This is a genomic window from Pseudomonas sp. Irchel 3A5 (genome assembly GCF_900187575.1).
Lineage (GTDB): Bacteria > Pseudomonadota > Gammaproteobacteria > Pseudomonadales > Pseudomonadaceae > Aquipseudomonas > Aquipseudomonas folii.
Window position 1 is genome coordinate 1 of sequence record NZ_FYDU01000009.1, and the last position, 57,671, is coordinate 57,671.

Annotated in this window: 49 protein-coding genes, 4 tRNA genes and 1 pseudogene (1 of these 54 running past the window's edge); 12 read left to right on the forward strand and 42 right to left on the reverse strand. The window is 56.9% G+C overall.

Annotated features, from left to right (window positions below):
- The first annotated feature begins 801 nt into the window (after window positions 1-801).
- The 6 genes from CKW31_RS16125 to CKW31_RS16150 all read left to right on the forward strand — a co-directional run bounded on the left by CKW31_RS16125 (window position 802) and on the right by CKW31_RS16150 (window position 7,014).
- Complete coding sequence (locus CKW31_RS16125; RefSeq protein WP_095096934.1) at window positions 802-1,710, forward strand: ABC transporter substrate-binding protein; 909 nt, start codon at window positions 802-804, stop codon at window positions 1,708-1,710.
- Window positions 1,707-3,635 carry a response regulator gene (locus CKW31_RS16130; RefSeq protein ID WP_095096937.1) on the forward strand — a complete coding sequence of 643 codons (1,929 nt, stop codon included), beginning with the start codon at window positions 1,707-1,709 and terminating at the stop codon, window positions 3,633-3,635. Before CKW31_RS16125 ends, CKW31_RS16130 begins: the two co-directional genes overlap by 4 nt.
- A 220-nt stretch (window positions 3,636-3,855) precedes the next feature.
- The gene (gene fabA / locus CKW31_RS16135; RefSeq protein WP_027898655.1) at window positions 3,856-4,371 is read left to right on the forward strand and encodes a 3-hydroxyacyl-[acyl-carrier-protein] dehydratase FabA; all 516 of its coding nucleotides are present in this window, start codon (window positions 3,856-3,858) and stop codon (window positions 4,369-4,371) included.
- Window positions 4,372-4,382: 11 nt separating this feature from the next.
- Window positions 4,383-5,603: a beta-ketoacyl-ACP synthase I gene (gene fabB, locus CKW31_RS16140; protein ID WP_095096940.1), complete on the forward strand. Its 1,221-nt coding sequence runs from the start codon at window positions 4,383-4,385 to the stop codon at window positions 5,601-5,603.
- A gap of 140 nt (window positions 5,604-5,743) precedes the next feature.
- Window positions 5,744-6,145 carry an OsmC family protein gene (locus CKW31_RS16145; protein ID WP_095096943.1) on the forward strand — a complete coding sequence of 134 codons (402 nt, stop codon included), beginning with the start codon at window positions 5,744-5,746 and terminating at the stop codon, window positions 6,143-6,145.
- A gap of 17 nt (window positions 6,146-6,162) precedes the next feature.
- Entirely contained in the window at window positions 6,163-7,014 is an 852-nt protein-coding gene (locus CKW31_RS16150; protein WP_095096946.1) for a pirin family protein, read from the forward strand.
- A 100-nt stretch (window positions 7,015-7,114) separates the two neighbouring features.
- Here the strand turns inward: CKW31_RS16150 and CKW31_RS16155 are convergent, their stop codons facing one another.
- Window positions 7,115-7,846, reverse strand: coding sequence for a dienelactone hydrolase family protein (locus tag CKW31_RS16155; protein WP_095096949.1), 732 nt, complete (start codon window positions 7,844-7,846; stop codon window positions 7,115-7,117).
- 84 nt (window positions 7,847-7,930) lie between these two features.
- The gene (htpG, locus tag CKW31_RS16160; protein WP_095097556.1) at window positions 7,931-9,835 is read right to left on the reverse strand and encodes a molecular chaperone HtpG; all 1,905 of its coding nucleotides are present in this window, start codon (window positions 9,833-9,835) and stop codon (window positions 7,931-7,933) included.
- Between the two features lie 592 nt (window positions 9,836-10,427).
- Between htpG and CKW31_RS16165 the strand changes: the two genes are divergently transcribed.
- Window positions 10,428-10,685: a hypothetical protein gene (locus CKW31_RS16165; RefSeq protein WP_087267897.1), complete on the forward strand. Its 258-nt coding sequence runs from the start codon at window positions 10,428-10,430 to the stop codon at window positions 10,683-10,685.
- A gap of 120 nt (window positions 10,686-10,805) precedes the next feature.
- Here CKW31_RS16165 and brnQ read toward each other — a convergent pair whose 3' ends face one another.
- The 12 genes from brnQ to sdhC form a co-directional block, all read right to left on the reverse strand.
- On the reverse strand, window positions 10,806-12,119 hold the full coding sequence (gene brnQ / locus CKW31_RS16170; RefSeq protein WP_095096952.1) for a branched-chain amino acid transport system II carrier protein: 1,314 nt from the start codon (window positions 12,117-12,119) through the stop codon (window positions 10,806-10,808).
- A gap of 276 nt (window positions 12,120-12,395) precedes the next feature.
- Window positions 12,396-13,049 (reverse strand): transposase, encoded by a 654-nt coding sequence (locus CKW31_RS16175; protein ID WP_095096955.1) that lies wholly within the window; start codon window positions 13,047-13,049, stop codon window positions 12,396-12,398.
- Window positions 13,046-13,903 carry a hypothetical protein gene (locus CKW31_RS16180; protein WP_141230160.1) on the reverse strand — a complete coding sequence of 286 codons (858 nt, stop codon included), beginning with the start codon at window positions 13,901-13,903 and terminating at the stop codon, window positions 13,046-13,048. Before CKW31_RS16180 ends, CKW31_RS16175 begins: the two co-directional genes overlap by 4 nt.
- Window positions 13,904-14,360: 457 nt before the next feature.
- Window positions 14,361-15,245, reverse strand: a complete 885-nt coding sequence (gene sucD, locus CKW31_RS16185; RefSeq protein WP_027900900.1) for a succinate--CoA ligase subunit alpha — start codon at window positions 15,243-15,245, stop codon at window positions 14,361-14,363.
- Window positions 15,245-16,411 (reverse strand): ADP-forming succinate--CoA ligase subunit beta, encoded by a 1,167-nt coding sequence (sucC, locus tag CKW31_RS16190; protein WP_032629164.1) that lies wholly within the window; start codon window positions 16,409-16,411, stop codon window positions 15,245-15,247. The genes sucD and sucC overlap by 1 nt, the downstream gene beginning before the upstream one ends.
- Window positions 16,412-16,599: 188 nt before the next feature.
- Entirely contained in the window at window positions 16,600-18,036 is a 1,437-nt protein-coding gene (gene lpdA, locus CKW31_RS16195; RefSeq protein ID WP_095096962.1) for a dihydrolipoyl dehydrogenase, read from the reverse strand.
- A gap of 173 nt (window positions 18,037-18,209) precedes the next feature.
- Window positions 18,210-19,460 (reverse strand): 2-oxoglutarate dehydrogenase complex dihydrolipoyllysine-residue succinyltransferase, encoded by a 1,251-nt coding sequence (gene odhB / locus CKW31_RS16200; protein WP_095096965.1) that lies wholly within the window; start codon window positions 19,458-19,460, stop codon window positions 18,210-18,212.
- 41 nt (window positions 19,461-19,501) lie between these two features.
- Complete coding sequence (locus CKW31_RS16205) at window positions 19,502-22,333, reverse strand: 2-oxoglutarate dehydrogenase E1 component (RefSeq protein ID WP_095096968.1); 2,832 nt, start codon at window positions 22,331-22,333, stop codon at window positions 19,502-19,504.
- Window positions 22,334-22,593: 260 nt separating this feature from the next.
- A complete protein-coding gene (locus tag CKW31_RS16210; protein WP_032629172.1) occupies window positions 22,594-23,298 on the reverse strand; it encodes a succinate dehydrogenase iron-sulfur subunit in 705 nt (234 codons plus the stop codon).
- 11 nt (window positions 23,299-23,309) lie between these two features.
- A complete protein-coding gene (gene sdhA, locus CKW31_RS16215; RefSeq protein WP_095096971.1) occupies window positions 23,310-25,082 on the reverse strand; it encodes a succinate dehydrogenase flavoprotein subunit in 1,773 nt (590 codons plus the stop codon).
- Window positions 25,083-25,085: 3 nt separating this feature from the next.
- On the reverse strand, window positions 25,086-25,454 hold the full coding sequence (sdhD, locus tag CKW31_RS16220; RefSeq protein ID WP_095096975.1) for a succinate dehydrogenase, hydrophobic membrane anchor protein: 369 nt from the start codon (window positions 25,452-25,454) through the stop codon (window positions 25,086-25,088).
- Window positions 25,448-25,822, reverse strand: a complete 375-nt coding sequence (gene sdhC, locus CKW31_RS16225; protein ID WP_080238188.1) for a succinate dehydrogenase, cytochrome b556 subunit — start codon at window positions 25,820-25,822, stop codon at window positions 25,448-25,450. Before sdhC ends, sdhD begins: the two co-directional genes overlap by 7 nt.
- Window positions 25,823-26,184: 362 nt before the next feature.
- Between sdhC and gltA the strand changes: the two genes are divergently transcribed.
- Entirely contained in the window at window positions 26,185-27,474 is a 1,290-nt protein-coding gene (gene gltA / locus CKW31_RS16230) for a citrate synthase (protein WP_027900891.1), read from the forward strand.
- A 329-nt stretch (window positions 27,475-27,803) separates the two neighbouring features.
- On the opposite strand, the gene CKW31_RS16235 is transcribed toward gltA, so the two are convergent.
- The 9 genes from CKW31_RS16235 to CKW31_RS16275 all read right to left on the reverse strand — a co-directional run bounded on the left by CKW31_RS16235 (window position 27,804) and on the right by CKW31_RS16275 (window position 35,062).
- The gene (locus CKW31_RS16235; RefSeq protein WP_095096978.1) at window positions 27,804-28,409 is read right to left on the reverse strand and encodes an START domain-containing protein; all 606 of its coding nucleotides are present in this window, start codon (window positions 28,407-28,409) and stop codon (window positions 27,804-27,806) included.
- A 56-nt stretch (window positions 28,410-28,465) separates the two neighbouring features.
- A complete protein-coding gene (locus CKW31_RS16240; protein WP_095096981.1) occupies window positions 28,466-28,723 on the reverse strand; it encodes a YkgJ family cysteine cluster protein in 258 nt (85 codons plus the stop codon).
- A gap of 73 nt (window positions 28,724-28,796) precedes the next feature.
- The gene (locus CKW31_RS16245) at window positions 28,797-29,411 is read right to left on the reverse strand and encodes a translation initiation factor 2 (protein ID WP_095096984.1); all 615 of its coding nucleotides are present in this window, start codon (window positions 29,409-29,411) and stop codon (window positions 28,797-28,799) included.
- Window positions 29,412-29,528: 117 nt separating this feature from the next.
- Entirely contained in the window at window positions 29,529-30,968 is a 1,440-nt protein-coding gene (locus CKW31_RS16250; protein ID WP_095096987.1) for a PLP-dependent aminotransferase family protein, read from the reverse strand.
- A 215-nt stretch (window positions 30,969-31,183) separates the two neighbouring features.
- On the reverse strand, window positions 31,184-31,999 hold the full coding sequence (locus CKW31_RS16255; RefSeq protein ID WP_095096990.1) for an OmpA family protein: 816 nt from the start codon (window positions 31,997-31,999) through the stop codon (window positions 31,184-31,186).
- Entirely contained in the window at window positions 31,996-32,322 is a 327-nt protein-coding gene (locus tag CKW31_RS16260) for a DUF4398 domain-containing protein (protein ID WP_095097559.1), read from the reverse strand. The genes CKW31_RS16255 and CKW31_RS16260 overlap by 4 nt, the downstream gene beginning before the upstream one ends.
- A gap of 75 nt (window positions 32,323-32,397) precedes the next feature.
- Window positions 32,398-33,222: an ABC transporter substrate-binding protein gene (locus tag CKW31_RS16265; protein ID WP_095096993.1), complete on the reverse strand. Its 825-nt coding sequence runs from the start codon at window positions 33,220-33,222 to the stop codon at window positions 32,398-32,400.
- Between the two features lie 158 nt (window positions 33,223-33,380).
- Window positions 33,381-34,310 carry an electron transfer flavoprotein subunit alpha/FixB family protein gene (locus CKW31_RS16270; protein WP_095096996.1) on the reverse strand — a complete coding sequence of 310 codons (930 nt, stop codon included), beginning with the start codon at window positions 34,308-34,310 and terminating at the stop codon, window positions 33,381-33,383.
- A 2-nt stretch (window positions 34,311-34,312) separates the two neighbouring features.
- A complete protein-coding gene (locus tag CKW31_RS16275) occupies window positions 34,313-35,062 on the reverse strand; it encodes an electron transfer flavoprotein subunit beta/FixA family protein (protein ID WP_095096999.1) in 750 nt (249 codons plus the stop codon).
- Window positions 35,063-35,588: 526 nt separating this feature from the next.
- On the opposite strand from CKW31_RS16275, the gene CKW31_RS16280 reads away from it, so the two are divergent.
- Window positions 35,589-37,244, forward strand: a complete 1,656-nt coding sequence (locus CKW31_RS16280; protein WP_095097002.1) for an electron transfer flavoprotein-ubiquinone oxidoreductase — start codon at window positions 35,589-35,591, stop codon at window positions 37,242-37,244.
- Between the two features lie 74 nt (window positions 37,245-37,318).
- Here CKW31_RS16280 and CKW31_RS16285 read toward each other — a convergent pair whose 3' ends face one another.
- A complete protein-coding gene (locus tag CKW31_RS16285; RefSeq protein ID WP_095097005.1) occupies window positions 37,319-38,224 on the reverse strand; it encodes an AraC family transcriptional regulator in 906 nt (301 codons plus the stop codon).
- A gap of 178 nt (window positions 38,225-38,402) precedes the next feature.
- On the opposite strand from CKW31_RS16285, the gene CKW31_RS16290 reads away from it, so the two are divergent.
- Entirely contained in the window at window positions 38,403-39,455 is a 1,053-nt protein-coding gene (locus CKW31_RS16290; protein ID WP_095097008.1) for an NAD(P)-dependent alcohol dehydrogenase, read from the forward strand.
- Window positions 39,456-39,587: 132 nt separating this feature from the next.
- Here CKW31_RS16290 and CKW31_RS16295 read toward each other — a convergent pair whose 3' ends face one another.
- From CKW31_RS16295 to leuC, 10 genes are all read right to left on the reverse strand, one after another.
- Window positions 39,588-40,397, reverse strand: coding sequence for an IclR family transcriptional regulator (locus tag CKW31_RS16295; RefSeq protein WP_095097011.1), 810 nt, complete (start codon window positions 40,395-40,397; stop codon window positions 39,588-39,590).
- Between the two features lie 77 nt (window positions 40,398-40,474).
- Window positions 40,475-41,785: an MFS transporter gene (locus CKW31_RS16300; RefSeq protein ID WP_095097014.1), complete on the reverse strand. Its 1,311-nt coding sequence runs from the start codon at window positions 41,783-41,785 to the stop codon at window positions 40,475-40,477.
- Window positions 41,786-41,936: 151 nt separating this feature from the next.
- Window positions 41,937-43,085 carry a galactonate dehydratase gene (gene dgoD / locus CKW31_RS16305; RefSeq protein ID WP_027900875.1) on the reverse strand — a complete coding sequence of 383 codons (1,149 nt, stop codon included), beginning with the start codon at window positions 43,083-43,085 and terminating at the stop codon, window positions 41,937-41,939.
- A 48-nt stretch (window positions 43,086-43,133) separates the two neighbouring features.
- Complete coding sequence (locus tag CKW31_RS16310) at window positions 43,134-43,763, reverse strand: 2-dehydro-3-deoxy-6-phosphogalactonate aldolase (RefSeq protein ID WP_095097017.1); 630 nt, start codon at window positions 43,761-43,763, stop codon at window positions 43,134-43,136.
- A 1-nt stretch (window position 43,764) separates the two neighbouring features.
- Entirely contained in the window at window positions 43,765-44,757 is a 993-nt protein-coding gene (locus tag CKW31_RS16315) for a 2-dehydro-3-deoxygalactonokinase (protein ID WP_095097020.1), read from the reverse strand.
- Window positions 44,758-45,028: 271 nt separating this feature from the next.
- Window positions 45,029-46,141: an aspartate-semialdehyde dehydrogenase gene (gene asd, locus CKW31_RS16320; protein ID WP_095097023.1), complete on the reverse strand. Its 1,113-nt coding sequence runs from the start codon at window positions 46,139-46,141 to the stop codon at window positions 45,029-45,031.
- Window positions 46,142-46,209: 68 nt separating this feature from the next.
- Window positions 46,210-47,292 carry a 3-isopropylmalate dehydrogenase gene (gene leuB / locus CKW31_RS16325; protein WP_095097026.1) on the reverse strand — a complete coding sequence of 361 codons (1,083 nt, stop codon included), beginning with the start codon at window positions 47,290-47,292 and terminating at the stop codon, window positions 46,210-46,212.
- A gap of 66 nt (window positions 47,293-47,358) precedes the next feature.
- Window positions 47,359-48,123, reverse strand: a complete 765-nt coding sequence (locus CKW31_RS16330) for a class I SAM-dependent methyltransferase (protein WP_095097029.1) — start codon at window positions 48,121-48,123, stop codon at window positions 47,359-47,361.
- 170 nt (window positions 48,124-48,293) lie between these two features.
- Window positions 48,294-48,935 carry a 3-isopropylmalate dehydratase small subunit gene (gene leuD, locus CKW31_RS16335; RefSeq protein ID WP_095097032.1) on the reverse strand — a complete coding sequence of 214 codons (642 nt, stop codon included), beginning with the start codon at window positions 48,933-48,935 and terminating at the stop codon, window positions 48,294-48,296.
- A 10-nt stretch (window positions 48,936-48,945) separates the two neighbouring features.
- On the reverse strand, window positions 48,946-50,370 hold the full coding sequence (gene leuC, locus CKW31_RS16340; protein WP_095097035.1) for a 3-isopropylmalate dehydratase large subunit: 1,425 nt from the start codon (window positions 50,368-50,370) through the stop codon (window positions 48,946-48,948).
- A 149-nt stretch (window positions 50,371-50,519) separates the two neighbouring features.
- Here leuC and CKW31_RS16345 point away from each other — a divergent pair, with 149 nt between their 5' ends.
- Window positions 50,520-51,398: a LysR family transcriptional regulator gene (locus CKW31_RS16345; RefSeq protein WP_095097038.1), complete on the forward strand. Its 879-nt coding sequence runs from the start codon at window positions 50,520-50,522 to the stop codon at window positions 51,396-51,398.
- Window positions 51,399-51,510: 112 nt separating this feature from the next.
- Window positions 51,511-53,601 (forward strand): annotated as a pseudogene (locus CKW31_RS16350) (putative bifunctional diguanylate cyclase/phosphodiesterase); the annotation flags it as partial.
- A gap of 51 nt (window positions 53,602-53,652) precedes the next feature.
- Here CKW31_RS16350 and CKW31_RS16355 read toward each other — a convergent pair.
- From CKW31_RS16355 to gltX, 8 genes are all read right to left on the reverse strand, one after another.
- Window positions 53,653-54,096 carry an Hsp20 family protein gene (locus CKW31_RS16355; protein WP_027900866.1) on the reverse strand — a complete coding sequence of 148 codons (444 nt, stop codon included), beginning with the start codon at window positions 54,094-54,096 and terminating at the stop codon, window positions 53,653-53,655.
- A gap of 112 nt (window positions 54,097-54,208) precedes the next feature.
- On the reverse strand, window positions 54,209-55,168 hold the full coding sequence (locus CKW31_RS16360) for a tRNA-dihydrouridine synthase (protein ID WP_095097044.1): 960 nt from the start codon (window positions 55,166-55,168) through the stop codon (window positions 54,209-54,211).
- A 29-nt stretch (window positions 55,169-55,197) separates the two neighbouring features.
- The gene (locus CKW31_RS16365) at window positions 55,198-55,659 is read right to left on the reverse strand and encodes a thioesterase family protein (RefSeq protein ID WP_095097047.1); all 462 of its coding nucleotides are present in this window, start codon (window positions 55,657-55,659) and stop codon (window positions 55,198-55,200) included.
- Window positions 55,660-56,066: 407 nt separating this feature from the next.
- Window positions 56,067-56,142 (reverse strand) — tRNA-Glu (locus tag CKW31_RS16370).
- Between the two features lie 46 nt (window positions 56,143-56,188).
- Window positions 56,189-56,264 (reverse strand) — tRNA-Ala (locus tag CKW31_RS16375).
- A 50-nt stretch (window positions 56,265-56,314) separates the two neighbouring features.
- Window positions 56,315-56,390 (reverse strand) — tRNA-Glu (locus CKW31_RS16380).
- 89 nt (window positions 56,391-56,479) lie between these two features.
- Window positions 56,480-56,555 (reverse strand) — tRNA-Ala (locus tag CKW31_RS16385).
- Window positions 56,556-56,701: 146 nt separating this feature from the next.
- Window positions 56,702-57,671 carry the 3' portion of a glutamate--tRNA ligase gene (gene gltX, locus CKW31_RS16390; RefSeq protein ID WP_095097050.1) on the reverse strand. Its footprint extends 512 nt past the window's final position, so 970 of the gene's 1,482 nt are visible here — the last part of the coding sequence; its start codon lies off the right edge, out of view; its stop codon occupies window positions 56,702-56,704.

A 57,671-nucleotide genomic window follows, 5' to 3' on the forward strand; every position in this document is an offset into this window, starting at 1 on the left:
TGTTCGAAGAGGTTTTTTATGTTGATGCACGCAGATGTCGAGGGTGGCTTTGCTCACATCGATGCCAATGCCAATGCAGGTCATCACGATCTCCGTTAATCTGGGTAGGTCGAGAGTCTCTCCTCACTTGCCCAGCCTTATCTTCGAGTGCAACCTCGGGCAACTGTACGGGCGTGTGTGAGGAGATATCGACGTGGAGACCTTGCTACAGAACGATCGGCTAAATCGAGGAGCGAGCGATCGTCCACGTCGACTCTCGGCACCTAATCTGACAGATTGCTAACAGATAAGGAGCTGCCGAAGGCTGCGATGCGGTGTGTCAGACAAGGTATTCATTGGCTGTGGTGACGTCTCGCGAACAAGTTCGCTCCTACCGGTCCGAGGCGAATCCGCTGCTTTTGATCTGCTTTTGATTTTGATCTAAGGCGCCCCGTTAAACCACGCCGGCCGGAATTCGATATTGTTGTGTGGGGCAAACCGGCAGGGATGCCGGTTTAGCCGCCTCAGGCCATGGATGGCCGGTGGCGGCGGCCCCACGCAGCAATGTCGGATTACGGGTATGCCGAGCGACAGCGAGGCACCCAGTGGTGGGGCAAGAGCCTTTTGCTTACTTTTGGGCCCAAAAGTGAGGCGCCGTAAGGGCGCAACCAATATCAGCCATTACCTCCATAACGGATATGCCCACAAAACCACTACACCAAAAACCAACCAACTACACCCCGCGTGGCAATAAGCCGTGTCTCGGTTAACATGCCGGGCATGAATAGTGCGGTAACCGGACGAACAAGTAGGGACACGGCTATGGCTTTCTCGGGCAGACTTCTGCGCTGCACTGCAATCGCGGCATTCATGTGGGTGAACTGCACAATGGCATCGGCTGCCGATATTTTGCTGACAGCCGCCAGAACCAGCCCTGGCATCCAGAGCTTTGTGACCGAGTTGAGCCAGCGCCGCCCGAACGACCAGATACGCTTTGTCGAAACCGATAAAATGCCGTCCCCCGGCAATATCAGCGAACACACGCGCCTTGTACTGCTCGACACCGCTAGCCTGGACTGGCGACTGAGCGACAGCGCAGGCCCGAGGACGTTGGTACTGCGCGTCAGTCGAATTCAGGCCCATGAGCGACTGGGTGAAAAGCGCCCGCCTACCTTGAGTCTGCTGTGGAGCGATCCGCCGGTGACTCGCCAATTGCTGCTGATCCGGCACCTACTGCCCGAAGCCAGACAGATCGGCGTGTTGTTCAATAATCGAAGCCAGTTCCTGCTCAAAGAGTTGCGCCATGCGGCACTCGCCATGGGGCTGCGAGTCATTTCCCAGCCGTGGACACCCAGCGCGGAAAACCAGTCATTGCAGCGTCTGCTGATCCGCAGTGACGTGTTACTGGGGCTCGATGACCCGGACCTTTACAACGCCAGGACCGCCAAGAACCTGTTGCTCAGCAGCTATGCTCATCAACAGGCGCTATTTGGACCCAACGCCTCCTTTGTCAAAGCGGGTAGCCTCGCCAGCACCTACAGCGATGAAATCGACTGGCTGAACACCCTTGACACTCTGCTCGACAAGGCGCCCGAGCAATGGCCGCGCGCACAATATCCGCGGCACTTCAAAGTCATGAGCAATCCGCGCGTGGCTCAGTCACTGGGCATCATCGCCATCGACGATGCAGCAGTGACCATCAGCCTGAGTCAGGCGGAGCAGCGCCCATGAAGGTTGGCCGACACTGGGACATCAACACCCGGACACAGATGATCAGCCTTGGTCCCGCGTTGCTGCTGACGCTGTTGCTGATCTGCTTCTTTACCTTTGTGCGCATTCAGGATCTGCGTCAGGAACTCAATCACACTGGCCAGTTGATCGCCAACCAGCTGGCGCCCGCGTCGGAATACGGCGTCATCGTTGGCAACGACGAAGTTCTGAAAAGCCTGATGCGCGCGACGCTATCGACGCCTCACGTGCGCTTCATCGAAGTTCAGGACAGCCTTAATAAGGTTCTGGTGTACGTCGAGCAGCCCGGTGGCGCTGATGCGCCCCCCAAACAGGTGGAGATCTTTCAGGCGCCGATTCGCTCGCAGCAGATCAGGCTGGGCAAGGATTTCCTCGGCAACCATGAGGACACTGTCAGCGCCGCTCAGGACTATCTGGGCCGCGTGCTGGTCGGCATGTCCAACGAAGCCTTCAGCGAGCGCCAGCAGGAAATCCTGTTCAAGGCCGGGATTCTTGCGCTGTTTGCATTGCTGTTCACGTTCATTCTCGCAAGACGCCTGGCTTCAAGCCTCTCGCAACCCATCAGTGCAATGGGCGAAGCGGTCAAAGCGATCCAGCAAGGCGATTACCGGACACCGTTGCCCGTACCTGACGACGCGGAACTGGGTGATCTGGCGCGCCATATCAACAATCTTGCGGCAAACCTGGACAAGGCCAGCCGTGAGCAACAGCGCTTCATCGATCAATTGATTCAGGCCCGCGAAGAAGCAGAACGCGCCAACGGCGCAAAGTCGGACTTTCTGGCGATGATGAGTCACGAGCTGCGTACACCCATGAACGGTGTACTGGGCATGCTGCAGTTGATGGAAACAACGCAGATGACTGAAGAGCAGGCCGAATATTCGGCGCTTGCCACCGAATCCACTGAACACCTGCTACGTGTGATCAACGACATCCTGGATTTTTCCCGGTTCGAGCGGCATTCGCTGGAAATGGAAAACATCGCATTCAATGTCGCGGATCTGGTCAGTACCTCCAGTCAGGCCTTCAGCCACGATGCACAGCAACGCAATCTGTCTCTGCAATTGCATATCCAGCCTGGGCTGGATCAGTTGCGGGTCCAGGGCGATCCGACCCGCATCCGGCAGATTCTGGTCAATCTGATCGGCAACGCGCTTAAATTTACCGAACGCGGCAGCGTTGACATTGAAGCTGAGTACGAATCGCTGGATGAGGGGCGTATTTTGTTCGTGTGCCACGTCCGTGATAGCGGAATCGGTATCCATCAGGATCGCCTGGAATCAATGTTCGACGCTTTTCAGCAAGCGGACAGCTCGATCTCCCGACGTTACGGAGGCACAGGGCTGGGCCTGCCCATCGCCCGCACATTGGCCGAACGCATGGGCGGAACGCTACGCGCACAAAGTACAGAGGGATCGGGTTCGCTGTTCAGCCTGGAAATCCCGATGGCCCTTCTGCCCGAAACCATCGATACGCCGGATCGGGCTGAATCCGCAGTCGATACCGATGGTGAGCAACGTAACGTTTTGCTGGTAGAAGATAACGAGGTCAACTGCGCGGTGATTCGCGCCATGCTGCACAATCTGGGTTATCAGGTGGCCGTTGCAAGAGACGGCGCACAGGCAGTGAGCATGGCCGGCAGTGCACCCTATGCAGCGATTTTCATGGATTGCCGACTGCCGGTCATGGACGGCTACGAAGCCACACGCCACATTCGACAATTACCCGGCCTGAGTCAGGTGCCGATTATCGCCCTGACCGCCAATGCATTGCAGGGTGACCGTGACGCCTGTTTACAGGCAGGGATGAGCGACTACCTGGCAAAACCCTTCAAACGTACTGATTTACAGCAGGTTTTGCACAAATGGATTCCCTTTCGGGCAACTGTGACTGGCGATAATTGTTAAATTGCGGCAGTCTTGTCCGCTAAATCGGCCCTGGTGGTCGGCTGGATGGCAAATTTCAGTGCACAAGTGTACTTTCATTTATCTTGTGCTGTGACTTTCACTACAACGCAATAGTCTATGAGTAGGCTGCCGGCAGACCCCTGGCGAGTCAGCCGGCCAGGACTGGCTTGCGGGGCACACGATGCCCCACCCTGCCGCACGAGATTATTGAGGAGCTCGCATGACCAAACAAAACGCCTTTACCCGGGAAGACCTGCTGCGCTGCAGTCGCGGTGAGCTGTTCGGCCCAGGTAACGCGCAACTGCCCGCCCCTAACATGCTGATGGTCGATCGGATCACTCACATCAGCGAAGAGGGTGGCAAGTACGGCAAAGGTGAATTGGTCGCTGAGCTGGATATCAATCCGGACCTGTGGTTCTTCGCCTGCCATTTCGAAGGTGACCCGGTAATGCCGGGCTGCCTGGGCCTTGATGCCATGTGGCAGCTGGTTGGCTTCTTCCTCGGCTGGCAGGGTCTGCCAGGCCGTGGTCGTGCACTGGGTTCGGGCGAAGTAAAGTTCTTCGGCCAGGTTTTGCCGACCGCCAAAAAAGTCACCTATAACATTCAGATCAAACGCGTCCTCAAGGGCAAGCTGAACCTGGCCATCGCTGATGGCTCGGTCACTGTCGACGGTCGCGAGATCTACACCGCCGAAGGCCTTCGCGTCGGCGTCTTCACCTCCACTGACAACTTCTAAGGGTTATCCGCATGCGCCGCGTCGTTATCACTGGTCTGGGCATCGTTTCGTGCCTGGGCAATGACAAAGAGACCGTCTCCGCCAACCTGCGTGCAAGCCGCCCTGGCATCCGTTTCAATCCGGAATATGCCGAAATGGGTCTGCGTAGCCAGGTTTCCGGCTCCATTGACCTCAACCTCGAAGAGCTGATCGATCGCAAGATCTTTCGCTTCGTGGGTCACGCGGCAGCTTATGCCTACCTGGCCATGAAGGACGCGATTACCGACTCGGGCCTCACCGAGGAGCAAGTCTCCAACCCGCGTACCGGCCTGATCGCTGGTAGCGGTGGTGCATCGACCCTGAACCAGATGGAAGCGCTGGATATCCTGCGTGAAAAAGGCGTCAAGCGCGTTGGCCCATACCGCGTTACGCGGACCATGAGCAGCACGGTTTCCGCTTGTCTGGCCACACCCTTCAAGATCAAGGGCCTGAACTACTCCATCGCTTCTGCCTGCGCCACCAGTGCCCACTGCATCGGTACCGCCATGGAACAGATCCAGATGGGTAAGCAGGACATCGTGTTTGCCGGTGGCGGTGAAGAAGAGCATTGGAGCCAGTCGTTCCTGTTCGACGCCATGGGCGCATTGTCCAGCAAGCGCAACGACACTCCAGAACAGGCTTCCCGCGCTTACGACGCTGACCGTGATGGCTTCGTCATCGCAGGCGGTGGCGGTATGGTCGTGGTTGAAGAGCTGGAACACGCTCTGGCCCGCGGTGCCAAGATCTACGCTGAAATCGTGGGCTACGGCGCTACTTCCGATGGCTACGATATGGTCGCGCCGAGCGGCGAAGGTGCAATCCGCTGCATGCAGATGGCACTGTCCACCGTTGAAGGCCCTATCGACTACCTGAACACTCACGGCACTTCGACTCCGGTCGGCGATGCCAAAGAGATGGAAGGCGTGCGTGAAGTGTTCGCAGGCAACGCTCCAGCCATCAGCTCCACCAAGAGCCTGTCGGGTCACTCCCTGGGCGCCGCAGGCGTTCACGAAGCGATCTACTGCATGCTGATGATGGAAGGCAACTTCATCGCAGGTTCGGCCAACATTGACGAACTGGATCCGGTTGTCGCTGACATGCCGATCCTGCTCAAGACCCAGGAAGATGCAAAGATCGACCAGGTCATGAGCAACAGCTTCGGCTTCGGTGGCACCAACGCGACATTGGTCATGAAGCGCTGGCAGGGCAAGTAATTCCGTCCTCGCTGTAGATTCAGCTTCAGTCGTGTAAAAAGGCGCCTTTCGAGGCGCCTTTTTTATGAGCACCGATTTTATAGGCCGAGTAACGGCTATGCGGGTAGGATATTTTCCTTTACCTGCAAGCCGAGGCCGCCATGTCTGTCATCGTCAGCACCGTTAGCCCTGACGGGTTTCGCCACAAAATCGATATCAACCAGCAACACGAAGTGTTTACTGACCTGCCGGTCGAGCTGGGTGGCGAAAACTCTGCGCCCTCCCCTCATGATTATTTCGACGCGGCGCTGGCCTCGTGCAAGACACTGACCGTCAAGCTGTACGCGAAGCAACATGACATCCCCCTGACCGGCATCACCGTCAAGGTCACTCACGATGACAACGAAGAAAGACAAGGCAAGTACCGCCTGAACGTCGAACTCTCCCTTGAAGGGACTCTCAGCGAACAACAGCGCACGGTACTGCACCGCATCGCGGATCGCTGCCCCGTTCACAAGCTGATGACCACCGCCGAGATCAGCATCAACACCCTACTGGTCTGACTGCCGAGAACTGCCTGATGCTTACCATCAAACCCCGCGCCGAATACGTGGAAGGCCAGCCAATCCTGCGCCCCTTGCCTTCGGCCAAATGCCGCAGTGTCGGCCCGTTTGTATTTTTCGATCACATGCTGGAGACGGACTACGCGCCGGGCAACGGCATGGATATTCGCCAGCACCCGCATATTGGCCTGTCGACGCTGACGTACTTGTTCGAGGGCCGTCTTTTGCACAAGGACAGCCTCGGCAGCGACCAGCAAGTCGCCCCCGGAGAGGTCAGCTGGATGACGTCAGGCGCCGCCATCGCCCACATCGAGCGCACGCCCGCCGACCTCATGGCCAGCGGCTCGCGCATGCACGGCTTGCAGGTTTGGCTGGCTTCGCCCAAAAGCCACGAAACAGGCGAAGGCCATTACAGTCATCACCCGGCCAGCAGTCTGCCGGTTGCCGACAACCCTGGTATTCAGATCAGGATGATCGCTGGTACTGGTTTTTGCCTGACCTCGCCGGTCCCGGTGTTGTCACCGACGCTGTATGCCGAACTCCACATGCAAACCGCGACGACCTTGCAGATACCTGACGAACATGAAGAGCGCGCGCTATACGTGATCAGCGGTGAAGCGTCAGTGGATGGCGAACCGCTGGAAGCCAGAACGCTGGTCGTGCTTGAGCAAGGGCAGATGATAAATCTGTGTGCGGAAAGTGAGTGCCACGCGGTACTCATCGGTGGCGCACCACTGGACGGGCCACGACGCATGAACTGGAATTTCGTCGCCAGTGATACGGCGCTGATCGAACGGGCAAGAACCCGCTGGGCGGCCGGAGACTGGCCGACGGTGCCGGGGGAGATTGGCAGGATTGAGTTGCCGTAACACCACGGCAGGAGCGAACTTGTTCGCGAGGTTGGGCCTGCGTATTCAGGAACATCGCCTCGCGAACAAGTTCGCTCCTACCGTTATTCAGTCTCGCGTGTCAGCCTTTGAACACTTCATCCAGCAGGTTATGCATCGACACGAAAGCGCGCTTGGCGGTCTTTTCGTCGTACTGCATCATGCCCGGTGTTTGCGCGTGAGGGTCGGTGAACGAATGCACGGCCCCGCCGTAGCTCAGCAATTGCCAGTCCACACCTGCGGCATTCATTTCAGCTTCGAATGCCGGCAACTGCTCTTTCGGTACCAGTGGATCCGATGCACCGTGCAGCACCAATACCGCACCCTGGATGTTTTTCGCATCAGCCGGGTTCGGTGTGTCCAGCGTGCCATGGAATGACACAGCTGCTTTCAGGTTAGCGCCAGTACGCGCCAGCTCAAGAGAACAGCAACCGCCGAAGCAGAAACCGAAGGTAGCGACTTTATCAGCGTCAACCGGCGCATCAGTCTGGGCCAGCAATTGATCCAGAGCGGCCTGCATGCGCTTGCGCAGCAGTGCACGGTCATCTTTGAGCGGCATCATCGCCGCGCCAGCCTGATCGTTGTTCTGTGGGCGCGTACCTTGACCGTAAAGGTCGGCCAGGAACACTACATAACCCTGTTCTGCGACTGCCTGAGCAATTTTCTCGGCGCCTTCAGTAACACCCATCCAGTTAGGGGCCATCAGCAGACCGGGACGTGACGACGCGTCACCCGAGTCGAATACCAAACGGCTCTCGTAAGGCTGACCGTCGATCTGGTACACCACTGAACGCACAGAAACGTTGCTGCTCATCGTTGACTCCTCAAGTAATGAAAGACAAATGGGTGGAGCACAATCAGAAAACCCGCCGAAGCGGGTTTTCTTTGACTCGGAATATTAAACCGACAACTCGACCAGTAACTTGTTCAGACGGCGCACGTAAGCCGCCGGATCCTTCAAGCTATCACCGGCTGCCAACGCAGCCTGATCGAACAGAATGTGCGACAGGTCGCCAAAGCGCTCTTCACTCTGCTCGGCATCCAGCTTGCCGATCAGCGGATGCGCCGGGTTGAATTCGAAGATCGGCTTGGAATCCGGAACCTTCTGGCCGCTGGCTTCGAGGATCTGACGCATCTGCAAGCCCAGATCAGCCTCGCCGATGGCCAGGATCGCAGGAGAGTCGGTCAGACGATGGGAAACCCGAACTTCGCTGACAGATTCGCCCAGCGCTGCTTTCAGACGCTCGACCAGACCTTCTTTGTCCTTGGCGATTTCTTCCTGGGCTTTCTTGTCCTCTTCGGAATCAAGCTTGCCCAGATCCAGATCACCGCGTGCCACATCAACAAAACCTTTGCCGTCGAAATCGCTGAGGTAGCTCATCAGCCACTCATCGATACGGTCGGTCAGCAGCAACACTTCGATGCCTTTCTTGCGGAAGACTTCAAGGTGCGGGCTGTTCTTGACCTGTGCGTAGGTTTCACCGGTGAGGTAATAAATCTTGTCCTGACCTTCCTTGGCGCGAGCCAGGTATTCGGCCAGAGAAACGACTTGCTCGCCGCCCTCTTCGTGAGTCGAGGCGAACCGCAGCAGACCGGCGATTTTCTCTTTGTTGGCGAAGTCTTCTGCCGGGCCTTCTTTCATGACCTGACCGAAGTTCTTCCAGAAGCCTTTGTATTGCTCAGGCTCGTTTTTCGCCAGTTTTTCCAGCATGTCCAGGACACGCTTGGTCAGCGCCGACTTCATCGAATCGATGATCGGGTCTTTCTGCAGAATTTCACGGGAAACGTTCAGGGACAGGTCATTGGAATCGACCACGCCTTTGACGAAACGCATGTAGAGCGGCAGGAACGACTCAGCCTGATCCATGACGAACACGCGCTGCACATACAGCTTCAGGCCACGGGGCGCTTCACGCTGATACAGGTCGAACGGCGCGCGAGCAGGCACATACAACAGAGAGGTGTATTCCAGCTTGCCTTCGACCTTGTTGTGGCTCCAGCTCAGCGGGTTCTCGAAGTCGTGGGCGACATGCTTGTAGAACTCCTGATATTCCTCGTCCTTCACTTCGGTACGGGAACGGGTCCAGAGCGCGCTGGCACGGTTGACGGTTTCCCACTCAACAGCCGGAGCCTCTTCGCCTTCGGCAGCGGCGGATTCTTTCGGCAGCTCGATCGGCAAGGCGATGTGATCGGAGTATTTCTTGATGATGTTGCGCAGACGGTAGCCGTCCGCAAACTCGTCTTCACCGCTCTTCAGATGCAGGACGATACGAGTACCGCGCTCGGCCTTCTCGACGTTGGCAACTTCAAACTCGCCTTCGCCTTTGGAAGACCAGTGCACGCCTTCGCTGGCAGGTGTGCCAGCACGACGGCTGAATACTTCAACCTGATCGGCAACGATAAAGGCCGAATAGAAGCCCACACCGAACTGACCGATCAGGTGCGAATCTTTTTTCTGATCGCCAGACAGGTTTTTCATGAAATCAGCGGTACCGGACTTGGCGATGGTACCCAGATGGGTGACCACGTCGTCACGGTTCATACCGATGCCGTTGTCTTCCAGCGTGACGGTTTTCGCTTCCTTGTCGAAGCTCACGCGAATTTTCAGCTCCGCGCCGCCTTCAAGCAGGTCCGGCTTGGACAGTGCTTCGAAGCGCAGTTTATCGACGGCGTCAGAGGCGTTAGAGATCAACTCGCGAAGGAAGATTTCCTTGTTGGAATACAGCGAGTGGATCATGAGGTGCAGCAGCTGCTTTACCTCGGTCTGGAAGCCCAGGGTTTCCTTTTGAGTTTCCACACTCATGGTCATCAAACTCCAATCAGATGGCATAAGCCGCCAGACACAAGCCGGAACCGGTGTCTGGCGGCGGGTTGTCATCAAAGTGGGGGCTGGGTCTCGGATTTCAAGGGCCTGCCTGATTCGATCTACAAGTCTTCTATTTTGAAATGCGCTCGCGCTGTGGCAATCAGCTCTACAGCGAGGGTAAGCAGCGATCGCGACATTCGCAATCCGTATCAATGGCGAGCGTGCTCAAACAGAGAACAAGTGTGCGCTTGAGGCACACATGCACAACGCCCGCATTCGGCCCTCCTATGATTTTCTTGGAATAACGCAGCGCCTGCGTGATGCCATTTGCTTCCACACTGAATCATTGCACTGCAGATGTCTGGTAGAGGCCAACGGGGAAAGCCCCCCCCCGACCCGCTCAAACACAAGGCTTTCACTCGCAAAGCGTGCTACCCGTTTTATATTTTTATCTAAAGTTACCCTGATACCGTACAGTCCTTGGATTGTGCGTCTGACATACAAATTCAATTCGCGAAAAAAGAGGTGGAACTTAACTTAACGCGCAAGGCTCTTAGGCTCGTAGATATTCAATAAGGAGAAACACCCCATGCGCAATACTTTAGCTTATGCCTTGATGCTCTCTGCCACCTTGGGCCTTGCCGCTTGCGACAAGAAATCCGAGAACACTCAACAAGATGCGAACAAAGCAGCTCAGGAATCTCAGGAGTCGATGCAAAAGGCTCAGGACAAAGTGAACGACGCGGCCAAAGAAAGTCAGGAAGCCGCTCAGAAGAATGCCGAAGCGGACGCACAGCGCGCTCAGGAAGCTGGCAAGACGACTCAAGATCCAGCGACCACCAAGTAAGCCGAAAAGTTTCCCCGACTTTTCATATAATAAAGCCCGCCATGAGCGGGCTTTATTAGTTACACGTTTAATACACTCGCCTGTCGATATTTTTCCGAACGTTTATCTCATGCCATTAGATCAGGCCAGTGCTTCGTTACGCTTGCCGATAACCCGATCAAAGACAAACGCGACACACAGAACAATGACTGCAGGGATCAGCCAGGCCAGACCTTGCTCACTCAGAGGCAAATTGCTCAAGGCATGAGGCAAGTAATCTGTAAAGCCGGCGCCTTTGACCGCATCAATCAGACCGAACACAAACGCGACCAGCATCACCGGCGCAACCATACGGCCTTGGGAGTACCAGAAGCTTTTGCAGAAACTCAGCGCGACCAGAACAATGCAGGGCGGATAAATAGCCGTCAGTACCGGAATCGAGAACAGAATCAGCTTGGTCAGGCCCAGGTTCGAAACCAGCAACGAGAATGCCGCCAGAATTATCACCAGAGTCTTGTATGACAGCGGCAATACCTTGGCGAAATACTCGGCACAGGCACATGTCAGGCCCACAGCAGTGACCAGACAGGCCAGCGAGATGAGCACCGCGAGGAAGCCACTCCCCAGCGAACCGAAGGTATGTTGCACGTAGGCATGCAGCACAGCCGCGCCATTGCTCGCCCCCGCTGCAACGGCATGACTGCCGGAGCCCAGACGGAACAGACTGATGTAAACCAGAGCCAGTCCGACACCCGCAATCAAACCGGCAATGATCGCGTAACGGGTAATCAACTGCGGCGATTCGACGCCTCTGGAACGAATGGCGTTGACAATGACAATACCGAATACCAGCGCGCCCAAAGTATCCATGGTCAGGTAGCCATTGATAAAGCCCTGGGAAAACGGCGCAGCGACATAAGCTGGCTCAGCAACACCGATATCTCCTGCGGGCAGCGCGAAAGCTGCAATCCCCAGCACCGCCAGTGCGATGATTTTCAGCGGCGCCAGAAAGCGCCCTACTGTGTCCAGCAAACGACCTGGGTAAAAAGACACCCAGAGCACGATCAGGAAGTACACGAGGCTGTAAAGAAACAACGCTGTCGCGCTGTCCCCCGTCAAGGGCGCGAGACCGACTTCGAAAGAGACAGTCGCTGTGCGTGGCGTGGCAAACAGCGGGCCGACGGCAAGATAACAGACAGCCGCGAGGACACTGCCAGCGACCTTCCCAATCGGACTACTCAGCGCATCCATTGCCCCACCGACCTTGGCCAGTGCGATGACGGTGACCACTGGCAGGCCAACCGCAGTAACCAGAAAGCCCAGCGCCGCCATCCACACGTGCGGCCCGGCCTGCAGGCCTACGATGGGCGGGAAGATGATGTTGCCAGCCCCGACGAACAGGGCAAACGTCATGAAACCCAGTGCCAGGATGTCCTGACCTTTCAACACTTTCATTGAGAAAACCACACTTCAGAATCGGAATTGGAGGGCGATTTCCCGTTGAGTGGGGGAAATTCATGCCGGTCCTTTTAGGGCGAGCCGCTGTGCAACGGCTCCTTGTGAGACCCGCGATGCACAAAATGGCGGCTAGCCTACCGAATTTGCGCACTTATTGCACTTGTAAAGGGCAAGAAGGGCGATGAACGCACTGTTTGCGAGCAACCCCTGGGGCGTTACAGACCCATGCGACGTTTGCATAAATTAGCAGGCCGCCGCTCCCTCGCACGGGTATTACTCAGGTGCAACCAGTTGCTCAAGCCGACTTAATCCAGCGTCATATAACTCTCGCTCCTCTGCCCCGATCCCGGAGTATTGCGGCCTGTAATTTTCGTCGTAACACCACGCTTCTTCAGATAAAGCCTCGGCAGGCTGCAACATGATGAGGCTCAACGAAGCTGACAGCTGATCAGGCGGCAATTGATGATGAACATCGCGAAAGGCCCGCATGTGATAGCTCGTACCACGGCTGACCCGGACTGATGATATTTCGCCAAATTCAGGAGCTATACCTGCCACTGACGAGCCCACGCCAGAGATTGAGCGCATGACGGAGCGATAGCCATCCCCACCGTAGCCTGTGACGAATAACTCGAAATCATGGCTATGAATAAGCCCATAAATAAAGGTATCTGCTTCCTCTTGCGAATCAGCGGGCAGCCAAATAAGCAAACGGACGATGAACCGGTCGCACTCATACAACGTGAATGCATAGGAGTTGTAGAGAGTATCGCTCTGTGAGCGAGGCCCCTCTTGAATCCATTTCAAAAGATGATCACTCAGCAGCTCGCGATCTTCGGCCAATGCTTCAAGCGCTGCGACAATAGAGGCACTGTCTGTCTCGGCATTGCATAGATCAATATAGTTAATGAACTCCGGCAAATTCATCTACCAATCTCCCCACCGCGCTCAAGCGTCGCATTGATTACAGGGCAATTCAAACTCTTCAACAAAGGCACAAATCGAGTAGCGACAGATGGATCGCGATCCAACAAAACTTTAAATGCCGCCCATTTGACTTCAGGATGTGGGTGAGACATCAACTCAACTGCGACGCGGCCGGTCTTCGGATCGTCAACGGCGATCATAGCCTCCAATCCAACAAGAAAACGCTGCACTCCCGGGTCTGCTGGTAACCATGAGTGCCTGCTTAACGTCCGGGCACAATAGACGTTTATATCCTTGGAAGCGTCAGGAATGTTAATCGCCAGTATGCATTTGGGCGGTATATTCTGCGCCTCAGCGGAGTACAACTCATTATCTCCGTCAAATAGTCGGGGTCTATGCCCATCGACGACAAGGAGCTTTCCCACGCTTAATCCGATGTCATTGATAACGTGACGGGTAACGCTGTACGAATACCCTGCCACGGAGAACAAAATCGTACTGCCAGGCACAGCGTAAAGCGAGCCTGCAGGTTTGCTCAAGGCTGGAAACCGAAATTCGATATTGCCATATGGATTCGCATAGAGCACGACACTGCCCGCTTGACAGTTGACTGACGCCATCAATGTGGCCACAAGTTGGCTGGAGCTTAACGATTCATCTCTGTCTCGACATCCCGATATCAGTGAGCGCACGACGTCTGTCATGTCAGTAGCCCTGACTAATCTCAAAACGTCAGATGGCGCTAAACCCTCGGCAAGAAAACGACTTGGCATACTCACTCCACAACTCATCCATGAATCTGCCTCAGCATTAGCAACCATGTCGAGGCAGGTATCGCAGCCTTGGAATAACATTCACTCATACATTAAAAAAATCTTCATGAGCAAATGCACTCAGCTAAACGCAGGTTACACAGAGTCAGCTTCACCGATATCAATCCCATTCGAAGAAACCTGGCAATCTATGACTTCACGCACGCCCGCAACGTTAAATCGAAAACCAGGAATAGTGCAGGGAATCGAAAGAACTTTTATTGATGCCCCCGTGTGGCCATTTACGAATCGCCGATCAATACGTGCCATCCTTGCATCTTGTAAAACTTGATTTTTGACTGACATTAAAATCTCTCACTCAAGTTAATATTGCAACTGCTTCAATACCCCTGTAGCGAAGCCTGCAACTCAAATATACGCTCAAGTAAAAATAACGACACTGCACAACCAATACAAAGAAAAACAGCAAGTAAGTAAAAAACACAAAGGCCACCCGAAGGTGGCCTTTGTGAAGTCGGTCAATCAAATAAGCATCCGCTTATTTTTTGACTTCCCAACCCGTCAGCTCAGCCAAAGCCTTGCCGATGTCTGCCAGCGAACGCACGGTTTTCACGCCTGCGTCTTGCAGCGCAGCGAATTTCTCGTCTGCAGTGCCTTTGCCGCCAGAGATGATTGCGCCAGCATGGCCCATGCGCTTGCCCGGAGGAGCAGTCACACCAGCGATGTAGGAAACAACCGGCTTGGTCACGTGTGCCTTGATGTAGGCAGCCGCTTCTTCTTCAGCCGAACCGCCGATCTCACCGATCATCACGATCGCTTCGGTCTTCGGGTCTTCCTGGAACAATTTCAGGATGTCGATGAAGTTGGAGCCCGGGATCGGGTCACCACCGATACCAACGCAAGTCGACTGACCGAAACCGGCGTCAGTTGTCTGCTTCACAGCTTCGTAAGTCAGGGTGCCGGAACGCGACACAATGCCTACTTTGCCTGGCAAGTGAATGTGACCTGGCATGATGCCGATCTTGCACTCGCCCGGAGTGATAACGCCTGGGCAGTTAGGACCGATCAGGACCACACCCAGCTCGTCACACTTAACCTTGGCTTCCAGCATGTCGATGGTCGGTATGCCTTCGGTGATGCAGACGATCAGCTTGATGCCGCCGAACGCTGCTTCAAGGATGGAGTCCTTGCAGAACGGTGCTGGAACGTAGATGACCGAAGCGGTTGCGCCGGTTTTATCGACTGCTTCTTGCACAGTGTTGAACACTGGCAGGTTCAGGTGAGTGGTGCCACCTTTGCCTGGAGTCACGCCGCCAACCATTTTGGTGCCGTAGGCAATGGCTTGTTCGGAGTGGAAAGTACCCTGCGAACCGGTGAAGCCCTGGCAGATTACTTTGGTGTCTTTATTGATCAGGACGCTCATTACTTGCCCTCCGCAGCTTTGACAACTTGTTGAGCAGCGTCGGTCAGGCTGGTAGCCGCGATGATGTTCAAACCGCTTTCTGCCAGTACTTTAGCGCCCAGTTCAGCGTTGTTACCTTCAAGGCGAACAACAACCGGGATTTTAACGCCGACTTCTTTCACTGCACCGATGATGCCTTCGGCAATCATGTCGCAACGAACGATGCCGCCGAAGATGTTGACCAGAACTGCAGCGACGTTGGTGTCGGACAGAATGATCTTGAACGCTTCGGTAACGCGTTCCTTGGTTGCACCACCGCCTACGTCGAGGAAGTTGGCTGGCTTGCCGCCATGCAGGTTGACGATGTCCATGGTACCCATGGCCAGGCCAGCACCGTTGACCATGCAGCCAATGTTACCTTCCAGCGCGACGTAGTTCAGTTCGAACTTGGCGGCGTGAGCTTCGCGCGGATCGTCTTGCGACGGATCGTGGAAAGCCTTCAGCTTGGGCTGACGGTACATGGCGTTGGCGTCGATGTTGATCTTGGCGTCGAGGCAGTGCAGATCGCCGTCAGCCTTGATAACCAGCGGGTTCACTTCCAGCAGGGCCAGGTCGTGGTCCTGGAACAGCTTGGCCAGACCGGTGAAGATCTTGGCGAACTGGGAAACCTGCTTGCCTTCCAGACCCAGCTGGAATGCCAGATCGCGACCCTGGAATGGCTGAGCGCCAACCAGTGGATCGATCGTGGCCTTGAGGATTTTCTCAGGAGTGTCGTGAGCGATCTTCTCGATGTCCACGCCACCTTCGGTGGAAGCCATGAACACGATACGACGGCTGGAACGATCCACTACAGCGCCCAGATACAGCTCTTTAGCGATGTCGGTGCAGGACTCAACCAGGATCTTGGTCACTGGCTGACCGTTAGCGTCAGTCTGGTAAGTTACCAGACGCTTGCCCAACCATTGCTGGGCGAACGCTGCAGCGTCTTCTTTGCTGCGAACCAGCTTTACGCCGCCCGCTTTACCGCGACCACCAGCGTGAACCTGGGCTTTGACGACCCATTCAGTCCCGCCAATTTTATCGCAAGCTTCTGCTGCTGCTTCCGGGGTGTCTACTGCGTAGCCTTTGGATACTGGCAGACCGTACTCAGCGAACAGCTGCTTACCCTGATACTCGTGAAGATTCATGCTTATTACCGTCTTCGTTAGGTACTGCGCATTCGGTGCTGCACGTCTGGCGTGCCGCACCACCTGTGACCGATACCCCGGGCAATCCCTTCAGGAAGAGTCCGGAGGTCGAGTCCGGCGGACATTCCGCGGTGAGTCTTGCTCGCAAGGCTCACGACGGGCAGTCCGTCGTGGTTTCTCTTGTTGTCTTAACGCTTTTTGCGGTTCTGGATGTGGATGGCACCGCCATTCACGGCCAGAGCAGCTTCATGCAATGCTTCGGAAAGCGTCGGATGGGAGAAGACCATCATGCCGATATCTTCGGCACTGCTGCCGAATTCCATCGCGATCGCGCCCTGCTGTACCAGCTCGGCAGCGCTAGGACCAATAACGTGAACACCCAGAACACGGTCAGTCTTGGCATCGGCAATGATCTTGACGAAGCCGCCCGTGTCGTTGGCTGCCATGGCACGGCCGCTGGCTGCGAACGGGAAAGTGCCGACGCTAACTTCAACGCCTTCAGTCTTCAAGGTCTGCTCGGTCTTACCAACCCACGCGATTTCCGGGTGGGTGTAGATTACCGAAGGAATCAGATTGTAGTTCATCTGAGCCTTGTGGCCCTTGATGCGCTCGACAACCATGATGCCTTCTTCAGAAGCCTTGTGGGCCAGCATCAGACCACGAACCACGTCGCCGATGGCGTAAACGCCAGGAACGCTGGTGGTGCAGTAGTCATCAACGTAGATGAAACCGCGCTCATCCAGGTCCACACCGCTGTCGGAGGCCAGCAGATCAGTTGTCACAGGACGACGACCAACGGCTACGATCAGGCGGTCGAAGGTGATCGACTGCTCGCCGGCGGCGTCGGTGTAGCTGACCACAACTTCTTCGCCGTTGACCTTGGAACCGGTCACGCGCGCACCGAGCTTGATGTCCAGACCTTGCTTGGTGAAGGTTTTCAGGGCTTCTTTGGAAACGGCTTCGTCAGCAGCAGGAATGAATTTATCCAGCGCTTCCAGAACAGTAACCTGAGCACCCAGACGAGCCCATACCGAACCCAGTTCCAGGCCGATCACGCCAGCGCCGATCACGCCCAGACGTTGTGGAACCTGCTGGAATTCCAGAGCGCCAGTCGAATCAACGATGACTTTCTGATCGACCGGAGCCGGTGGAATGTCAATCGGACGCGAACCGGAAGCCAGGATTACATGGTCAGCTTCGATGATTTCAACAGTGCCATCAGCAGCCGTCAGCTCGACTTTCTTGCCGGCCAGCAGTTTGCCGTGGCCTTGCAGAGTGGTCACGCCATTGGCTTTGAACAGGCTGGCAACGCCGCCGGTCAGGCCTTTGACGATGTTGGCTTTGCGACCGACCATGGCTGGTACGTCCATGCTGACTTCAGAAGTCGAGATACCATGGATCGAGAAGCCATTTTTGGCTTCATAAAATTTCCAGGAGCTGTCCAGCAGCGCCTTGGACGGAATGCAGCCCACGTTCAGGCAAGTACCGCCGAGGGCCAGCTTGCCCTCCTTGTCCTGATACTTCTCGATGCAGGCAGTCTTGAGACCAAGTTGCGCAGCCTTGATGGCGGCAACATAACCGCCAGGGCCTGCGCCAATCACTACCACGTCGAATTTCTGGGACATAACAAAGAGTTCCTCTTTAGCTGCGAGCTTTAAGCTACAAGCTGCAAGCTGGCCTGTGATGTATTACAGACGTGCGTTGCAACCTGTTCATTAGATGTAATTTGCAAAACCCGAGCTCCAGCCCACGCTGCTTTTCTCTTGCAGCTTGCGGCTTGCAGCTCGGGGCTGCCTCATCAGATATCCAGCAGCAGACGAGCCGGGTCTTCCAGCAGGTTCTTGATGGTCACCAGGAACGTCACGGCTTCTTTACCATCGATCAAACGGTGATCGTAGGACAGAGCCAGGTACATCATCGGGCGGATCACAACCTGACCATTGACCGCCATCGGGCGCTGGATAATGTTGTGCATGCCCAGGATGGCCGCTTGCGGCGGGTTAACGATTGGTGTCGACATCATCGAACCGAAAGTACCACCGTTGGTGATGGTGAAGGTACCGCCAGTCATTTCGTCGATGGACAGTTTGCCGTCACGGGCTTTCTTGCCGAAGGTAGCGATGCCGCCTTCGATTTCAGCCAGGCTCATCTGCTCTGCGTTACGCAGAACCGGAACTACCAGACCACGGTCGCTGGACACAGCAACACCGACGTCGGCATAGCCGTGATAAACGATGTCGGAACCGTCGATCGATGCGTTGACTGCCGGGAAGCGTTTCAGCGCTTCGGTAGTAGCCTTGACGAAGAACGACATGAAGCCCAGACGTACGCCGTTGTTGGACTTCTCGAACAGGTCCTTGTACTTCGAACGCAGCGCCATGACTTCGGTCATGTCGACTTCGTTGAACGTGGTCAGCATCGCCATGTTCGATTGAGCTTCAACCAGACGCTTTGCAACGGTGGCACGTACACGAGTCATCGGTACGCGCTTCTCGGTGCGGTCGCCAGCAGCGACGACTGGAGCAGCGGCAGCGGCTGGCTTGGCGGCCGGTGCAGCAGCAGGCGCGGATTTCTTCGCTTCGACAGCAGCCACCACGTCTTCCTTGGTGACGCGGCCATCTTTACCAGTGCCTTTGACGCTGGCCAGGTTGATGCCGTTTTCTTCAGCCAGTTTGCGAGCAGCAGGGGCAGCAACCGAATCTTCGTCGCCGGCAGCGGCTGGAGCAGCAGCTGGAGCGGTCGCCGGAGCAGCCGCTTGAGCCGGGGCAGCAGCAGGTGCGGCTGCGGCAGCCGGAGCGGCAGAAGCGGTAGCACCACCATCCAGCGTTGCGATCAGTTCGTTGGAGAGGACGATTTCGCCCTCGCCTTTCACGATCGATGCCAGTACGCCGTCAGCCTCAGCCAGTACTTCGAGGACAACCTTGTCAGTCTCGATGTCGACCAGCAGCTCGTCACGTTTTACCGCCTCGCCCGGTTGTTTGTGCCACTTGGAAATGGTGCCGTCGGCAACTGATTCCGGGAAAGAGGGGGCTTTGATCTCGATAGCCATTATCTGTAATTCCTTAATTCGGTTTCTAATGCGCGAAGGCGTTAAACAGTGAAGGCATCTTGCAGCAGTTTTTCCTGCTGCTCGGCGTGCATCGAAGCGTAACCACATGCAGGCGCTGCAGAGGCGTCACGACCCGCATACTCGAGGACGAGGTTGCGGTTGTGATTGCCAACGCTGCGACGCAGGTGATGCTGGCTGCTGTACCAGGCACCCTGGTTCATCGGCTCTTCCTGGCACCACACTACATTCTGCAGATTGGTGTAAGGCGCAATCGCCTCCATCAGGTCGTCTTCCGGGAACGGGTACAGCTGCTCGATACGCACAATGGCGATATCTTCACGGCCTTCGGCACGGCGTTTTTCCAGCAGGTCGTAGTAAACCTTGCCGCCGCACAGCACCAGACGCGTCACCTTGGCGGCATCGAGGGTATCGATTTCCGGGATGACAGTCTGGAACGAACCTTCGGCGAGATCTTCCAGGGTAGAAACGGCCAGCTTGTGACGCAGCAACGACTTCGGTGTCAGCACGATCAGCGGCTTGCGCAGCGGACGGATGACCTGACGACGCAGCAAGTGGTAGATCTGCGCTGGCGTAGTCGGTACACACACCTGAATGTTGTGTTCGGCACAACCTTGCAGATAACGCTCAAGACGTGCCGACGAGTGCTCCGGCCCCTGCCCTTCATAACCGTGAGGCAACAGCATGGTCAGACCGCACAGACGGCCCCACTTGTGCTCACCGCTGGTGATGAACTGGTCGATGACCACTTGCGCACCGTTGGCGAAGTCGCCGAACTGGGCTTCCCAGATAACCAGCGCATCTGGCTGAGTCGTCGAGTAGCCGTATTCGAAGGCCAATACGGCTTCTTCCGAAAGGAAGGAGTCATACAGATCGAAACGTGGCTGACCGGCATACAGATTCTGCAGCGGAATGTAGGTACCGGCATCTTTCTGGTTGTGCAGCACAGCGTGACGGTGCGAGAACGTACCGCGGCCGATGTCCTGACCCGTCATGCGAATCGGGTGACCTTCGAACGCCAGAGTCGCGTACGCCATGGTTTCGGCGTAACCCCAGTTGATCGGCAGGCCACCGGCTTGCATCTTCTGACGGTCTTCGTAGATCTTCTGCACTTGACGCTGAACCACGAAACCTTCTGGCAGCTCCATCAGCTTGGCCGACAGTTCCTGCAGGGTCTTGAGGTCAAAACGGGTGTCGTGACGCGCAGTCCAGGCGTGGCCCAGATACGGACGCCAGTCCACGAACAGCTCTTTGTTTGGCTCTTTGACCAGACTTTTTACAACATGCAGACCGTTGTCCAGCGCGTTGCGGTAGTCGTCGATCTTGGCCTGTACACGAGCCTCGTCCAGAACGCCGGCCTTAATCAGGCTTTCGGCATACAGCTCACGCGTGGTGCGCTGCTTGGTGATCTGCTGGTACATCAGAGGCTGGGTGCCACTTGGTTCATCCGCTTCGTTGTGGCCGCGACGACGGTAGCAGACCAGATCGATAACCACGTCACGCTTGAACTGCATGCGGTAGTCGATGGCAAGCTGGGTCACGAATACAACGGCTTCAGGGTCATCGCCATTTACATGGAGAATCGGTGCCTGAATCATCTTGGCAACGTCGGTGGCGTACTCGGTAGAGCGCGAGTCCAGCGGGTTGCTGATGGTGAAACCTACCTGGTTGTTGATGACGATGTGGATCGTACCGCCCGTCTTGAAGCCGCGAGTCTGCGACATCTGGAAGGTTTCCATTACCACGCCTTGCCCTGCGAAAGCAGCATCACCGTGGAGGGAAATTGGCAGAACCTTGTCCCCGTTTGGATCGTTACGACGATCCTGACGAGCGCGAACCGAACCTTCGACCACCGGAGAAACGATCTCCAGGTGAGACGGGTTGAACGCCATGGCGAGGTGAACTTCGCCGCCAGTGGTCATCACGTTCGAGGAGAAGCCCTGGTGATATTTAACGTCACCGGAACCCAGCTCGACTTTTTTCTTGCCTTCAAACTCGTCGAACAGCTCGCGCGGGTTCTTGCCGAAGGTGTTGACCAGCACGTTCAGACGGCCCCGGTGGGCCATGCCGATAACGATTTCCTTGGTACCGTACGAACCGGAACGCTGGATCAGTTCGTCCAGCATCGGAATCAGGCTTTCACCACCTTCCAGACCGAAGCGCTTGGTGCCTGGGTATTTGGTGCCCAGATATTTCTCAAGACCCTCTGCCGCGGTAACGCGCTCGAGCAAATGGCTCTGGATTTCGGCAGAGAACGCAGGACGGCCACGAACACTTTCAAGACGCTGCATGAACCAGTTGCGCTGCTCGGAATCCACGATATGAGTGAATTCGGCGCCAATGGTGCGGCAATATGTCTTATGTAGGGCGTCCTGGATTTCGCGTAGGCTCGCTTCCTCTTTGCCAATGAACAAGTCACCGGCACGGAAAGTGGTATCCAGGTCAGCGTTGGTCAACCCGTAGTGATTGATCGACAGGTCAGCTGGCGCCGTACGTTGCCACAGCCCCAGCGGGTCGAGCTGGGCTGCCTGATGGCCGCGCATACGGTAAGCCTGGATGAGCCGCAATACTTCGACCTGCTTCTTTTCATGCTCGCTGCTCACGCTTCCGGCAGATACCGGTTGGGCGCGGCGCTGGTTTTTCGCCAGCAACACGAAATGATCGCGAATCGTCGAGTGCGATACATCGGTGGCAGAGTTGCCGTCAGCGGGCAACTTCTGAAAGTAGGTGCGCCATTCCTCTGGCACAGCGTTAGGGTCGTGCAGGTAGAGCTCATAGAGCTCTTCCACATAGGCAGCGTTACCACCGGAAAGGTGGGCACTGTTCCACATGCGCTGCATCACGCTTTCTTGCATGCTTGGTCACCCTCGGTAAGGGGACACCACCGGCGAAGACACCACAGCAAACCTGAGATAGTCATGTGCAGCGACTGTATCAAGCCACTTAGGATCACGCAGATAGTCCGGGTACCAGCCCGGATGCCCCTGCTGGTCTTATTTCTTCAAAATAAGAGCCGCAGCATTACTCGCTGCTGCTCAGGTTAAAACTACGGCGCCGGTTGAAGCCTGCGCCGCAGCGGTTACGGGTATTACGGCATTACGATGTAACAGTCAAATCAGACGCCGTTTTGCAGAAGCATGTTGCGCACGTGACCGATAGCCTTGGTTGGGTTAAGGCCCTTCGGACAAACGTTGACGCAGTTCATGATCCCGCGGCAGCGGAATACGCTGAACGGGTCATCCAGCGAAGCCAGACGCTCGGCGGTCTTGTTGTCACGGCTGTCAGCCAGGAAACGATAGGCTTGCAGCAGTGCAGCTGGACCGAGGAACTTGTCCGGGTTCCACCAGAAGGACGGGCAGGAAGTCGAGCAGCAAGCGCACAGAATGCACTCGTACAGACCATCCAGCTTCTCACGCTCTTCAGGAGTCTGAAGTCGTTCGATGGCCGGAGCCGGAGTATCGTTCAACAGATATGGCTTAACCTTCTCGTACTGCTTGTAGAAGATGCTCATATCAACAACCAGGTCACGTATCACAGGCAAACCAGGCAGTGGACGCACCACCAGCTTGTTGCCCTTGACCACGGCCGACAGCGGCGTGATGCACGCCAGGCCGTTCTTGCCATTGATATTCATACCGTCGGAGCCGCAAACACCTTCGCGGCACGAACGACGGTAGGAGAAACCTTCATCCTGTTCCTTGATCAGGGCAAGCACGTCCAGGACCATGATGTCCTTGCCGTCTGTATTGACCTGAAACTCCTGCATGAACGGCGCGGCGTCCTGATCAGGGTTGTAGCGATAAACACTGACTTGCAACATATCGGTCACCCTTAATAAGTCCGAATCTTAGGTTCAAAAGTCGGAACAGTTTTTGGCGAGAAGTTCACGGCACGTTTGGTCACGCGCTTATCACCCGGGAAGTACAGGGTGTGGCACAGCCAGTTTTCGTCGTCGCGATCTTCAAAGTCTTCACGGGCGTGAGCGCCGCGGGACTCTTTACGATGTTCTGCGGCAATCGCGGTAGCTTCAGCGACTTCCAGCAGGTTTTGCAATTCAAGCGCTTCGATACGAGCCGTGTTGAACGCCTGGCTCTTATCGTTGATCTTGACGTTGGCGATGCGCTCACGCAGACCCGCCAGCTGAGCAATACCTTTCTGCATGTATTCGCCGGTACGGAATACACCGAAGTAGTTCTGCATGCAGCTCTGCAGCTCTTTACGCAGGGAAGCGACGTCTTCGCCTTCTGTACGGTTGTTCAGGCCACTGAGACGCGCCAGAGCGGCATCGATGTCAGTTTCCGAAGCGCGACGGTAATCAACGCCTTCGTTAAGAGCCTGCTCAAGGTGCAGACCGGCAGCACGACCGAACACCACCAGGTCGAGCAACGAGTTGCCACCCAGACGGTTGGCACCGTGGACCGATACGCAAGCCACTTCACCCACAGCGAACAGACCTGGAATGATCTGATCGACGCCGGCAGCGTCCTGAGTGATCGCCTGACCATGAATGTTGGTGGCAACGCCGCCCATCATGTAGTGGCAGGTTGGAACAACCGGGATCGGAGCAACGGCTGGATCGACGTGCGCGAAGGTCTTGGACAATTCCATGATCCCTGGCAGACGGCTGTGCAGCACTTCTTCACCCAGGTGATCAAGTTTGAGCATGACGTGATCGCCATCAGGACCACAGCCGTTACCGGCAATGATTTCCTTGACCATGGAACGGGCAACAACGTCACGACCCGCAAGGTCCTTGGCGTTGGGCGCATAACGCTCCATGAAACGCTCGCCGTGCTTGTTGATCAGGTATCCACCTTCACCACGGCAACCCTCTGTTACCAGTACACCTGCACCGGCAATACCGGTCGGGTGGAACTGCCACATCTCGATGTCCTGAACCGGCACACCGGCACGCAGCGCCATGCCCACACCGTCACCGGTATTGATCAGAGCGTTGGTGGTGGAGGAGTAGATGCGACCGGCACCACCTGTAGCCAGTACAGTCGCGTTGGAGCGAATGTAGGAGGTTTCACCAGTTTCGATGCAGATGGCGATGATGCCGACGAAAGCGCCATCCTGGTTCTTGACCAGATCGACTGCGTAGTATTCGTTGAGGAATACAGTGCCTGCCTTCAGGTTGGCCTGATACAGGGTGTGCAGCAGTGCGTGACCGGTTCGGTCGGCAGCAGCACAGGTACGTGCAGCCTGACCACCCTTGCCGAAGTCTTTCGACTGGCCACCGAACGGACGCTGATAGATGCGACCCTGTTCGGTACGGGAGAACGGCAGACCCATGTGCTCGAGCTCGAAAACGGCTTCCGGACCTACGGAACACATGTATTCGATAGCGTCCTGGTCACCGATATAGTCGGAGCCCTTGACGGTGTCGTACATGTGCCAGCGCCAGTCATCGTTCGGATCGGCAGAAGCAATGGCGCAAGTAATGCCGCCTTGAGCGGAAACGGTGTGGGAGCGCGTCGGGAAAACCTTGGTGACTACGGCGGTCTTGTGGCCGCCCTGAGCCAGCTGCAAGGCAGCGCGCATGCCTGCACCGCCGCCACCAATAATGATGGCGTCGAATGAAAGTGTATTTATGTTAGCCATGACTCAGATACCCCAAAGAATCTGCACACCCCAGACGAAGTACGCGAACATCGCAACGCCGCAGAACGCCTGGAAAAGGAAACGCACAGTCGTCGCCGACTTGCCCAGCGCCATCGGCGTCAGGTAGTCAGTCGCGATGGTCCACATGCCGACCCAGGCGTGAGCGCCCAGGGCAACCAGAGCCAGCAGACTGAAGATGCGCATCCAGTTGTTTGAGAACAGTGCATGCCAGTGGGAGTAGTCGAGACCCGGGTGGGCGACGATGTATCCGATCAGGAAAATGAAATAAGCCGCGAGCACGACCGCAGATACGCGCTGCGCCATCCAGTCATAGAGGCCCGAACGCGACAGGTTAGTGACGTTGGTTACCATATCCATACTCCCGCCAGAACGATTACCACCACGGATACGGCGATAACGATTTTGGAGCCCAGCTTGCCGCCTTCCAGCGTCTCGCCAATGCCCGCGTCCATGATCAGGTGGCGGATGCCCGCTACCAGGTGATAAAGCAGGGCGGACAGCAGAGCCCAGATCACAAGCTTGGCCAGCGGACTGGTCAGATACGCTTTAACTTCACCGAACCCTTCTTCGGAACTCAGCGACTTGTCCAATGCATAGAGCATGATGACGAGGCCGACAAAGAGAATGACTCCGGAGACACGGTGAAGAATGGACGTGTAAGCAGTGACTGGGAGTTTGATGGTCCTTAGGTCTAGGTTTACAGGTCGTTGGCTTTTCACGGCTTTATTTCACACTTGAAGAGCCCCTAACTATCAGGGCAAATTATTGGGAAGTGCACTGGTCAGGTACCCACCACCCAGGGAGTGACGACCTCCGGTATACAGGCCCTAAAGCCCCTGGCGGTCGGACGCCGAGTATAGACAGTTAGGTTACTAATGACAACGCAGAGAGGCCCCTCAAATCGGTGATTGCGCTGGCCGGATAAAAAGCGTAAGTGACAGAATGTCGCAGGGCAAATCAAGCCTGAAAGCCTTCTGGAACACGACTTTAGGCAAATTGACTTTAGATTTTATCTAACTATAGTGGTGCGGGCCCTGCGTGGGGGGCCGTCTGATGATTTGAAGCATAAACAGGAGGCCACATGGCTGATAATAAAGCGCAGTTGATCATCGAGGGCGCAGCCCCCGTCGAGCTGCCCATTCTCACCGGCACCGTAGGCCCCGACGTGATCGACGTACGCGGTCTTACCGCCACCGGCCGCTTCACATTCGACCCAGGCTTCATGTCGACCGCCTCTTGCGAGTCGAAGATCACCTACATTGATGGTGACAACGGGATCCTGCTGCACCGCGGCTATCCGATCGAACAGTTGGCCGAGCAGTCGGACTACCTGGAAACCTGCTATCTACTGCTGAACGGCGAACTGCCAACCGCCGAACAGAAAGCCCAGTTCGTTGTTGTCGTGAAAAACCACACCATGGTTCACGAGCAGCTCAAGACTTTCTTCAACGGCTTCCGCCGCGACGCTCACCCGATGGCGGTGATGTGTGGCGTGGTGGGTGCACTCTCCGCGTTCTATCACGACTCTCTGGACATCAATAATCCGCAGCATCGTGAAATTTCGGCCATCCGTCTGGTTGCCAAGATGCCGACTCTGGCGGCGATGGTTTACAAGTACTCCATGGGCCAACCCATGATGTATCCGCGCAACGACCTGAGCTACGCAGAGAACTTCCTGCACATGATGTTCAACACGCCGTGCGAGATCAAACCGATCAGCCCGGTGCTGGCCAAGGCCATGGACAAGATTTTCATCCTGCACGCCGATCACGAACAGAACGCCTCGACGTCCACTGTACGTATGGCGGGCTCTTCGGGTGCCAACCCGTTCGCCTGCATCGCAGCCGGTATTGCCGCGCTCTGGGGCCCGGCGCACGGCGGCGCGAACGAAGCCGTGTTGTCCATGCTCGATGAAATTGGTGACGTATCGAACATCGACAAGTTCATCGCCAAGGCCAAGGACAAGAACGATCCGTTCAAGCTCATGGGCTTCGGTCACCGGGTTTACAAGAACCGCGACCCGCGCGCTACCGTGATGAAGCAGACCTGCGACGAAGTCCTCAAGGAGCTGGGCATCACCAATGACCCACAACTTGAGCTGGCCATGCGCCTGGAAGAGATCGCCCTGACCGATCCTTACTTCATCGAGCGCTCGTTGTACCCGAACGTCGACTTCTATTCGGGCATCATCCTCAAGGCAATCGGCATCCCGACCAGCATGTTCACCGTAATCTTCGCTCTGGCGCGGACTGTCGGCTGGATCTCCCACTGGAAGGAAATGCTTTCCAGCCCGTACAAGATTGGCCGTCCACGCCAGCTGTACACCGGCTACGTGTCCCGCGATATCGTGCCACTGGAAGATCGCAAGTAAGCTTCATGCGACAACTAAAAAGGGCTGCCATTGGCAGCCCTTTTTTGTGCCTGAAGAATATGGCTCGCAAAACAAACATTGGACCTGTAGGAGTGAGCTTGCTCGCGATAGCGTCAGGCCAGATGATGACTTCTCAACAGTTCGACCGCTATCGCGAGCAAGCTCACTCCTAAAAAAACATCTGATTTCAGTTGGTTATTTCATTTTTGATGAGAGCGCACGAGCACCGCGAGGCTGCGAAGGCGGCGTGTCAGGATAAATGCATCGCAGCCTTCGGCAGCTCCTACAGGTTCAAATCTCTGACTGACAGGATGCGTGACAACTGAAAACTACTTCTCAGCCCTTTCCCTCAGCGCCTTCAACGTATTGAACGGCGCTTCCACCACGAACTTGTTGGCCAGCCATGAAGGCACGCTGCCGCCCGGCTCGGTGTGTACCTGGTAAGTTACCTGCGTCTTGTTCGGCCCTTGTGGCACGAACTTCCAGAAGCCGTCGACTTGCGACACCCGCACAAAACCTTTTTCTTCGGGAATGTACTTGGGCACTTCCTCAAGCTTGCGGACCAGACTGCCGTCAGCCCCCTCTTCCGTCGTCACCAGCAACACAGAATCACGAGGCGTCACCGGCCATGGCGTGTTTATCTGCGTGTAAGTCCAGGCCTGGTTGCCTTCGTGCTTGAGCACTTTCTGCGATTTGCACTCATGAATCCAGGCACAGGCGCCCGCGACATCTTCCTGAAGGCTGCGCAACTTCGCGACACTTGCGTTGATAACCGTTTCACCACGGTAGGCCTTGTACTGAGAACCCGGCACCTCGCTCAGGGAAACCTTGATCCCGGCCTCATCCTTTGCAACCGTCCAGTCATCAGCCTGAGCACCAGTAGCCAAGAGAACAGTCACCCCACAGAGAACAGCCATTCGATGCAACGAACTCATTGTTGTATTCCTTATTGTTGAAGTTCAAGCGAATCAATTCTGCCGTACGGCACAGATCAGGCAACTGCAGTGGCTTCCTCCCACCAGGTGATCAGACGGATCGCATCAGCCTGATCGACGCCGCACACATCCTGCGCCGCCTTGAACTGGCTACACACCGCAGGCCGCTCAGGCTGGCCAAAGATCGCGCAGAGCATGTCGAGCGACAGGTGCAGGCAGCGTTCGCCCGCTGGTTTGCCGTCCGGCATGCCGGGAATGGGGGATGTGATAGAAGGCGCGATGCAGCAAGCACCACAACCTGAGCGGCAGTCCATGACCAGCAACCCTGACAGATAAAATTCGAGTAAGGATAGTAACCGCTGAAACGCGTGTTTGAAATGCCCGGCGCTATTGTCTGAATTTGAAATCCAGCGCTGCACCTTCCACGTCCCGACGACTGTCGTTACGCATCTGCAAATCCATTTCATTGCTCAGGATGCGCCCGTTGAGCTCGAACGGGTCATTACCGGACGCACGCTTATCACCGAACATCTGCGGCAATATCGGCTTGCGGGGCTTCACTTGGGTCGTTCCGGCAGGCTTCAGCTCTTCGGCCAGCTCAGGAGGCAGGCTCAAATCAAGCTTGGCATTGTTAAGGCTGGTGTCTTTGAGCGCTTTTTTACTTTCTGCCACCGACTTGCGGGTCACTGCCTCGCGCTTTTTTTCCTTCGCCGTCTTAACAGGCGCTTTGGCTGCTTCAGCCTTGTTCTGCTTGCTGACGGGAGCCGCATCAACGTTGGTCTTCACCGGAACCACCGACACATTCGGTGCCAGGTCGTGCACCTGTGTTTTTGCGGGTTCCGGGGCTGGCTTGGCAGACTCGGCCACAGGAGGGCTGACAGTGGTCTTCGCGGGAGCCTGAGCCTCGGCCGACACCTTGGGCTTGGGTGCAGCGCTGTCCTGAGCATCACAGGCGCTCAGAAGGACGACAACCGACAATGCAACACAACGGAAAACATTCATAGGGCAGAAATGGCAAAGGCCGAAAGCAATATGCTGGCCTGTTGCACGTCCAATAACAAGACCGAGATTCAACCTACAGAGCGACTCGCTATTTCTGCAGGGCCTACATAGCTGACCTCAGTAGAGCTCAACCGTTTCCTGGCATAACTGTTTGGCCAACATTCCGAGCGTCATGAGTGCGCGCTCCGCTTCACGATTCCATGGGATGCCACAGTTTAGCCGGATGCAGTGGTTGAACTGTTCTGTATTGCTGAAGATCAGGCCCGGCGCGATGCTGATGCCCTGCTCCAGCGCCCGGATGTGCAATTCCTGGGTGTTGACTCGCCCTGGCAAGCTGACCCACAGGATAAAACCGCCCAGCGGTCGACTCATCTGGGTGCCTTCGGGAAAATACTGCTGCACAGCGAGCTGAAAGGCGCTGAGATTTTTCCGATACTCGACGCGAATAAAGCGCAGATGGCGGTCATAGCCGCCATTTTCCAGATAAGCAGCAACCCCCATCTGGGTGACACTGCACGCAGAGTGAGTGCTGAATATTTGCAGACGCTGAATCTCAGCCTGGTATTTGCCCGCAATCATCCAGCCGATACGTACGCCGGGTGATAAAGTTTTAGAGAAGCTGGAACAATAGATAACGCGCCCCAGACGATCAAAGGCCTTCAGCGCCTTGGTTCGTCCCTGCTCAAACATCAACTCGCCATAAACATCATCTTCAACGACCTGGATATCGAAATCCGAGGCAAGCCGCAGCAAGTGCTTCTGCCGCTCTTCGGGCATGGTGCTGCCCAGCGGATTACTCAGGCGCGAAGTCAGCACCAATGCCTTGATCGACCACTGATTGGCGGCCAGCTGCAGCGCTTCCAGACTGATGCCCGTTTGAGGATCACTGGGTATCTCAATAACCTTGAGCCCCAGAAGATCAGCCAGTTGCAGGAGCCCGTAATAACTTGGCGATTCTGCCGCAATCAAATCCCCTGGCCGCGTCACCACCCTCAAAGCCATCTGCAATGCATCCACACAGCCGTGGGTAATCACCACGTCAGCCGGATCCACCACGACGCCTGCATCACGCATACGAATGGCAACCTGACGACGCAACGGTTCAAAACCCGGGCTGAACATGTAACTGAACGCTCGCGGACTTTGAAAACGAGTCACTTTTGCTATCTGCTGATGCAGGGCCCGCACAGGCAAATAGTCGACGTGAGGCACCGCAGCGCCCAGAGGGAAGACCCCTTCCCTGCGCGACTCCGTCAAAACCTGCTGAATGATGCTGCTGCGCGTTACCAGGCCCGGCCTCTCAACACGGGCGATATCGGGCGTGGGCGCCGTTAGCGCCGGGGTTTGGTGCACGTAGTAGCCAGACTGCGGCCGGGCGCGAATCAGCCCCTGATCCTCCAGATTCGCATAGGCCTGCAAGACGGTCGCATGACTCACATTCAGTTGCGAGCTCATTTTGCGCACCGATGGCACACGCTCGCCCGGCTGATAAACGCCACGACGAATGTCTTCAGCCAGTTGCTGAGCGATTTTCTGGTAGAGCAGAAGGTTGGTCATGACGCAGCCTCGGTACCGCTGGCGACTTGCTTTTGTAGGAAAATAGTCGATTTGTCACCAGAACAGTTGTGAAGTGTACTGGGACAGTTTCCCGAACGGCTAGTCCCTGAACCCGCTGATTAAAAAATTTATCAGGCAAAAGCGCCAAGCCGTAGGCTTTTTAAGCCAAAAAAAATCGACACCTGAAAACAGGCGTCGACTTTTTTCAAACTTTCTCAGCGATTGGGGCCGAGCTGCCCCTTCGAATCAGAAAAAACGATCTCGACCCGACGATTTTTTGCACGCCCACGCTCCGAGGCGTTGGCTTCAACGGGATATTCATCACCGTAGCCCTGAACATGGATGCGTTTTTCATCGATACCCAAATCCGTCAGCACGTCAGCCACCGACTGCGCACGCTCCTGAGACAAGCGCAGGTTTTCCTGCTTGTCGCCGACGTTGTCGGTGTAGCCTTCAATACGTACGACGCGCTTGGGGTTGAGCTGCAGAAATTGCACGACCTTGAGCACGGTCCGGTTAGCCGAACTTTTGAGTTCGGCATGACCGGTATCGAACAAAACGTCCCCCAATGTCATCACCAGGCCACGCTCAGTCTGCGTGGTAGCCAGGCTGACAATCTGGTCTTCCAGCCACTGGCCGTGTTGCTGGGCGCTGGCCAGCTTGGCTTCACGAAGCGCCAGTTGCAGACGTTGACGCTCCATCTCCTGCTTTTCCAGGCGCTCGGTGTTGAGCAGCAAATTGGCATGTTCACGGGCGATTTCACTGTACCGGCTACTGAGGTAAGCGTAGTGAGCCACGTCACTGCCGCTGCCCAGATAACTCGACAAGCGCTCCGCCTTGCCCAGCAATTCACCCGCCCGGACTACGTCTTTCGGGGCGCTGCGCAGCACATCGCTGTCTTCTTTGACCTTCTGGAAATCAGCATTGGCCTGTTGCAAGGCCTGTTCGCCACCCTGATGACCTGCGCAACCGTAAAGTCCGGCAGAACCCAGCAGCAGGCAAACGCTCAATACACGCGGAATAAGGTTCACTGGCCCTCCCCCAACTGCTTGCGCAGACGATTGAGGCGAGTATTCAGTTGGGTTACTTGCGCCTGGCTTTTTTCAGTCAGAACCCGAGCCTCCGCCAGACGCGCGTCCAGCTCAGCCTGTTCGGCCTGCATGCGTGCAGCCTTATACGACTCGTTGGTCATGTCGGATCGGGCCTGAGCGAGTTTCGATTCCGCCATGTGCATCTCTGGCTCATCGTCGACAGCGCCGACGGCCTTGGCCTGTGCAACGGCTTTTTCTGTCAGTTTCATCTGCTCGATGGGTGCCGGATCATTGGCACAGCCACCCAGGGTAACGAGTGCCATGGCGGCCAATAAGGGGCGTCTTTTTACAAATGAAGTCGCTAGACAGGTCACGAAAGAAATCACAAAAAAACATTCCTACTTGTTTGGGGCGCTGGCCGGTTGCAGTAATTGAGCCTTCCAGATTTCCAGATTGCGTTTGATTGCTTCGCCCGACAGGCCAGAGGCGGCCGATTCTGTCATCTTTTTCGCCAGTTGTCCGCGAAGCCAGGGATCGTTGCAGGCTGAGTTGAACGACAGTGCGAGATACAGACCGGGCTGGTCAACCGGTTGTGGTCGTGTCACCAGATCCTTGGTCAGGCCCAGGGTCTGTACCATTGCCAAACCTGGATAGCGACTGGCGAGAACGTAGTCCACCTGTCCCAGCATCAACTTCTGAAAAGCTTCAGTCAGATTGGGCAGACGCTCAAGGGTCAGCTGCGCCTTTACGGCCGCCTCGAACGCCTGGGTCAGCCGGATTCGTTCAGATGCTGCACCCGTGTGCCCCTGAAGATCAGCCAATGTATCCAGCGAGAGTGCTTGATCGTGGCGCGTCCAGACCATGATTTCATTCTGGATCAACGGCGGATGGATGTAGTCCAGCGCCTCCAGTTCGGCCTGACTCAGTGGCGCGTCCACCAACATGTCCATCCGACCGCTACGTACTTCTTCAAGCGCCTGACTGCGTTTCCCGGCATATAGCACCTCGACCTTGATCCCGAGCTCTTGCGCCGCCTGCTTGAACAGATCAGCACTGGCGCCCATCAGATGTCTGGGGTCCTGGGGGTCACGCCACAGGTAAGGCGGCGCATCCGGACTGCCGGTCACAATCAGACGTTCACACTTGCCCGCTGCCATTGCCAGGCCGGGCCCTGCAAGCAAACCGATGAAAAGCGCAGCAAGCAGCCTGTTTGACTGACCCATGGAGAATCCTTGTTTGCGTTCAGACTTTTTCTATAAGGCTTTAAAACAGCCAATAAAAAACCCGCTCGCCCGAACCACATGAACTCGCACTAACTGCGATGCTCACAGGCCGAAACGAACGGGGCTTTATGGAAGCACTTATAAGCGAAGCGTCCGGATTAGACCAGCTTCTCCAGCTCAGGAATGGCTTCGAACAGGTCGGCTACCAGACCGTAATCGGCTACCTGGAAGATGGGCGCTTCTTCATCCTTGTTGATAGCGACGATGACTTTCGAGTCTTTCATGCCTGCCAGATGCTGGATCGCGCCGGAGATACCCACCGCGATGTACAGCTGAGGCGCCACGATCTTGCCAGTCTGACCGACTTGCATGTCGTTCGGCACAAAGCCTGCGTCCACGGCGGCACGGGAAGCGCCAACAGCAGCACCCAGCTTGTCAGCCAGCGTGTACAGGTGCTTGAAGTTGTCGCCATTCTGCATGCCACGCCCGCCAGAAACGACGATCTTGGCAGCGGTCAGTTCCGGACGATCAGACTGGGCCAGTTCTTCACCGACAAAGCTGGATTTGCCTGCGTCATGAGCGGCAGAAACCGCTTCAACTGCAGCAGAACCGCCTTCAGCAGCAACCGGATCGAAACCGGTAGCGCGCACTGTGATGACTTTGATCGAGGCCGACGACTGAACGGTAGCGATGGCGTTACCCGCGTAGATCGGACGCTTGAAGGTGTCAGCCGACTCAACCGAAATGATCTCGGAGATCTGGTCGACGTCCAGCAGGGCAGCAACGCGCGGCAGGATGTTTTTGCCGTTGGAGGTGGCAGCCGCCAGGATGTGGCTGTAGCCAGCCGCCAGTTCTACCACCAGCGGAGCGATGTTCTCCGGCAGTTGATGGGCGTAGGCGGCGTTGTCCGCAACGAGAACTTTCGCCACACCCGCTACTTTGCCCGCGGCATCGGCAACAGCCGAAGCGCCTGCACCGGCAACGAGTACGTGAATGTCGCCGCCAATTTTGGCAGCAGCAGCGACAGTGTTCAAAGTGGCCGGAGCCAATGCAGCGTTGTCGTGTTCAGCGATTACCAAGATAGTCATGATCAGATTACCTTCGCTTCGTTTTTCAGTTTCTCGACCAGTTCAGCCACCGACTTCACCTTGATGCCCGCGCTACGCGCAGCAGGCGCTTCGACTTTGATGGTCTTGGTGGTCGATGCAGTGGAAACACCCAGAGCGTCTGGGGTCAGCACTTCAAGCGGCTTCTTCTTGGCTTTCATGATGTTGGGCAGCGACGCGTAGCGTGGCTCGTTCAGACGCAGGTCAGTGGTGACCACGGCTGGCAGGCTCAACGAAACGGTTTGCAAACCGCCGTCGATTTCGCGGGTCACGGCAACCTTGTCGCCGCTGACTTCAACTTTCGAAGCGAAAGTACCCTGGGCAAAACCGCTCAAGGCCGCCAGCATCTGGCCTGTCTGATTGTTGTCGCTGTCGATCGCCTGTTTGCCGAGGATGACCAACTGAGGCTGTTCCTTGGCAACGACCGCGTTGAGCAGCTTGGCAACGGCCAGAGAGTTCAGCTCTTCGGCAGACTCAACGAGGATGGCACGGTCGGCACCCAGAGCCAGCGCGGTACGCAGTTGCTCCTGAGCGTTGGTCGGACCAATGGACACAACGACGATTTCAGTCGCAACGCCCTTCTCTTTCAGGCGTACGGCTTCTTCCACAGCGATTTCGCAGAAGGGGTTCATCGACATTTTGACGTTAGCGAGATCGACGCCGGAGTTGTCCGCCTTGACGCGAACCTTGACGTTATAGTCGACCACTCGTTTGACAGCTACTAGAACCTTCATGGATTCCTCGTTTCTCTCCGGTGAAAAGAAAGTCGCCCGGTGCAGCACCCGGCGATGCATATGTACCCTTGAAGCAACCTCTGGGAACAGCCGTATTCGTACAGAACGAACGGCGGCCTCGATAAACAAGCCACCTAAACAGGGATAAACGCCAGATGCCGCACATCTGGGTAATGCAGGCGTGTAAACTTTGCACCCGCATTCTTCGTGGCCTGGATTGTCTGTAGCGCGCTCGTGACGCCTCAGAGGTACAGTTCAGGCGATGTTCAGCCTACGGCGAGCGCAAAACCGTCCGTATCTTGACCGCAAGCCGTTATGCGGTCAATACGACAAAACCGCCAGTCATGAGCCGCGCGTCTACGTTTTATCTGGCCTGCGGCCATTTCAAACAAACGTTTGTATTGGCCCTGCCGGGTGGTGTAGATATACTGCGCAGCATTCGAAGATGCGGGTTACTGATGCCCCGCACGCTGGTTAGTACGCTGCATATAAAAAAATACTGTGAGCCTTGAGTAGGAGATAGCCTGTGGAACGCGAATTTATGGAATTCGACGTCGTCATCGTCGGTGCCGGCCCCGCCGGGCTTTCTGCCGCGTGCCGTCTAAAACAAAAGGCTGCTGAAGCCGGTCAGGAAATCAGCGTCTGCGTGGTGGAAAAAGGCTCCGAAGTTGGCGCACACATCCTCTCGGGCGCAGTGTTCGAACCCCGCGCGCTAAACGAGTTGTTCCCGGACTGGAAAGACCTCGGCGCGCCGCTGAACACCCCGGTCAAGCGCGATGACATCTATGTCCTGCGCAGCGCTGAAAAATCGATGAAAGTGCCTGACCTGTTTGTGCCCAAGACCATGCACAACGAAGGCAACTATATTATCTCGCTCGGCAACCTGTGCCGCTGGCTCGCCCAGCAGGCCGAAAACCTCGGTGTAGAAATCTACCCGGGCTTCGCCGCTCAGGAAGCGTTGATCGATGAAAACGGTGTGGTACGCGGCATTATTACCGGTGACCTGGGTGTCGACCGCGAGGGTAAGCCAAAAGACGGTCTCTACACCCCCGGCATGGAGTTGCGCGGCAAGTACACCCTGTTCGCCGAAGGCTGCCGTGGCCACATTGGCAAGCAACTGATCAAACGCTTCAACCTTGATACCGAAGCTGACGCCCAGCACTACGGCATTGGTTTGAAAGAAATCTGGGAAGTCGACCCGGCCAAACATGAACAAGGTCTGGTGGTGCATACCGCTGGCTGGCCGCTGGACGATGACAACATGGGCGGTTCTTTCCTATATCACCTGGAAAACAACCAGGTGGTCGTAGGTCTGATCGTCGACCTGTCGTACAGCAACCCTTACCTGTCCCCGTTCGATGAATTCCAGCGCTACAAGCACCACCCGGTGGTCGCGCAGTACCTTGAAGGCGGCAAACGCATCAGCTACGGCGCGCGAGCAATCTGCAAAGGCGGTCTGAATTCGCTGCCGAAGATGGTCTTCCCGGGCGGCGCACTGATCGGTTGCGATCTGGGCACCCTGAACTTTGCCAAGATCAAAGGCAGCCACACGGCGATGAAGTCCGGCATGCTGGCTGCAGAGTCGGTGGCAGAGGCGTTACTTGCAGGTAAAGAAGGCGGCGATGAGCTGAACACTTATGTCTCCGCCTTCAAAAACAGCTGGCTGCACGAAGAGCTGCTCGCCAGCCGCAACTTCGGCCCGGCCCTGCACAAATTCGGCGCCATCATGGGCGGCGCGTTCAACTTCGTTGATCAGAACATCTTCGGTGGCAAGCTGCCGTTCACGCTGCACGACACCAAGCCGGATTATGCCTGCCTGAAGCTGGCAGCAGACTCGGCAAAGATCGACTACCCGAAACCCGACGGCAAGCTCAGCTTCGACAAGCTCAGCTCGGTGTTCATCTCGGGCACAAACCACGAAGAAGAACAGCCGTGCCACTTGAAGTTGACCGACCCGAGCATCCCGATCGGTACCAACCTGCCATTGTATGACGAACCCGCACAACGCTACTGCCCGGCTGGCGTTTATGAAGTGGTCACTCAGGAAGACGGCGAGAAGCGCTTCCAGATCAACGCCCAGAACTGCGTGCACTGCAAGACCTGTGACATCAAGGACCCTTCGCAGAACATCACCTGGGTGACACCGGAAGGCAGCGGCGGCCCGACGTATCCGAATATGTAACAGAGCAGCTGCAAGTTTTTAGCTGCAAGCTAAAAGAGAAAAGCCCCCTTACGGGGCTTTTTTTGTATCGCAAATCAAGCCGGAATTCGCAGTTGCAGCCCCTCTTCACCCGGGTTTCGGTTGAAGTAGCGCTTATATTCCCGGCTGAATTGCGACGTGCTTTGATACCCGACGCAATGCGCGACCTGCGCCACTCCCATCCCTTCGGCAATCAGCATTTGCTGGGCCTTGAGCAGGCGCAGACGCTTGAGATACTGCACCGGCGACAGCAAGGTGCTGCGCTTGAAATGCTCATGAAAGGTTGATGCACTCATGTTGGCCTGCCGTGCCAGGGTGTCCACATTCAACGGCTCGGCGTAATGGCTATGCAGGTAGGCCAGCGATGCCGCGACACGGGAAAAATGACTCTGCTGGGCGACCAGCGCACGCAAGACCCCGGCTTGAGGACCGCGCAACGCGGCATACAGCACTTCGCGCAGCCGCGACGGGCCCAGCACCTGGCAATCCAGCGGATCGTGCAGGCAACGCAACAATCGTTCGACGCTTTCCCGCATCGGCGCATCCAGCAACACCGAGGTCATGGACTCCGGAGTCTGCGCTTCAACAACCTGATCCGGCATCGGCCCCATGGCCTGCACCAGCTCGCCCAGCATCACCCGGTCAATCGCCACCGAAACGCCAAACAATGGCGCTTCAGGGGTGGCAAAGGTTTCGCACATGAACGGCACCGAAAGTGCCTGAACCAGATAATGCCCGGCACCGTAATCGAAGGTCCTGGTACCGAGACTGGCCAGCTTTCCGCCTTGAGCGATGATCATCAGGCTCGGCTCGTAGATCTGCGGGCTACTCGCTACATAAGTGGAAAGCGACACCACGTTGACTTCAGGCAGCAGCGTCGGGACGAAACCTGGACGCGTTGCCAATGGCTTGATCAGCGAAACGAGGGTGGCATTGGCATCGGATTGATGAGGCAACAACATGAGGCACCGGGCGGAGGATTAGACAGCTGCATGATCGCAGAAATGCCACATGTAGCAATATCAAACCCAAAACTTCCGGAGGATCAGGCATGAGTCGCGGAGGAATGACCATGGTCCTGAACCCCACCTTCCCGCAAACTGGTCAGCCTCAATTATTCATTGCCTTGCGAGGTTCACCATGTACACAGCTATCGGTTATGCCGCTCAATCATCGACCGCGCCCCTCGCCCCCATGTCCTTCGAACGCCGCAGCCCGCGTCCGGATGATGTGGCCATCGAAATCATGTTTTGCGGCGTTTGCCACTCTGACATTCACCAGGCCCGTGACGAGTGGGGTTTCGCGGCTTACCCACTGATGCCCGGCCACGAAATCGTCGGCAAAGTGACTGCGGTCGGTGCCGATGTCAGCAAGTACAAAGTCGGCGACCTGGTAGGCGTTGGCTGCATGGTTGACTCGTGCCGCACTTGCGACGCCTGCAAAGCGGATCTGGAAAACTACTGCCAGAACGGCATGACCCCAACCTATGCCGGGCAGGACCGCATCGACGGCAGCCTGACCATGGGCGGCTACTCCGACAGCATCGTAGTCAGTGAACGCTTCGTAGTGAGCATTCCTGAAAAACTGAACCTGGCCAGCGCTGCTCCGATTCTTTGCGCAGGCATTACCACCTACTCGCCACTCAAGCACTACGGTGTGAAGGCTGGTGACAAGGTTGGCGTGCTGGGCATGGGCGGCCTGGGCCACATGGGCATCAAGTTCGCCAAGGCCATGGGCGCTGAAGTCACCCTGTTCACCCGCTCCGCCAGCAAGGCAGAAGAAGGTCGTCGTCAGGGCGCTGATCATGTGGTCATCTCCACCGACGAAGCGCAGATGCAAGCCGTTGCCGGGACATTCAACTTCCTGCTGGACACCATCCCGGTGCAGCACGATCTCAACCCCTACCTGCAGACTCTGCGCTTCGATGGCGTGCACATTCTGGTGGGGCTGATCGAGCCAGTAGATCCGCCGGTGAACGCAGTAAATCTGGTCATGTCCCGCAAGGTACTGGCTGGCTCGATGATCGGTGGCATGGCAGAAACCCAGGAAGTACTGGATTTCTGCGCCGAACACGACATCACCTGCGACATTGAGATGCTCGACATTCGCAACATCAACGAAGCGTTCGAGCGTGTTGTAAAAGGCGACGTGAAGTATCGCTTTGTGATCGATATGGCGACGTTGAAAGCCTGATCGGTCAGCGATCCCTGCTGATTGGATGAATTCCTGTGGGAGCGGTGCTTGCCCGCGATAAGGCTAAACGCGATCTAACATGAATCGCGTCGCTCCTATCGCGGGCAAGCACCGCTCCCACAAGGTCAAAGCCTACCCACCCAATTCTGCCGACAACCTGCCTGCCACCTGTTTGATCAACGGCACCAGCTCGGCCATTTTTTCCAGCGGCATGTAAGGCACGGTACTGGCAATGCTGATACCGGCAACAATGTGTTTGCCCGCATCACGAATCGGCGCTGCCACGCAGCGGATCGACGGTTCGTTATCCTCCAGATCAAATGCGTAACCGCCCTCTACGTATTCATACATACGCTGACGCACCTGCTCCCAGGATTGCTCCTCGTGAGCGGGCCATGACGGATTGCGCGCCACTTCCGGCAGACTGACCTGATACAACCGCAGCCACTCGCTTTCCGGGCTGTCCAGCAGCAGCGCTTTGCCGATTCCGGTACGCGCCAGGGGCATACGATGGCCGACTCGCGACCGCATTTCAGGACCGTTACGTCCAGGATTCTTGTGCAGATAAAGCACTTCGTCGCCATCACGAATCGCGAGGTGGACAGTGTCGCCCGTCAACTGTGAAAGCTCATCCAGATACGGCCGGGCCAGCATCGCCAACGGCACTTCTTCGCGCGCCTGAAAGCCCAGTTCGATCAGCTTTGGCCCCAGCAGATAGCCGACCTGAGGCAAAACCCGCAGGTAACGCTCCTCTACCAGGCAACTGACCAGCCGGTGCGTGGTGCTGCGCGTCGTACCAATGCGCCGAGCGATTTCCTTGAGGTCCCGCGCACCGTCGGCGACGGCCTGGACCACGCCAAGTCCGCGCAACAGGGTTTGGGTTCCCGTCGGAGCTGGGTCCTTGGCAGTGCTGCTTGCTGTGTCGTCGAGCGCTTGCGACATATCCGGCCTTATCCCCTCAAAAAGCTGGCGGCATTATCGCCGCCAGCCCATTTCCATGCTACCCGCGATACCCGTCGTTACAGCTCGATACGCTCGACCTTGCCCACCAAGAGGATGTAGGACAGCGCGCCGATCAACGCCAGCACCGCAACGTAGGTGATCGCAGGCGCGAAGGAGTCGCCGGAGACCAGAAAGCCAATCACGATCGGCGTGGCAATTGCCGACAGGTTGCCAATGAAGTTGAAAGTCCCGCCCGTCAGGCCCAGCAGGCGCGCCGGAGCCAGGGTCGACACCAGCGACCAGGTGATGGATGCCAAGCCATTGCCGAAGAACGCGAGCGCGAGGAACGCGATGACCAGCGGCGTCGAATCCACGAAGTTGGCACCAATGATCGAAGTGGAAATCAGCAGACCGGCAATGATCGGTAACTTGCGCGCAAAACCGACGGTATGACCGCGACGAATCAGCCAGTCGGAGAAAAACCCCGAACACAGCACACCGACGAACGCCGCGAGAAATGGCAGGGAAGCCAACAGACCGGACTTGATGAAATCCATGCCTCGGTACTTAACGAGATACGTCGGGAACCAGGTCAGGAAGAACCACAGCGTAGAGTTCAGACAGAACTGACCCAGGTAGATCCCCCAGAGCTTGCGTTTGGTGAGAACGATGCCCAGATCCGCCCAACTGAACGGACGCTTCTCCTTCGCCGTATCAGCCTGGATATCCACCAACCCGCCGCCCTCGCGAATCAGCTCGATTTCCGCCTCGTTAACGCCTTTGAAATCACGAGGCTCGCGATACACCATGTACCAGATGACCGCCCAGAGCACGCCCACAGCACCGGTGCTGACAAACACCATGTGCCAGCCGTAATGCGCTTGCAGCCAGGCGAGTACCGGTGTCAGAAATGCCAGACCGACAAACTGGCCTGACGTATAGAAACCAATGGCCGTGGCTCGCTCACGCTCGGGAAACCATGTGGTGACCACACGACTGTTGATGGGATACGCCGGTGCTTCCAGGGCGCCCACCGCCATGCGCAACACGAACAGTGCGATGAAACTGGCAGCGAAGCCGAGCATGATGGTCGCGATGGACCACAGCGCCAATGCGACGGTGTACAGAATTCGGGGCGGTACACGGTCAACCAGCCAGCCACCGGGTAATTGCATGGCAGCGTAAGTCCAGCCGAACGCCGAGAAAATCAGCCCGACATGCACCGGATCGATACCCAGTTCGCTGGTCAGTGCGGGCGCGGCGATGGACAAGTTGCTGCGGTCCAGATAGTTGATCACGACGGTGATGAACAACAGCACCATGATGAAGTAACGCTTGCGAGTAGGCGTGACTAAAGACGCCGCCCCTTCGAGAGTGCGGGTTTGCATGTGAGGTGCCTCTTTTTGTCTTTATTGAGGTCGCTATGAACTGGGTGAACGCCTGTAGGAGCTGCCGAAGGCTGCGAATCGCGGTGACTCAAGCAAATCGCTTTCGCAGCCTTCGGCAGCTCCTACAAGGGTCAGGCGTCAGCCTGAGAAATCACCACTCCGCAAAGCTGCCATCGGCATGACGCCAGATCGGGTTGCGCCAGCGATGGCCGATAGCGGCGCGCTCCTTGACGTACTCTTCATTGATTTCGATGCCCAGGCCTGGTCCGTTGGGGATTTTCACCATGCCTTTGTCGTAATCGAACACCTCGGGATTCTTGATGTAATCCAGCAGGTCATTGCTCTCGTTGTAATGAATGCCCAGGCTCTGCTCCTGAATGAACGCGTTGTAGCAGACCGCATCCAGTTGCAGGCACGCGGCCAGGGCAATCGGCCCCAGCGGGCAATGCAGCGCAAGGGCGACATCGTAGGCCTCAGCCATGTTGGCGATCTTGCGGGTTTCGGTGATACCGCCCGCATGCGACGCATCCGGCTGGATGATGTCGACGTAGCCTTCACTCAATACGCGCTTGAAATCCCAGCGCGAAAACAGCCGTTCGCCCAGGGCAATCGGCGTACTGGTCAAGGGTGCCAGCTCTTTCAACGCCTCGTAGTTTTCGCTGAGCACGGGCTCTTCGATGAACATCAGCTTGTACGGATCCAGTTCTTTCATCAGCACTTTGGCCATGGGTTTATGCACCCGGCCATGGAAGTCGACGCCGATGCCCACGTTTGGTCCGACCGCGTCACGCACCGCGGCGACGTTGGCCAGCGCCAGGTCGACCTTGTCGAACGTATCGAGGAACTGCAGCTCTTCGGTGCCGTTCATTTTCACCGCCGTGAAGCCCCGCTCCACCGCTTCTTTTGCCGCACGCGCCGTGTCCGCAGGGCGGTCGCCGCCGATCCACGAATAAACGCGGATCTTGTCGCGCACCTGACCGCCGAGCAGATCGCTGACCGACACACCCAGATGCTTGCCCTTGATGTCCCACAACGCCTGATCGATACCGGCCAGCGCACTCATGTGCACCGCGCCGCCACGATAGAAGCCGCCACGGTAGAGCACGGTCCAGATGTCTTCGATGTTGCGCGGGTCTTTGCCGATCAGGTAGTCAGACAGCTCTTCGACGGCGGCTGCAACCGTATGAGCGCGACCCTCAACCACCGGCTCGCCCCAGCCGGTAATGCCTTGATCAGTTTCGACCTTGAGGAAGCACCAGCGCGGCGGGACGATGAAAGTCGTGAGTTTGGTGATTTTCATGTGTGCGATTCTCTTATTTGAATTGGCGCCTGGGGCGCTCTGGTTGACTCAGAAACGTTCGGTCAATTGCTTCCAGGCCGCGACATAGGCATGAGCACGCTCGCCCACATCAGCCACGCTCATGCCTGGCTTGAACAAGCCCGAGCCGAGGCCGAAACCTTTTACGCCGGCATCCAGAAAGACCTTCATGTTGTCCGGCGTAATACCGCCCACCGGAACCAGCGCGGTGCCAATTGGCAACACGGCGAGCCATGCTTTTACGACGGCCGGGCTCATCTGCTCAGCCGGGAACAGCTTCAGCACGTCAGCGCCCTCGGCCAGCGCAGCAAAGGCCTCGTTGGGCGTTGCCACGCCTGGCGACAGAAACAACCCTGCTTCTTTGGCGGCACGCAGCACTTTGGCGTCGCTGTGCGGCATGACGATGACCTGCCCGCCCGCCTCCTTGACCAGATTGACCTGCTCAGGAGTCATCACCGTACCCGCCCCGATCAGGCAGTCGGCAGGCAGGCTTTGGCGCAACAGACGGATGCTGTCGTAGGGTTGCGGCGAATTGAGTGGCACCTCGATGACCCGGAAACCCGCCTGGTACAACACATCGCCTATGGCAGGCGCTTCCGCCGGGCGCAGGCCACGCAGAATGGCGATCAAGCCGTTTTCGAGCAGTGCTTGCTTGAGCATGTCAGACCTCTAATGGAATGTTAGCGAGCAAGCCGGCTTTAAGCGCCACTTGCCATAGACCGCGCTCGGTAGCTTGTTCTGCCACCGTCACGTGAAGAAAACCGCAGGCGTGCAGGGCTCGCCCATAACGCAGACACAATTGCTCGCCGCCCAGAAGAATGACGTGAGGCAATTCGGAATGATGGGCACGCTGCAGAGTGGCGAGGGTTGCCAGTTCATGACCGATCAGCAGACCGGACAAATAATCAGGTTGGGCATCGGCGCTCAGTTGGCCGGTCAGCCCCAAGGTGCGGCAACTGAAAATCGTCGACAGCGGCCCCGCTGCGCCGTCAGCCGACAACGCCACCGCGACACCCAGATCGAACGCCGCCTGATCGAAGGCATCACTGCGCTGCATGGTGCGGCCAAGAATCGTGTGATTGCTTAACGCGGCGAAGACTTCGCCGGTCATGAACGTATCGAAATGCAGGATGCAGCCCTCGGCGGCCTGAACCCATTTGGAATGGCTGCCGGGTAAACCAATCAACAGGGGTTTGAGGGCTTCAGTGGCGGACAGTCCTGCCAGAACGCCCAGCACTTGGGTTTCTTCACCGCGCATGACATTGGGCAGCACCGAACGCTGAAGTACGCCAGGGATGATGTGGACATCGACGCCACGCAGGCTGCGCACGGTTTGCAAGGCAGAGCTAAGGCCGGAGACGCTGGCCGGAGTTTCCCGATAGACGGCTTCACGCCAGCCTTGGGCGCTGCCGACCATGCCACAGGCAATGACCGGCAGGTTTGGCTCGGCATCAAGCCAGTCGCCACAAGCCTCGTCGAAAGCCAGTTCAAAACCGTCGCTGCAGAGCTCACCGGCGATCATTCGCGGCGAACTCGGTAATTGCATGATGCCCGCGCTCAGGGAGCGCTGTTCCAGCACCCGGCCATGGTCGCCGAGTCGATAAGCACGAAGAGAGGTTGTCCCCCAATCGAGCGCGATCAAATGCGCTTGCATCGCTTCACCTATTATTTTTTGAGCAGTGAGTGCGAGGGGGACTATAAACCTTAAAAGAGAAATATCTCAATATGTAAATTTCAATCCCATATTTTGGGATTTTTTTGTTGGAGCGAGGCTTGCCCGCGAATCAAGCGCTGCGGTCTACAAATATGACCGGGGAATCGCCCTTCGCGAGCAAGCTCGGCTCCAACAGGACCGCGTTATTTTTAAGCGCCCATAAAAAAACCGCCCCGAAAGGCGGTTTTTCATGTCAGCTACAACCGGACGATCAACGCTCCAGCAGGATACGCAGCATGCGACGCAGCGGTTCAGCCGCGCCCCACAACAGCTGGTCGCCTACGGTGAACGCGCCGAGATACTGCGAGCCCATGTTCAACTTGCGCAGACGGCCCACCGGAATGCTCATGGTGCCGGTTACAGACGTCGGGCTCAGCTCCTGAATGCTCGCTTCGCGATGGTTTGGCACCAGTTTCACCCAAGGGTTGTGCTGGCTGATCAAACCTTCGATATCGGCGATAGGCACGTCTTTGTTGAGCTTGATGGTCAATGCCTGGCTGTGGCAACGCATCGAACCGATACGTACACAGATACCATCCACCGGGATCGGGCTCTTGAAGCGACCCAGAATCTTGTTGGTCTCGGCCTGGCCTTTCCACTCTTCACGGCTCTGGCCGTTCGGCAGTTCTTTGTCGATCCACGGGATCAGACTGCCCGCCAATGGCACGCCGAAGTTTTCCGTCGGGTAGGCATCGCTGCGCATGGCTTCGGCGACCTTGCGGTCGATGTCCAGAATCGCGCTGGCCGGGTTGGCCAGATCGTCAGCAACAGCCGCGTGAGTCGCGCCCATTTGCTTGATCAGTTCACGCATGTTCTGCGCGCCCGCACCGGAAGCCGCCTGATAGGTCATGGCATTCATCCACTCCACCAGACCGGCTTCGAACAGGCCGCCCAAACCCATCAGCATCAGGCTGACGGTGCAATTGCCGCCAATGTAGTTCCTGGTGCCCGCATCCAGTTGCTGATCGATGACCTTGCGGTTAACCGGGTCCAGAACGATGACCGCGTCATCCTGCATGCGCAGGCTGGAAGCGGCGTCGATCCAGTAACCCTGCCAGCCGGCTTCGCGCAGCTTCGGAAACACCTCATTGGTGTAGTCGCCGCCCTGGCAGGTCAGAATCACGTCGAGGGTTTTCAGCTCGTCAATGCTGTAAGCATCTTTGAGCGGAGCCACGTCCTTGCCCACGGAGGGGCCTTGGCCGCCTACGTTGGAGGTGGTGAAAAACACCGGCTCGATCAGATCAAAATCCTGCTCTTCCAGCATCCGCTGCATGAGCACGGAACCGACCATTCCACGCCAACCGATCAGACCTACACGTTTCATCGCAACTACACCTTGTTTAAAAAGTGGGCCGTCGTATCCGGGTTCGAATTCGCGACGGGCCCGAGATATTACAGATTGCGCAGCGCGGCGACTACAGCGTCGCCCATTTCCTGCGTACCGACTTTCGCGTTACCGGCCGACCAGATGTCGCCCGTGCGCAAGCCCTGATCAAGAACCAGGCTTACAGCCTTTTCAATGGCATCGGCAGCGTCGGTCAGATTGAAGCTGTAACGCAGCATCATCGAGACCGAAAGGATAGTCGCCAATGGGTTGGCAATGCCCTTGCCCGCGATGTCAGGTGCCGAGCCATGGCAAGGCTCATACATGCCCTTGTTATTGGCATCCAGCGAGGCAGACGGCAGCATGCCGATGGAGCCGGTGAGCATCGACGCTTCGTCGGACAGGATATCGCCGAACATATTATCGGTGACGATCACATCGAACTGCTTCGGCGCACGCACCAGCTGCATGGCGGCGTTGTCGACGTACATGTGGCTCAGTTCGACGTCCGGATAGTCCTTGGCGACTTCCTCGACCACTTCACGCCACAGCTGGCTGGAAGCCAGGACGTTGGCCTTGTCCACTGAACAGAGTTTCTTGCCACGCACGCGCGCCATGTCGAAACCGACGCGGGCGATACGACGAATTTCGCTCTCGCTGTACGGCAGCGTGTCGTAGGCCTGACGCTCGCCGTTTTCCAGCGTCTGGCTGCCACGCGGGGCACCGAAATAGATACCGCCGGTCAGCTCACGGACGATGAGGATGTCCAGGCCGGCAACGATTTCAGGCTTGAGGCTGGAGGCGTCAGCCAGTTGCGGATACAGGATGGCCGGACGCAGGTTGCCGAACAGGCCCAGTTGCGCACGGATTTTCAGCAGACCGCGCTCTGGGCGGATATCACGCTCGATGGTGTCCCATTTCGGGCCGCCCACAGCGCCCAGCAATACGGCGTCAGCAGCGCGGGCACGGTTCAGGGTTTCATCGGCCAGTGGCACGCCATGCTTGTCGATGGCCGCGCCGCCGATCACGTCGTGGCTGAGTTCGAAGCCCAGTTGATACTTCTGGTTGGCCAGTTCCAGCACCTTGACCGCTTCGGTCATGATTTCCGGACCAATACCGTCACCTGGGAGAATCAGAATCTGCTTGCTCATAACATCCTCAATTTTTTGTAACGGCACTGTCGGTCAGCGCCTCTTCATCTACATAAACGGATAGAACTAACGCTCGGCCCATAACACCAGAACATCGGTGCTGAACGAGCCGTCAGCGGTAATCTCGAAATACTCGCGCACCTCCGCCCCCATGGCCTGCTGCAACTCCCGGATCGCGACCCGAAAGGCTTGCGGGGTACGCATGCGCTCTACCCAGGAGTTGTACTCAAGGTGCAGACGCTGGCGGCTGTGACTACGGGTGAACAGCCCCGCCTCACTGACCTGCCGCAGCCATTCGGCGGCGGAATAGTCGCGCACATGACTGGTATCACGCAGCACTTCCACGCTTTGCAGGTAGGTATCCAGCAATGGACTGCCCGGCGACATTACGTCAATAAAGGCAGCAACGCCTCCCGGCTTCAGTACTCTGCGCACTTCACGCAAGGCAGGCGCCAGATCACTCCAGTGGTGAGCCGAATAACGACTGAACACGAAGTCGAACTCGCCATCCTCGAACGGCAGGCTTTCCGCCGCGCCGCAGACAGTACTGACGTTACTCAGCCCACGCTCTTGCGCCGCATTAGCCACCACATCGAGCATCTGCTGCGAAAGGTCGTACGCTACCACTTCGCCCACCGCCGACGCGACATTGAAGCTCACGTGCCCGGCGCCACACCCAAGGTCCAGAACCCGAGCATCACTGCGCCCCGCCACTTCGGCCTGTAGCAGCGCAAACTCGGTACCTTGGGCGTGCACGGCACTGCTCAGATAGGCTGCGGCCTGTTCACCGAATTGACGTTGTACTACTTGGGTGTGGGCTGAGTGGGTCATGGGTAAGTCCTAAGCAAATCTAGCTTAATAGATGCGATTCCCTGTGGGAGCGGTGCTTGGTCTGGGCGGCATTCCGACGATAAGGTTCATGCGATCTAAAGTGAACCGCGTCCAGCCTTATCGCGGGCAAGCACCGCTCCCACAGGGGAATGCATTTCAATCCTGTCATTTCAACCGCGAAACAACCACGGCTGGCTGGCGCGGTGCTTCGCTTCGAAACTGGCAATCGCCTCGCCATCCACCAGAGTCAGACCGATGTCATCCAGGCCTTCAAGCAGGCAGTGCTTGCGAAACGCATCAACTTCAAAGCTGTATACCTTGCCATCTGGACGAGTGACCGTCTGGGCCGCCAGGTCGATGGTCAACTGGTAACCTTCGTTGGCTTCAACCTGCTTGAACAGCTCATCGACTTCAGTTTCGTCGAGAATGATCGGCAGCAAGCCGTTCTTGAAGCTGTTGTTGAAGAAGATGTCGGCATAGCTGGGGGCGATAATCGCGCAGAAACCGTACTCTTCCAGCGCCCACGGCGCGTGCTCTCGGCTTGAGCCGCAGCCGAAGTTTTCCCTGGCCAGCAACACGCTGGCGCCTTGATAGCGGGCGTCGTTGAGCACGAAGTCCGGATTCAACGGGCGCTTGGAGTTGTCCTGATACGGTTGCCCGACATCCAGGTAACGCCATTCGTCGAACAGGTTCGGACCGAAGCCGGTGCGCTTGATCGACTTGAGAAACTGCTTGGGAATGATCTGGTCTGTATCGACGTTGGCACGATCCAGAGGAGCGACAAGGCCGGTGTGCTGAGTAAAGGCTTTCATGCTGGGCTCCTTAGTGCTGAATCAGTTCGCGAACATCAATGAAACGACCGTTGACCGCTGCTGCCGCAGCCATCGCCGGGCTGACCAGGTGAGTACGACCACCGGCACCTTGACGGCCTTCGAAGTTACGGTTGGAAGTGGACGCGCAATGCTCGCCACTTTCCAGGCGGTCCGGGTTCATCGCCAGACACATCGAGCAACCTGGCTCACGCCATTCGAAACCGGCCTCGAGAAAGATCTTGTCCAGCCCTTCGCTCTCCGCCTGCGCCTTGACCAGCCCGGAGCCCGGTACAACGATGGCCTGCTTGATGGTGGAGGCGACCTTGCGGCCTTTGGCGATTTCAGCCGCAGCACGCAAGTCCTCGATGCGCGAGTTGGTGCAGGAACCAATAAATACGCGATCCAGCTGGATGTCGGTGATGGCCTGATTGGCTTTGAGGCCCATGTACTTCAACGCACGCTCGATAGAACCACGCTTGACCAGATCAGTTTCCTGAGCAGGGTCCGGTACGTTCTGATCAACGGCCAGCACCATCTCTGGAGAAGTACCCCAGCTGACTTGCGGTTTGATCTGCGCAGCGTCGAGTTTGACTACCGTGTCGAAGTGCGCATCGGCATCGGAAACCAGGTCTTTCCAGGCTTCTACTGCCAAATCCCACTGCTCGCCTTTAGGTGCGAAAGGACGCCCCTTCACGTAGGCAATGGTCTTTTCATCGGTAGCCACCAGACCAACGCGAGCGCCCGCCTCGATGGACATGTTGCAGATGGTCATACGGCCTTCAACCGACAGATCACGGATCGCGCTGCCCGCAAACTCCATCGCATGGCCATTACCGCCTGCGGTGCCGATCTTGCCGATCACCGCCAGCACAATGTCTTTGGCTGTCACGCCGACCGGCAATTCGCCCTCGACGGAAACCAGCATGTTTTTCATTTTCTTGGCCACCAGGCACTGAGTGGCGAGCACATGCTCAACCTCGGAAGTGCCGATACCGTGGGCCAGCGCACCGAATGCGCCATGAGTGGAGGTATGAGAGTCGCCACAGACCACGGTCATGCCCGGCAAGGTCGCGCCCTGTTCCGGGCTGATGACGTGAACGATGCCCTGACGCACGTCGTTCATTTTGAATTCGGTAATGCCGTACTCGTCGCAGTTGTCGTCGAGAGTCTGCACCTGAAGACGCGACACCTGGTCGGCAATGGCTTCGATACCGCCTTTACGTTCCGGAGTAGTCGGCACGTTATGGTCCGGGGTCGCGATGTTGGCGTCGATGCGCCATGGCTTGCGGCCCGCCAGACGCAGACCTTCAAAGGCCTGTGGCGAAGTCACTTCATGGATGATGTGACGATCGATGTAAATCAGCGACGAGCCATCGTCACGCTTCTTTACTTCGTGCGAATCCCAGAGCTTGTCGTACAACGTTTTGCCGGCCATCGGATGGTTCCTCATCAGCGCGTTTCTATCTTTCTATGCCCTGGGTGATCGACCGATGACCCTTTGGCTTGTGAGGCAATGCTATGGAATATGCTTAAATAACTCAAATTCATAATTTTTATACTTTGGATAACCAACTGGAATCTGAGATGGATCTGGCTAACCTCAACGCTTTTATTGCTATCGCGGAAACCGGCAGCTTTTCCGGGGCCGGGGAACGCCTTCACTTGACGCAGCCCGCTATCAGCAAGCGAATTGCCGGGCTGGAGCAGCAGTTGAACGTGCGGTTGTTTGACCGGCTCGGCCGGGAAGTGAGCCTGACCGAGGCCGGCAGGGCCCTGTTGCCCAGGGCCTATCAGATTCTTAATGTGCTGGACGATACCCGCCGCGCACTGACCAATCTGACGGGTGAAGTGACCGGCCGTCTGACATTGGCCACCAGTCATCACATCGGCCTGCACCGTCTGCCACCTCTGCTTCGAGAGTTCACCCGACGTTTTCCTGAGGTCGCGCTGGACATTCAGTTCCTCGATTCAGAAGTCGCCTACGAAGAAATTCTTCATGGCCGTGCCGAGCTGGCGGTCATCACTCTCGCCCCGGATCCTCACACCCTGGTCAAGGCCGTACCGGTCTGGGACGACCCGCTGGACTTCGTTGCGGCCCCTGAACACCCGCTGGCCAACAGCGGCCCGGTGAGTCTGCAAGACATTGTGGGTTATCCCGCCGTCTTTCCCGGCAACAACACGTTCACCCATCACATCGTCAGCGGACTGTGTGAAGCCCAAGGGCTCAAGCCGGATATCGCCATGAGCACCAACTATCTGGAAACCATCAAAATGATGGTTTCCATTGGCCTCGCCTGGAGCGTGTTGCCACGAACTATGCTCGATGAACAGGTGGCGCGCATCCCATTACCGGGCATACAGCTCAGTCGTCAGCTAGGCTACATACTTCACACGGAGCGTACGTTGTCCAATGCGGCCCGGGCATTCATGGCGCTACTCGATGCACAGGCCAGCCAATGCTGAAAGCTCCTGACGCTAAAGATCGTATTACTGCCTTTATTACTTACAGGCGCGTGATCCCATGCCAGAACTTGCAGATAGCAACACCTTTCAGCCCACCGGCCATGCCGCTGCGCTGAGCGAATCGGAAAAGCGTTTTGCGACGCTCTACAACCTCAGTCCCAATGTGGTGATCCTGTCCGCCATCGACAGCGGAGTGATCTGCGAGGTCAATCGCCAGTTCGAAACAATACTGGGCTGGTCCGCTGCCGAAAGCATTGGTCGGACGGGCGTAGACCTGGGGTTATGGGACGATTCCGAACACCGCAACAGCCTGGTCAGACGGGTCATTGCCCAGGACGAACCCGTCAGGCTGGATGTGCGATTGCGTGCACGCGACGGTCGGCTGATTGAAGGCACTTTCAGCGCGTTGAAAGTCGAACTGGAGCGTCAGCTTTATCTGCTCAGTACTTTCATGGACAACAGCGCGCACCTGCGCGCCGAACGCGCCTTGAAGGCCAGCGAAGAGAAGTTCGCCAAAGCGTTCCATTCCAGTCCTGACGCAATCACCATCACCGAGCGCGTCAGTGGCCGCTATCTCGAGGCAAACGGAGGCTTTTGCCGACTCATGGGGTTTACCCCAGAGGAAGTGATCGGCCGTACCGTCTCGGAACTGGGTATCTGGGCTCATATTGAACAACGTGAGCAGTTGATTCGCGACCTGGAAGAAAATGGCCGCGTGCATCATCGGGAAATGACCGGCTGCCACAAGAACGGCTCCCACGTCACCGCTGAGGTGTCGGTCGAAGCTATAACGCTTAACGATGTTGAATGCCTGCTGATGAATGCCCGGGATATCAGCGAGCTGAAGAGCGCCCAGGAGCAGGTTCAGCACCTGGCCTATCACGATTCCCTGACCAATCTGCCCAACCGGGCACTGCTGATGGACCGTCTCAGCCAGCAAATAATCCTGCTGCAACGCCACAACCTGCGTGGCGCTCTGCTGTTCATGGATCTGGATCACTTCAAGCACATCAATGATTCGCTGGGCCATCCGGTGGGCGACAGCGTGCTGAAAATCGTTACCGCGCGGCTTGAAGCCAGCGTGCGCATGGAAGACACCGTGGCGCGACTGGGTGGCGATGAGTTCGTGGTGCTGATCAGCGGGCTGGAAGGCAGTCGCGACGATGTCACTGATCAGGTACTGGAACTGGCCGACATGCTTCGCGCCCTGCTCGCCCAGCCGATGTTTCTGGACAATCAACGTCTGCAAATCACACCGAGCATCGGCATCGCGCTCATTCCCGACCATGGCCTGACCAGCGCGGACCTCCTCAAACGCGCCGATATCGCGCTGTACCGGGCGAAGGATTCGGGCCGCAATGCCACGCAGCTGTTTCACGATTCGATGCAAAAAGCCGCCAGCGAACGCCTGCGTATGGAAAATGACCTGCGTATGGCATTGCCACGCGGCGAGTTCAGCCTGTGCTATCAACCTCAAGTGGACACTCGTCTCAACCGCATCATCGGCGCGGAGGCATTATTACGCTGGGAACACCCGGAGACCGGTAACCTGCCGCCCAACCAGTTCATTCAGATCCTGGAAGAAAGCGGGATGATTCTGGAGGTAGGCGCCTGGATTCTTGAAGAAGCCTGCCGAACGGCGAGCAAACTGTTGCGCGACAAGCTGGTCGACATCCGACACTTCAGTTTGTGCGTCAACATCAGCCCTCGCCAGTTTCGGCAAAACGACTTCGTTGATCGCGTCAAACGCTGCCTTCGCGTGAACAGCCTGCCGAGCAATCTGCTCAAGCTGGAAATCACGGAAGGCATCGTCATCCAGAATCTGGACGAGACCATTGCCAAGATGCATGAGCTGAAGAAACTCGGCGTCAGCTTTGCCATGGATGATTTCGGCACCGGCTACTCATCCCTGACCTACCTCAAACGCCTGCCGGTAGACGCGCTAAAAATTGATCAGTCATTTATTCGCGATGCAACCACCGACCCCAACGACGCGGAAATCATCCGGGCTATCGTGGCCATGGCCCAGAGTCTGAACCTCACGGTCATTGCCGAAGGGGTTGAGCAACCCCTGCAACTGGAGTTTCTTGAGCAGTTGGGGTGTCGGTTATATCAAGGCTATCTGTTCAGCGAGCCGCTGACCTTGAGCGCATTCGAAAAACGCCTGCGGCAGCCCGAGATGCTGTTTGAGGGGAGTCAGTAGAAACGAAAGAAGGCGCCATAACGGCGCCTTCTTTTGCTGGCAACTGAACAATCAGCTGTTCAGGACTTTCTGCGCGTTGATCGGGATGCGCTTGGCTTTGGCCTCTTCAGGCACCAGACGCAGCAGATCAATGTTCAGCAAGCCGTTGGACAAGCCAGCGTTCTGCACTTCGATGTGATCAGCCAACCGGAACGACAATTTGAAAGCCCGCTGAGCAATACCCTGATGCAGGTAAGTCACGCCCTCAGCAGTATTTTCACGCTTGCCGCCCGAAACAGTCAGCACGCCCTTCTCGACCTGAAGCTCAAGGTCTTCTTCAACGAAACCTGCGGCCGCGATCACAATGCGGTATTGGTCATCCGCATGCTTCTCGACGTTGTAAGGAGGGTAGCCGCCAGCGGATTCATTGCGGGCAGCAGCCTCGAACAGGTCGTTGAAACGATCAAAGCCCACAGAGCTACGGAACAGAGGGGCCAGAGAAAATGCAGTAGTCATGATAAATCTCCTGTAAACAGCGAGTGGTTTAATCCGCGACCCGAATTCGGCATCGCGTAGTCCCTAAACTAGGGTCGACCAAAAGCTTTTCAAGAGTTTATTTTCAAATTTTTTATGACCGTTCGTCGGCACTGACACCGAGCAAAACACTGATCCGCTGACAGTCGGTTTCGCGACGCAGCGCATCAAACATCTGCGTCGCCTCAGGGTAACTTTTAGTCAAAAGCACTAGCCACTGTTTGAGACGGCCAGGCGCCTGGATCAGGGTCATTTTCTCCAGACACTGTAGCCAGAAGGTCCGCAACATCGGCTGCAGCTCGGCCCAGGTCATTGGCATCACTTCTTCGCCTTTCTGCGCGGCGGCAATCTGTCGGGCGAGATCCGGACGTGCCACCAGCCCGCGACCGATCATGATGTCCCGAGCGCCGCAGATTTCCCGGCAGCGAAGCCAGTCGTCCACGGTCCAGATTTCCCCGTTGGCGACTACCGGCACCTTGACCACTTCCTGAATTCGCGCAATCCATTCCCAGTGGGCAGGCGGCTTGTAGCCGTCAACCTTGGTGCGGGCATGTACGACGATCTGCTCCGCCCCACCGTCAGCCAGCGCCCGGGCGCAATCCAGAGCACCGTCGGTGTTTTCGTAACCCAGGCGCATTTTGGCGGTGACCGGAATCTCTCTGGGCACCGCGCTGCGCACCTGATTGACGATGGAGTACAGCAACTCAGGCTCTTTGAGCAGAATTGCGCCTCCCCGGGAACGGTTGACGGTCTTGGCCGGGCATCCGAAGTTCAGGTCCAGAACCGGCGCGCCCAACTCACAGGCAAACGCAGCGTTTTCCGCCAGACAGACTGGATCGGAGCCCAGCAACTGCAGACGCAAAGGGGTTCCGGCATCGGTTTTCGCGCCTTTGTGAAACTCGGACGCGTACTTGTAGAAGTAATGAGCCGGCATTAAACGCTCGGACACCCGAATGAATTCGGTCACGCACCAGTCGATCCCGCCGACTTTTGTCAGGGCATCGCGCAGGATGTCGTCAACCAGTCCCTCCATGGGCGCCAGAGCAATTTGCATGGATCACACTCGAAAAAAAGTCCGGCAGTTTACGGCGCGCTGCCGGTATTTGAAACCAGAGGATTAGCCATGGCGACGCCATACCCCTCAATGAACTCTGCGGGCATGCGTTTAGGCTTGCCGCTGGACAGTTCGATACAGACAAAGGTGGTCTGCGCGCGCAGCAACGTCATGCCATCGCGGGGACGGCGTAGCTGAAAACGTCGAGTCATTTTCAGGCGTTTGTCCCAATCGACAATCCAGGTTGCCAACTCCAGTTCATCGTCCTGATAGGCACTGGCCAGATAATCGATCTCATGCCGAACCACCGCCATGGCCCGGTCCAGACGTCGGTACTCGCTCAGATCCAGACCCAACTGCTGTGAATGGCGCCAGGCGCAGCGCTCCAGCCATGTCACGTAGACCGCGTTATTGGCATGCCCCAACCCGTCGATGTCATCGGCGGCCACATTGAGGTCGATCACAAAAGGCGTTGGCAGATCCCAGACCATGCTTGCTCCTGCGTTGCTGGTTGTAGATGCGAGTGAGTGTAACCAAAGCGACGAAGAGAGTGGGCGAATGCTGCTGGCGCGTAGCACCGCGAGGCTGTGACAGCGGAGTATCGGGCTGGCCGACATCGTTTAACCATCTGATTGGAATGCTTTTTGAACTGTAGGAGCGCGCTTGCCCGCGATAGCGTCAGCACAGACGATTACCCGTCAACTGACAGACCGTCTCGCGGGCAAGCGCGCTCCTAAAGGGCCCCGTTTGCTGCGCGACAGCGCGGTGCTCGTGAGCTCCTATAGAAAACCGGGGGGACTAAGACGTATCTGGAGGGAAGGCGCTTTATCAAACGCCAGAAAAACAAAAGGGCCATTCAATAATCGAATGACCCTTGGTCTCGCAGAGCGAGAAATCGTGGCGTCCCCTAGGGGACTCGAACCCCTGTTACCGCCGTGAAAGGGCGGTGTCCTAGGCCACTAGACGAAGGGGACGCAAAACCTTCGAGCAGGTTCGCTTTAAAAACGGACCCTGGCAAATTGGTGGAGCTTAGCGGGATCGAACCGCTGACCTCCTGCATGCCATGCAGGCGCTCTCCCAGCTGAGCTAAAGCCCCGGATTTATCGCCTCGCGGCTCACATCACTTTCAAATGATGCATTTTAAAATGGCGTCCCCTAGGGGACTCGAACCCCTGTTACCGCCGTGAAAGGGCGGTGTCCTAGGCCACTAGACGAAGGGGACAAAACCTTCTTGATGCTGATGATCGACGCTGGATCCGGTCATCTTGCATCGTTTCAAAGCAGTGTAGCCGAGCTTTGAAACTCTAAATTTGGTGGAGCTTAGCGGGATCGAACCGCTGACCTCCTGCATGCCATGCAGGCGCTCTCCCAGCTGAGCTAAAGCCCCACATCAGTGGACGGGGCGCATGTTAAGCGTGAGTCGCAGAGCTGTCAAATTTATTTTTTACAATTTCGAAAGTTTTTTGTCGGTAATACAACCACTTACCATTCAGCCCCCGGAAAACCGGGGGACTGACAGGCGCAGGCATTGCCTCAGGCGATCGCACCCAGAAGCTTTTCCCATTCCTTGTTTTCTTTCTTCGAAACGCCACCCAGCAGATCAAGGGCCTGACGCAGGCGGAAGCGGGTCAGGTCCGGGCCCAGGATTTCCATCGCGTCCGTCACCGAGACGGAATTGGCTTGCCCGGTAATCGCGGCAAACATCAGCGGCATGGCATCACGCAGCTTGAGCTCCAGATGCTCGACGACTGCCTGTATGCTGCCCATGATCCGGTCCTTCTCCCACTGACGCAGGGACTCCAGTTTCCACAGGATCAACTGCATGACCTGACGCACCTGGTCAGCAGACAGCTTCTTGTGCTCGAACAGTTTGGCATCCGGCGTGACGCCACCGGCGAAGAAGAAACCGGCCAGCGGCGCAACCTGACTGAAGGTCTCCACCCTGCCCTGCACGTGCGGAGCGATCTTCATCATGTATTCAGGGTTCAACGCCCAGTGCTGAAGGCGCGAAGCGAACTCTTCTACCGGAAGTTCGCGCAGCCACTGACCATTGAGCCATGAAAGCTTCTCGATATCGAAGATCGGGCCGCCCAGAGAAACCCGCGACAGATCGAAATGCTCGACCATTTCCTCCAGGGAAAACTTCTCGCGCTCATCAGGCATCGACCAGCCCATACGGCCCAGGTAGTTGAGCATTGCTTCAGGCATGAAACCCATGCGCTCGTAGAAAGTGACCGACGTCGGGTTCTTGCGCTTGGACAGCTTGCTCTTGTCCGGGTTACGCAGCAGCGGCATGTAGCACAGCTGAGGCTTGTCCCAGCCAAAGTATTCATAAAGCAGGATCAGCTTGGGTGCCGACGGCAGCCACTCTTCACCGCGCAGCACGTGGGTGATGCCCATCAGGTGGTCATCGACGACGTTGGCCAGGAAGTATGTCGGCAGGCCATCGGTCTTCATCAACACTTGCATGTCCATGCGATCCCATGGGATCTCGACCTCGCCA

What these genes read in the sequence shown, in the direction of transcription:
- CKW31_RS16125 (WP_095096934.1), top strand. Translation starts at nt 802, where the DNA reads ATGGCTTTCTCGGGCAGACTTCTGCGCTGCACTGCAATCGCGGCATTC.
- CKW31_RS16130 (WP_095096937.1), top strand. Translation starts at nt 1,707, where the DNA reads ATGAAGGTTGGCCGACACTGGGACATCAACACCCGGACACAGATGATC.
- fabA (WP_027898655.1), top strand. Translation starts at nt 3,856, where the DNA reads ATGACCAAACAAAACGCCTTTACCCGGGAAGACCTGCTGCGCTGCAGT.
- fabB (WP_095096940.1), top strand. Translation starts at nt 4,383, where the DNA reads ATGCGCCGCGTCGTTATCACTGGTCTGGGCATCGTTTCGTGCCTGGGC.
- CKW31_RS16145 (WP_095096943.1), top strand. Translation starts at nt 5,744, where the DNA reads ATGTCTGTCATCGTCAGCACCGTTAGCCCTGACGGGTTTCGCCACAAA.
- CKW31_RS16150 (WP_095096946.1), top strand. Translation starts at nt 6,163, where the DNA reads ATGCTTACCATCAAACCCCGCGCCGAATACGTGGAAGGCCAGCCAATC.
- CKW31_RS16155 (WP_095096949.1), bottom strand. Translation starts at nt 7,846, where the DNA reads ATGAGCAGCAACGTTTCTGTGCGTTCAGTGGTGTACCAGATCGACGGT.
- htpG (WP_095097556.1), bottom strand. Translation starts at nt 9,835, where the DNA reads ATGAGTGTGGAAACTCAAAAGGAAACCCTGGGCTTCCAGACCGAGGTA.
- CKW31_RS16165 (WP_087267897.1), top strand. Translation starts at nt 10,428, where the DNA reads ATGCGCAATACTTTAGCTTATGCCTTGATGCTCTCTGCCACCTTGGGC.
- brnQ (WP_095096952.1), bottom strand. Translation starts at nt 12,119, where the DNA reads ATGAAAGTGTTGAAAGGTCAGGACATCCTGGCACTGGGTTTCATGACG.
- CKW31_RS16175 (WP_095096955.1), bottom strand. Translation starts at nt 13,049, where the DNA reads ATGAATTTGCCGGAGTTCATTAACTATATTGATCTATGCAATGCCGAG.
- CKW31_RS16180 (WP_141230160.1), bottom strand. Translation starts at nt 13,903, where the DNA reads ATGTTATTCCAAGGCTGCGATACCTGCCTCGACATGGTTGCTAATGCT.
- sucD (WP_027900900.1), bottom strand. Translation starts at nt 15,245, where the DNA reads ATGAGCGTCCTGATCAATAAAGACACCAAAGTAATCTGCCAGGGCTTC.
- sucC (WP_032629164.1), bottom strand. Translation starts at nt 16,411, where the DNA reads ATGAATCTTCACGAGTATCAGGGTAAGCAGCTGTTCGCTGAGTACGGT.
- lpdA (WP_095096962.1), bottom strand. Translation starts at nt 18,036, where the DNA reads ATGTCCCAGAAATTCGACGTGGTAGTGATTGGCGCAGGCCCTGGCGGT.
- odhB (WP_095096965.1), bottom strand. Translation starts at nt 19,460, where the DNA reads ATGGCTATCGAGATCAAAGCCCCCTCTTTCCCGGAATCAGTTGCCGAC.
- CKW31_RS16205 (WP_095096968.1), bottom strand. Translation starts at nt 22,333, where the DNA reads ATGCAAGAAAGCGTGATGCAGCGCATGTGGAACAGTGCCCACCTTTCC.
- CKW31_RS16210 (WP_032629172.1), bottom strand. Translation starts at nt 23,298, where the DNA reads ATGTTGCAAGTCAGTGTTTATCGCTACAACCCTGATCAGGACGCCGCG.
- sdhA (WP_095096971.1), bottom strand. Translation starts at nt 25,082, where the DNA reads ATGGCTAACATAAATACACTTTCATTCGACGCCATCATTATTGGTGGC.
- sdhD (WP_095096975.1), bottom strand. Translation starts at nt 25,454, where the DNA reads ATGGTAACCAACGTCACTAACCTGTCGCGTTCGGGCCTCTATGACTGG.
- gltA (WP_027900891.1), top strand. Translation starts at nt 26,185, where the DNA reads ATGGCTGATAATAAAGCGCAGTTGATCATCGAGGGCGCAGCCCCCGTC.
- CKW31_RS16235 (WP_095096978.1), bottom strand. Translation starts at nt 28,409, where the DNA reads ATGAGTTCGTTGCATCGAATGGCTGTTCTCTGTGGGGTGACTGTTCTC.
- CKW31_RS16240 (WP_095096981.1), bottom strand. Translation starts at nt 28,723, where the DNA reads ATGGACTGCCGCTCAGGTTGTGGTGCTTGCTGCATCGCGCCTTCTATC.
- CKW31_RS16245 (WP_095096984.1), bottom strand. Translation starts at nt 29,411, where the DNA reads ATGAATGTTTTCCGTTGTGTTGCATTGTCGGTTGTCGTCCTTCTGAGC.
- CKW31_RS16250 (WP_095096987.1), bottom strand. Translation starts at nt 30,968, where the DNA reads ATGACCAACCTTCTGCTCTACCAGAAAATCGCTCAGCAACTGGCTGAA.
- CKW31_RS16260 (WP_095097559.1), bottom strand. Translation starts at nt 32,322, where the DNA reads ATGGCACTCGTTACCCTGGGTGGCTGTGCCAATGATCCGGCACCCATC.
- CKW31_RS16265 (WP_095096993.1), bottom strand. Translation starts at nt 33,222, where the DNA reads ATGGGTCAGTCAAACAGGCTGCTTGCTGCGCTTTTCATCGGTTTGCTT.
- CKW31_RS16270 (WP_095096996.1), bottom strand. Translation starts at nt 34,310, where the DNA reads ATGACTATCTTGGTAATCGCTGAACACGACAACGCTGCATTGGCTCCG.
- CKW31_RS16275 (WP_095096999.1), bottom strand. Translation starts at nt 35,062, where the DNA reads ATGAAGGTTCTAGTAGCTGTCAAACGAGTGGTCGACTATAACGTCAAG.
- CKW31_RS16285 (WP_095097005.1), bottom strand. Translation starts at nt 38,224, where the DNA reads ATGTTGTTGCCTCATCAATCCGATGCCAATGCCACCCTCGTTTCGCTG.
- CKW31_RS16290 (WP_095097008.1), top strand. Translation starts at nt 38,403, where the DNA reads ATGTACACAGCTATCGGTTATGCCGCTCAATCATCGACCGCGCCCCTC.
- CKW31_RS16295 (WP_095097011.1), bottom strand. Translation starts at nt 40,397, where the DNA reads ATGTCGCAAGCGCTCGACGACACAGCAAGCAGCACTGCCAAGGACCCA.
- CKW31_RS16300 (WP_095097014.1), bottom strand. Translation starts at nt 41,785, where the DNA reads ATGCAAACCCGCACTCTCGAAGGGGCGGCGTCTTTAGTCACGCCTACT.
- dgoD (WP_027900875.1), bottom strand. Translation starts at nt 43,085, where the DNA reads ATGAAAATCACCAAACTCACGACTTTCATCGTCCCGCCGCGCTGGTGC.
- CKW31_RS16310 (WP_095097017.1), bottom strand. Translation starts at nt 43,763, where the DNA reads ATGCTCAAGCAAGCACTGCTCGAAAACGGCTTGATCGCCATTCTGCGT.
- CKW31_RS16315 (WP_095097020.1), bottom strand. Translation starts at nt 44,757, where the DNA reads ATGCAAGCGCATTTGATCGCGCTCGATTGGGGGACAACCTCTCTTCGT.
- asd (WP_095097023.1), bottom strand. Translation starts at nt 46,141, where the DNA reads ATGAAACGTGTAGGTCTGATCGGTTGGCGTGGAATGGTCGGTTCCGTG.
- leuB (WP_095097026.1), bottom strand. Translation starts at nt 47,292, where the DNA reads ATGAGCAAGCAGATTCTGATTCTCCCAGGTGACGGTATTGGTCCGGAA.
- CKW31_RS16330 (WP_095097029.1), bottom strand. Translation starts at nt 48,123, where the DNA reads ATGACCCACTCAGCCCACACCCAAGTAGTACAACGTCAATTCGGTGAA.
- leuD (WP_095097032.1), bottom strand. Translation starts at nt 48,935, where the DNA reads ATGAAAGCCTTTACTCAGCACACCGGCCTTGTCGCTCCTCTGGATCGT.
- leuC (WP_095097035.1), bottom strand. Translation starts at nt 50,370, where the DNA reads ATGGCCGGCAAAACGTTGTACGACAAGCTCTGGGATTCGCACGAAGTA.
- CKW31_RS16345 (WP_095097038.1), top strand. Translation starts at nt 50,520, where the DNA reads ATGGATCTGGCTAACCTCAACGCTTTTATTGCTATCGCGGAAACCGGC.
- CKW31_RS16355 (WP_027900866.1), bottom strand. Translation starts at nt 54,096, where the DNA reads ATGACTACTGCATTTTCTCTGGCCCCTCTGTTCCGTAGCTCTGTGGGC.
- CKW31_RS16360 (WP_095097044.1), bottom strand. Translation starts at nt 55,168, where the DNA reads ATGCAAATTGCTCTGGCGCCCATGGAGGGACTGGTTGACGACATCCTG.
- CKW31_RS16365 (WP_095097047.1), bottom strand. Translation starts at nt 55,659, where the DNA reads ATGGTCTGGGATCTGCCAACGCCTTTTGTGATCGACCTCAATGTGGCC.